54 protein-coding genes and 1 riboswitch are annotated in these 57,671 nt (G+C 51.3%); of the genes, 3 read left to right on the top strand and 51 right to left on the bottom strand.

All coding sequences use genetic code 11. The features are described 5' to 3' along the window. Window positions 1–918 carry a LysR family transcriptional regulator gene (locus BMY11_RS09495; protein ID WP_256217371.1) on the bottom strand — a complete coding sequence of 306 codons (918 nt, stop codon included), beginning with the start codon at window positions 916–918 and terminating at the stop codon, window positions 1–3. A 164-nt stretch (window positions 919–1,082) separates the two neighbouring features. Between BMY11_RS09495 and thrC the strand changes: the two genes are divergently transcribed. After that, complete coding sequence (thrC, locus tag BMY11_RS09490; protein WP_090574318.1) at window positions 1,083–2,309, top strand: threonine synthase; 1,227 nt, start codon at window positions 1,083–1,085, stop codon at window positions 2,307–2,309. Between the two features lie 41 nt (window positions 2,310–2,350). Here thrC and BMY11_RS09485 read toward each other — a convergent pair whose 3' ends face one another. The 19 genes from BMY11_RS09485 to BMY11_RS09395 form a co-directional block, all read right to left on the bottom strand. Next, window positions 2,351–3,769, bottom strand: coding sequence for a sensor histidine kinase (locus BMY11_RS09485; RefSeq protein ID WP_256217370.1), 1,419 nt, complete (start codon window positions 3,767–3,769; stop codon window positions 2,351–2,353). Between the two features lie 3 nt (window positions 3,770–3,772). Then, window positions 3,773–4,441, bottom strand: a complete 669-nt coding sequence (locus BMY11_RS09480; protein ID WP_090574316.1) for a response regulator transcription factor — start codon at window positions 4,439–4,441, stop codon at window positions 3,773–3,775. A 213-nt stretch (window positions 4,442–4,654) separates the two neighbouring features. After that, on the bottom strand, window positions 4,655–5,413 hold the full coding sequence (locus BMY11_RS09475) for an SDR family NAD(P)-dependent oxidoreductase (RefSeq protein ID WP_090574314.1): 759 nt from the start codon (window positions 5,411–5,413) through the stop codon (window positions 4,655–4,657). Between the two features lie 26 nt (window positions 5,414–5,439). Then, on the bottom strand, window positions 5,440–5,787 hold the full coding sequence (locus tag BMY11_RS09470; protein ID WP_371262783.1) for a ribosomal maturation YjgA family protein: 348 nt from the start codon (window positions 5,785–5,787) through the stop codon (window positions 5,440–5,442). A gap of 37 nt (window positions 5,788–5,824) precedes the next feature. Further along, the gene (locus BMY11_RS09465) at window positions 5,825–6,934 is read right to left on the bottom strand and encodes a DUF3900 domain-containing protein (RefSeq protein WP_090574313.1); all 1,110 of its coding nucleotides are present in this window, start codon (window positions 6,932–6,934) and stop codon (window positions 5,825–5,827) included. Window positions 6,935–7,006: 72 nt separating this feature from the next. Further along, entirely contained in the window at window positions 7,007–7,819 is an 813-nt protein-coding gene (locus BMY11_RS09460) for a nucleotidyltransferase domain-containing protein (RefSeq protein WP_090574311.1), read from the bottom strand. Window positions 7,820–8,228: 409 nt separating this feature from the next. Next, entirely contained in the window at window positions 8,229–8,435 is a 207-nt protein-coding gene (locus BMY11_RS29700; protein WP_371262790.1) for a sigma factor-like helix-turn-helix DNA-binding protein, read from the bottom strand. A 110-nt stretch (window positions 8,436–8,545) separates the two neighbouring features. Beyond that, entirely contained in the window at window positions 8,546–10,642 is a 2,097-nt protein-coding gene (locus BMY11_RS09450) for a HelD family protein (RefSeq protein ID WP_090574307.1), read from the bottom strand. A gap of 208 nt (window positions 10,643–10,850) precedes the next feature. Then, window positions 10,851–11,135, bottom strand: coding sequence for a DUF1294 domain-containing protein (locus BMY11_RS09445; RefSeq protein WP_090574305.1), 285 nt, complete (start codon window positions 11,133–11,135; stop codon window positions 10,851–10,853). 41 nt (window positions 11,136–11,176) lie between these two features. Continuing rightward, complete coding sequence (gene hrpB / locus BMY11_RS09440) at window positions 11,177–13,720, bottom strand: ATP-dependent helicase HrpB (RefSeq protein ID WP_090574303.1); 2,544 nt, start codon at window positions 13,718–13,720, stop codon at window positions 11,177–11,179. Between the two features lie 75 nt (window positions 13,721–13,795). Further along, window positions 13,796–14,578 (bottom strand): aminoglycoside adenylyltransferase domain-containing protein, encoded by a 783-nt coding sequence (locus tag BMY11_RS09435; protein ID WP_256217369.1) that lies wholly within the window; start codon window positions 14,576–14,578, stop codon window positions 13,796–13,798. A gap of 28 nt (window positions 14,579–14,606) precedes the next feature. Beyond that, complete coding sequence (locus tag BMY11_RS09430) at window positions 14,607–15,695, bottom strand: NAD(P)H-dependent flavin oxidoreductase (RefSeq protein WP_090574299.1); 1,089 nt, start codon at window positions 15,693–15,695, stop codon at window positions 14,607–14,609. Between the two features lie 34 nt (window positions 15,696–15,729). Then, entirely contained in the window at window positions 15,730–16,539 is an 810-nt protein-coding gene (gene cobS, locus BMY11_RS09425; RefSeq protein WP_256217368.1) for an adenosylcobinamide-GDP ribazoletransferase, read from the bottom strand. Window positions 16,540–16,578: 39 nt separating this feature from the next. Beyond that, window positions 16,579–17,172: a bifunctional adenosylcobinamide kinase/adenosylcobinamide-phosphate guanylyltransferase gene (gene cobU, locus BMY11_RS09420; RefSeq protein ID WP_090574297.1), complete on the bottom strand. Its 594-nt coding sequence runs from the start codon at window positions 17,170–17,172 to the stop codon at window positions 16,579–16,581. A gap of 32 nt (window positions 17,173–17,204) precedes the next feature. After that, window positions 17,205–18,278 (bottom strand): nicotinate-nucleotide--dimethylbenzimidazole phosphoribosyltransferase, encoded by a 1,074-nt coding sequence (gene cobT, locus BMY11_RS09415; RefSeq protein WP_256217367.1) that lies wholly within the window; start codon window positions 18,276–18,278, stop codon window positions 17,205–17,207. A gap of 18 nt (window positions 18,279–18,296) precedes the next feature. Continuing rightward, complete coding sequence (locus BMY11_RS09410) at window positions 18,297–19,091, bottom strand: heme ABC transporter ATP-binding protein (RefSeq protein ID WP_090574293.1); 795 nt, start codon at window positions 19,089–19,091, stop codon at window positions 18,297–18,299. Beyond that, window positions 19,088–20,131, bottom strand: coding sequence for a FecCD family ABC transporter permease (locus BMY11_RS09405; protein ID WP_090574291.1), 1,044 nt, complete (start codon window positions 20,129–20,131; stop codon window positions 19,088–19,090). Before BMY11_RS09405 ends, BMY11_RS09410 begins: the two co-directional genes overlap by 4 nt. Before the next feature lies 1 nt (window position 20,132). Further along, on the bottom strand, window positions 20,133–21,188 hold the full coding sequence (locus BMY11_RS09400; protein WP_090574289.1) for an ABC transporter substrate-binding protein: 1,056 nt from the start codon (window positions 21,186–21,188) through the stop codon (window positions 20,133–20,135). A 232-nt stretch (window positions 21,189–21,420) separates the two neighbouring features. Beyond that, a riboswitch (cobalamin riboswitch) is annotated at window positions 21,421–21,666 on the bottom strand. 31 nt (window positions 21,667–21,697) lie between these two features. Continuing rightward, complete coding sequence (locus BMY11_RS09395) at window positions 21,698–23,923, bottom strand: heavy metal translocating P-type ATPase (RefSeq protein ID WP_090574287.1); 2,226 nt, start codon at window positions 23,921–23,923, stop codon at window positions 21,698–21,700. A gap of 188 nt (window positions 23,924–24,111) precedes the next feature. On the opposite strand from BMY11_RS09395, the gene BMY11_RS09390 reads away from it, so the two are divergent. After that, entirely contained in the window at window positions 24,112–24,687 is a 576-nt protein-coding gene (locus tag BMY11_RS09390; protein ID WP_256217366.1) for a hypothetical protein, read from the top strand. 71 nt (window positions 24,688–24,758) lie between these two features. Here the strand turns inward: BMY11_RS09390 and BMY11_RS09385 are convergent, their stop codons facing one another. From BMY11_RS09385 to lepB, 4 genes are all read right to left on the bottom strand, one after another. Next, the gene (locus BMY11_RS09385) at window positions 24,759–25,067 is read right to left on the bottom strand and encodes a rhodanese-like domain-containing protein (protein WP_090574285.1); all 309 of its coding nucleotides are present in this window, start codon (window positions 25,065–25,067) and stop codon (window positions 24,759–24,761) included. A 130-nt stretch (window positions 25,068–25,197) separates the two neighbouring features. Then, on the bottom strand, window positions 25,198–25,509 hold the full coding sequence (locus BMY11_RS09380; RefSeq protein ID WP_090574283.1) for a heavy metal-binding domain-containing protein: 312 nt from the start codon (window positions 25,507–25,509) through the stop codon (window positions 25,198–25,200). A 55-nt stretch (window positions 25,510–25,564) separates the two neighbouring features. Continuing rightward, entirely contained in the window at window positions 25,565–25,909 is a 345-nt protein-coding gene (locus BMY11_RS09375) for a DUF3889 domain-containing protein (RefSeq protein WP_177182569.1), read from the bottom strand. Window positions 25,910–26,002: 93 nt separating this feature from the next. Continuing rightward, a complete protein-coding gene (lepB, locus tag BMY11_RS09370) occupies window positions 26,003–26,542 on the bottom strand; it encodes a signal peptidase I (protein ID WP_090574279.1) in 540 nt (179 codons plus the stop codon). 193 nt (window positions 26,543–26,735) lie between these two features. On the opposite strand from lepB, the gene BMY11_RS09365 reads away from it, so the two are divergent. Continuing rightward, on the top strand, window positions 26,736–27,935 hold the full coding sequence (locus BMY11_RS09365) for an MFS transporter (protein ID WP_090574278.1): 1,200 nt from the start codon (window positions 26,736–26,738) through the stop codon (window positions 27,933–27,935). Window positions 27,936–27,999: 64 nt separating this feature from the next. Here the strand turns inward: BMY11_RS09365 and BMY11_RS09360 are convergent, their stop codons facing one another. From BMY11_RS09360 to dapA, 27 genes are all read right to left on the bottom strand, one after another. After that, entirely contained in the window at window positions 28,000–28,479 is a 480-nt protein-coding gene (locus tag BMY11_RS09360; RefSeq protein WP_256217365.1) for a YlbF/YmcA family competence regulator, read from the bottom strand. Between the two features lie 22 nt (window positions 28,480–28,501). Further along, complete coding sequence (gene miaB, locus BMY11_RS09355; RefSeq protein WP_090574274.1) at window positions 28,502–30,073, bottom strand: tRNA (N6-isopentenyl adenosine(37)-C2)-methylthiotransferase MiaB; 1,572 nt, start codon at window positions 30,071–30,073, stop codon at window positions 28,502–28,504. Window positions 30,074–30,237: 164 nt separating this feature from the next. After that, window positions 30,238–30,807: a phosphate propanoyltransferase gene (locus BMY11_RS09350; protein WP_090574272.1), complete on the bottom strand. Its 570-nt coding sequence runs from the start codon at window positions 30,805–30,807 to the stop codon at window positions 30,238–30,240. A gap of 95 nt (window positions 30,808–30,902) precedes the next feature. Beyond that, window positions 30,903–31,769: a 2-oxoacid:ferredoxin oxidoreductase subunit beta gene (locus BMY11_RS09345; protein WP_090574270.1), complete on the bottom strand. Its 867-nt coding sequence runs from the start codon at window positions 31,767–31,769 to the stop codon at window positions 30,903–30,905. 1 nt (window position 31,770) lies between these two features. Beyond that, window positions 31,771–33,504 (bottom strand): 2-oxoacid:acceptor oxidoreductase subunit alpha, encoded by a 1,734-nt coding sequence (locus BMY11_RS09340; protein WP_090574268.1) that lies wholly within the window; start codon window positions 33,502–33,504, stop codon window positions 31,771–31,773. Window positions 33,505–33,748: 244 nt separating this feature from the next. Beyond that, entirely contained in the window at window positions 33,749–34,702 is a 954-nt protein-coding gene (locus BMY11_RS09335) for a dipeptidase (RefSeq protein ID WP_090574266.1), read from the bottom strand. Between the two features lie 112 nt (window positions 34,703–34,814). After that, window positions 34,815–35,075, bottom strand: a complete 261-nt coding sequence (locus BMY11_RS09330; RefSeq protein ID WP_090574265.1) for a stage V sporulation protein S — start codon at window positions 35,073–35,075, stop codon at window positions 34,815–34,817. A gap of 180 nt (window positions 35,076–35,255) precedes the next feature. Further along, window positions 35,256–36,050 (bottom strand): TIGR00282 family metallophosphoesterase, encoded by a 795-nt coding sequence (locus BMY11_RS09325; RefSeq protein ID WP_090574263.1) that lies wholly within the window; start codon window positions 36,048–36,050, stop codon window positions 35,256–35,258. 175 nt (window positions 36,051–36,225) lie between these two features. Next, window positions 36,226–37,767, bottom strand: a complete 1,542-nt coding sequence (rny, locus tag BMY11_RS09320) for a ribonuclease Y (RefSeq protein ID WP_090574259.1) — start codon at window positions 37,765–37,767, stop codon at window positions 36,226–36,228. 184 nt (window positions 37,768–37,951) lie between these two features. Then, entirely contained in the window at window positions 37,952–38,617 is a 666-nt protein-coding gene (locus BMY11_RS09315) for a RecX family transcriptional regulator (protein WP_177182567.1), read from the bottom strand. 115 nt (window positions 38,618–38,732) lie between these two features. Then, window positions 38,733–39,791 carry a recombinase RecA gene (gene recA / locus BMY11_RS09310; RefSeq protein WP_090574255.1) on the bottom strand — a complete coding sequence of 353 codons (1,059 nt, stop codon included), beginning with the start codon at window positions 39,789–39,791 and terminating at the stop codon, window positions 38,733–38,735. A gap of 222 nt (window positions 39,792–40,013) precedes the next feature. Then, a complete protein-coding gene (locus BMY11_RS09305; RefSeq protein ID WP_090574253.1) occupies window positions 40,014–41,273 on the bottom strand; it encodes a competence/damage-inducible protein A in 1,260 nt (419 codons plus the stop codon). A 125-nt stretch (window positions 41,274–41,398) separates the two neighbouring features. Further along, window positions 41,399–41,983 (bottom strand): CDP-diacylglycerol--glycerol-3-phosphate 3-phosphatidyltransferase, encoded by a 585-nt coding sequence (pgsA, locus tag BMY11_RS09300; RefSeq protein ID WP_090574251.1) that lies wholly within the window; start codon window positions 41,981–41,983, stop codon window positions 41,399–41,401. Next, window positions 41,980–43,308: a 30S ribosomal protein S12 methylthiotransferase RimO gene (gene rimO, locus BMY11_RS09295; RefSeq protein WP_090574249.1), complete on the bottom strand. Its 1,329-nt coding sequence runs from the start codon at window positions 43,306–43,308 to the stop codon at window positions 41,980–41,982. The genes pgsA and rimO overlap by 4 nt, the downstream gene beginning before the upstream one ends. Before the next feature lie 136 nt (window positions 43,309–43,444). After that, complete coding sequence (locus BMY11_RS09290; protein WP_371262781.1) at window positions 43,445–43,933, bottom strand: YajQ family cyclic di-GMP-binding protein; 489 nt, start codon at window positions 43,931–43,933, stop codon at window positions 43,445–43,447. Between the two features lie 206 nt (window positions 43,934–44,139). Then, on the bottom strand, window positions 44,140–45,111 hold the full coding sequence (locus BMY11_RS09285; RefSeq protein WP_090574245.1) for a helix-turn-helix domain-containing protein: 972 nt from the start codon (window positions 45,109–45,111) through the stop codon (window positions 44,140–44,142). An 18-nt stretch (window positions 45,112–45,129) separates the two neighbouring features. Continuing rightward, complete coding sequence (locus tag BMY11_RS09280) at window positions 45,130–45,894, bottom strand: DUF3388 domain-containing protein (RefSeq protein ID WP_090574242.1); 765 nt, start codon at window positions 45,892–45,894, stop codon at window positions 45,130–45,132. Between the two features lie 177 nt (window positions 45,895–46,071). Then, on the bottom strand, window positions 46,072–46,323 hold the full coding sequence (locus tag BMY11_RS09275) for a DUF3243 domain-containing protein (RefSeq protein ID WP_090574240.1): 252 nt from the start codon (window positions 46,321–46,323) through the stop codon (window positions 46,072–46,074). Between the two features lie 88 nt (window positions 46,324–46,411). Beyond that, the gene (ymfI, locus tag BMY11_RS09270; protein ID WP_090574482.1) at window positions 46,412–47,143 is read right to left on the bottom strand and encodes an elongation factor P 5-aminopentanone reductase; all 732 of its coding nucleotides are present in this window, start codon (window positions 47,141–47,143) and stop codon (window positions 46,412–46,414) included. A 14-nt stretch (window positions 47,144–47,157) separates the two neighbouring features. Next, on the bottom strand, window positions 47,158–48,444 hold the full coding sequence (yfmH, locus tag BMY11_RS09265; protein WP_090574238.1) for an EF-P 5-aminopentanol modification-associated protein YfmH: 1,287 nt from the start codon (window positions 48,442–48,444) through the stop codon (window positions 47,158–47,160). Window positions 48,445–48,447: 3 nt separating this feature from the next. Continuing rightward, window positions 48,448–49,728 carry an EF-P 5-aminopentanol modification-associated protein YfmF gene (yfmF, locus tag BMY11_RS09260; protein WP_177182565.1) on the bottom strand — a complete coding sequence of 427 codons (1,281 nt, stop codon included), beginning with the start codon at window positions 49,726–49,728 and terminating at the stop codon, window positions 48,448–48,450. A 130-nt stretch (window positions 49,729–49,858) separates the two neighbouring features. After that, a complete protein-coding gene (gene sleB, locus BMY11_RS09255; protein WP_090574236.1) occupies window positions 49,859–50,638 on the bottom strand; it encodes a spore cortex-lytic enzyme in 780 nt (259 codons plus the stop codon). 98 nt (window positions 50,639–50,736) lie between these two features. Further along, window positions 50,737–53,403, bottom strand: coding sequence for an FtsK/SpoIIIE family DNA translocase (locus tag BMY11_RS09250; protein ID WP_090574234.1), 2,667 nt, complete (start codon window positions 53,401–53,403; stop codon window positions 50,737–50,739). A gap of 76 nt (window positions 53,404–53,479) precedes the next feature. Beyond that, the gene (locus BMY11_RS09245; protein WP_090574232.1) at window positions 53,480–53,704 is read right to left on the bottom strand and encodes a YlzJ-like family protein; all 225 of its coding nucleotides are present in this window, start codon (window positions 53,702–53,704) and stop codon (window positions 53,480–53,482) included. Then, window positions 53,701–54,471 (bottom strand): ClpP family protease, encoded by a 771-nt coding sequence (locus BMY11_RS09240; RefSeq protein WP_090574230.1) that lies wholly within the window; start codon window positions 54,469–54,471, stop codon window positions 53,701–53,703. The genes BMY11_RS09245 and BMY11_RS09240 overlap by 4 nt, the downstream gene beginning before the upstream one ends. A 139-nt stretch (window positions 54,472–54,610) precedes the next feature. Next, window positions 54,611–56,290 carry a ribonuclease J gene (locus BMY11_RS09235; protein ID WP_090574228.1) on the bottom strand — a complete coding sequence of 560 codons (1,680 nt, stop codon included), beginning with the start codon at window positions 56,288–56,290 and terminating at the stop codon, window positions 54,611–54,613. Between the two features lie 464 nt (window positions 56,291–56,754). Then, window positions 56,755–57,618, bottom strand: a complete 864-nt coding sequence (gene dapA, locus BMY11_RS09230; RefSeq protein ID WP_090574226.1) for a 4-hydroxy-tetrahydrodipicolinate synthase — start codon at window positions 57,616–57,618, stop codon at window positions 56,755–56,757. Window positions 57,619–57,671 lie beyond the last annotated feature (53 nt).

The raw sequence follows: 57,671 nt of genomic DNA, 5'->3' as shown, positions 1-57,671 counted from the left end.
TTAGAGCTCTGATCCGATCACCGCCTTCATTTGCTTCAACATGACATTCACAAACTGCTGCGCAACTGGAGGAAGCTTCTCACCATCTCTTGTGTACAGCACAATGGGATGATGCAATTCAGCTTCACCTGCCACCTGAATCCTCGCCAATTCTCCCCTTGCGATCGCTCGCCGAGCTTCTAATGAAGAGACGAAGGAAACGCCAAGTCCAGCTGCTACCGCATGAAGAGATTCATGAGCACCGCTTACTTGAATCGCCGTCTCCGGTACGGCTGCTCCATGGATGCGGCAGAGCGCAAGCAGTCGGTCGCGTGCCGCACTCCCTTCCTCGCGCATGATGAACGGCTCCGTGAACAGTTCCCCAAGTGAAAGAGTTTGTCCTGCTAACGCATGAAATGGCGATACGACGAACCACAGCTCATCCTCCAGGAGCACCAGCCGCGTTAATTCCTCCCGTGTTTCTCCACTTCCTCCAATCACTGCTATATCCGCTTCATATTGGAGTAAGGCTTCCATGGCATCATTCGCATTTCGCGTCTCCATGGACACCGATACAGAAGGACAAGCAAGCTTGAATGCTGCGATCTGCTCCATCAATAGGAAATTCGCAGGCAGCGACGTCGCAGCGATTCGCAGCTTGCCCGTCGTACCATCACGAAATGCAGCCATATCGCGGGCAATGTCCTGCTCAAGCGCGAACAGTCTGGAAGCATGCGCGGCTAACCGTTCTCCCGCTTCCGTGAGTAGAATGCCTCTCCCTCTTGGCGCTAGAAGTGGCACACCAAGCTCCGCAGCCATATTGCGCACATGCGTCGTCACAGCTGGCTGGCTAATGCGGAGCACTTCGGCAGCTCTCGTCACACTTCCAGTCGTCGCAACATGATGAAACACAATCAGCCCATATAGATTCATAGTCATTCCGGCCCTCCGCTCTCACTTCTACCCTAATCATAACCTGTAGTTATAAATATCAAATATATATGTATTAGAATTATAGATCGTTTCAATTTATTGTATGTAGTAGAACGATTCCGATCAAGCGAACAGCTGATTAAGTAACACTAAAGGGGGATCTCTACGCGATGAAAGCAGCATGTATGATCTGCAATACGACATATGGAATGGATACAAGTCCGATGAGGTACACCTGCAATTGCGGGGGACTGCTTCAGCTCGTACAAGACTTCAGTGGTATAGATGCGGAGCTGCTAAAGCGGCAATTCCATGAGCGCCGTGCTGAGCGCCATACATTAATGGCCAGCGGTGTATGGCGCTATAAGGAGTTGATTGCGCCAGAGCTGCCTGATCCGTTCATCGTTACTCGAAACGAGGGCAATACTGGACTCTATGAAACAGAGCTTGTGCGATCATTCACCGGCGTTAGACGTCTTTGGCTGAAAGCACAGAGCGAGAACCCAAGCGGTTCCTTCAAAGATAATGGGATGACCGCAGCCGTCTCCCATGGCCGATCACTTGGTTATCAGAAGTTTGCTTGCACTTCAACCGGCAACACGTCGTCATCGCTTGCGATGTATGCTGCAACTGCAGGCCTCGCTTCTGTTGTGCTCGTGCCTGATCGTGATGTTGCTCTGAACAAGGTGCTGCAGACACTCGCTTACGGAGCGCAGGTTCGGACATTCACCGGCACCTATGACGACGGAATCCGGTGGCTGGACAAGTATGCGGAAGCAGAAGGGTTATATGTGTGCAATTCGATTAATCCGTTTCGAATTGAAGGCCAGAAGAGCATCGTGTATGAACTCGCACAGGATATGAATTGGATGCTGCCCGACTGGATTGTGCTCCCCGGCGGCGCACTGAGCAATGCGTCTGCGCTTGGTAAAGGGCTGCACGATCTGTACACGCTCGGCTTCATCGACAAGCTGCCGCGTATTGCGGTCATTCAAGCCGAAGGCGCAAGTCCGTTCCATCGGATGGTTGAGAGCGGCGCGGATACGCTAACCCCGGAAACGAATCCATCCACGATTGCTTCGGCGCTCAATATCGGCAACCCCCCGAGCTGGCGGAAAGCACTTGGTGTGCTTCAGCTGACGAATGGTGTCACGGCAGCTGTCAGCGACAACGAAATAATGCTAGCGAAGCAGCAGCTCGACCGCTCAGGCATCGGCGCCGAGCCCGCTTCCGCCGCGGCTGTTGCCGGGCTGCGCAAGCTTGTGAATGAAGGCATCATTCATCCGGACGAGACCGCAGCCTGCATTATAACCGGTCATCTTTTGAAAGATTCCGATGCACTTCGAATGTATCTCGATTTGCCTGAATGCATCCAGCATGTCCAGCTTCAGTCCTAACAAAAAACGCACCTCCTAAGCGATGCTAGGAAGTGCGTTGTTTATTTTTTCGCTGGCAGCTGAGGCGGACCGCTTGGCAGCGTCACGGTAATCGTCGTTCCTGCATCCGCTTTACTGCTCGCAGTCACTGTGCCGTTATGCATATCGACTATTCTTTTGACAATAGACAGCCCTAGGCCGCTACCTCCCAACTTGCGGTTGCGTGACCTATCCGCCTTGAAGAATCGTTCGAAGATATGCGGTAAATCCTCCTCGGATATTCCTATTCCCGTATCTGTAATGGAGACGCTCGCTCCACCCGCTGTCTGCTTCACTTCAACGCTAACGGTGCCTCCTTCAGGAGTAAACTTCATGCTATTCGCGAGAATGTTCATCCATACTTGCGATAGCAATTCGTCATCACCTAAGATCGTCACTTCCTCGTCCAAGCCCACATCCATGACAATATTCTTGTCCATCCAGAGCGGCTCACAAGCAAGAATCATCGACCGTACCTGCTGATCGAGGCGCAGCGGCTTCAGCCGTATCGGCTCATCTCTCGCTTCAAGCGTCGTCAGCTTGAGCAGATTGTCGCTCAGTTTGGATAGCCTCGTGCTCTCGTTCTCGATAATGCTCGCGTAATGATTGCGCTGCTCATCATCGATCCCTTCATGCTGTAGTGCTTTAGCAAAGCCTCGAATAGAGGTTAGTGGCGACTGAATCTCATGAGAGACGTTGCTGATGAACGTCTGGCGCATCTGCTCCAGCTGGCTCAGCTCAGCGGCCATATCGTTAATGCTCGCTGCAAGCTCTCCGAATTGCGGTATTTGCTCGGATTTGGCAATTGACACAGAAAAGTCCCCTTTCGACATGCGTCGGATGGCATTAATGTACACACGAGCCCCATCCCGATGCCGCCAAGGTCGACCGATCAGTAGCAAGATGATGAACAAGAGCAGAAACCCTAGAAACACCGTAAACAGCTGCTGCGGCAAGCCGCGATACAAGCTAGGCGCTTCCTCCTGGATAAAGAGAGCATATTGCTGACCGCCCCTGCTCACCTTCATCCCCGCAAGCGCGGTTCCTTTGACAAAAGGATTCGAACGCTTCAGCAGTTCTACCTTCTCACCGCGTTCAAGCACTGCCGCAGTTGCTTCCTGAGAAGGCAGGCTGCCAGCCTTCTCAGCATCACCGAAGGTCTCCACTTTCCCCTTAGCGTCGACGAGTACAATTCGGTAGCCATTGCTGCTTGCAGCTGGCAGCAGCGCATCCTTCCACTCGCTGCTCGGCTTGCTTGTAAGAATATCTGCGATCAGCTGTCCGTCATGAACCAGCTCCGCCGTTAATGCCGATTGATTATGTTTCTCTTTATAGTAGGAAACAGCCGTGTAAGCGATCGTAAACGTGGTATAGATGGCAATATTCATGAGGATCATGCCGGCAAGCCCTGCCAATATTCTTTTCCACAATGGCATATCCATCCGTTAAACCTCCAGCCGGTATCCAAGACCCCGGATCGTCTGGATTCGGACTCGGCTACGCTCCTCCGGGAATTTCTCGCGAAGCCGCTTAATATGAACATCGACCGTCCGCTCGTCGCCTTCATAATCGTAGCCCCATAGCTGTTCGATGAGATGCTCGCGCGAGAAGGTTTTGCCCGGATAGCTCGCAAGCTTGAATAGCAACTCAAACTCCTTCATGGGCAGAGTCATCGTCGTATCTTCCATCGTAACCGAATAGGTCGAACGGTTGAGCTGAACGTTGCCAACGGTAACCGTATGTGAGTTTGCAATCTTGTACCGCTTGAGCAGCGCCTTCACGCGCGCAACAAGCTCCACCGGCTCAAACGGCTTAACGAGATAATCGTCCGCGCCTAGCTCGAACCCCTTCACCTTCTGACTTGTTTCGCCCTTCGCCGTCAGCATGAGCACCGGAAGCTCGGTCGATTCGCGCAGCTCCTTGCACAGCTCCCAGCCGTCCATGTTCGGCATCATCACATCAAGAACAGCAAGGTCAACCTGGGTAGTCTCCAGAATGCTAAGCGCTTCTTCTCCGTCGCCTGCCTCGACAATTTCAAAGCCTTCCCGAGCGAGAAACAGCCGAATAAGCTCACGAATATGGGGATCGTCATCGACGATTAATAGTTTCGTCATTGTAAGTTTTCATCTCCGGTTGTCGTTAGAATGGGAATTCATGCACTCAATATACGTTTCAATCATGAACAGAATATGAACAGTCCTATCCCATCTTACCAATACTCGGCAAAAAGCAAAAGAAGCCTGAACCTGCAACTAGCAGGCTCGGCTTCTTATCGTTCATTCGTTATAGCAACTAGAGTTACACCGCCGCGCCGCTGCCGCTCGTATTTACGAGCTTAGTTCGAAAGCTCTCAGCACTATGCCATTAGAGTGCGGCTTCTCAAGCAATCGCAGCAGCTCCGCGGCTACCTCAGACGCCTCACGCAGCTTGCCTGTCTCGTGGCTCTCTTGAAAGAATCGCTGCAGCGGGAACTGCTCGCGATCCTTCCCGCGTGCGGTAACTTGCATCGCTGTTTCCATCATGCCCGGATCAAACGCGTAAGCCTGAATCGGGCGCACGGCGTCCCGCTGCTCATCTGCGATACAGCGAGTGAGCATATTAAGCGCCGCTTTGCCGCTGCAATACATGCTCATGGATGGTGCGGAATACTCGCCCAATCCTGATGTTACATTCACGATAGTGGCACGGATAGGCAGATCCTGTACGAGCTTGATGAACCGGCTGCACAGCACCATCGGCGCGAGCAAGCTTGTCTGCAGATGCTTCGCCATCTCTGAGGATTCCAGATCGGGCAGCGGCCTAAGCGGCTCGAGCATCGCTGCGTTATTGATAAGCAGCAGCTCATCTACAGGCTGAAGACTGATGGATTGAGCAATGGAATTGAACGATACTTCTACCGCTGAGGTGTCTGCTAGATCACATGAGACATACGTGAATGCCGTTTCCTTCGTAAGCCGATCCACCGGAGATGTACGAGCTACTCCGAACACCTGGTACCCTTGTTGAATAAGCACATCTGCAATGGCTTCCCCTAGCCCACGCGATACCCCTGTTACGATTGCTGCTTTCGATATGTTCGCCTGCATCTTCCATACCTCCTCCTCAACGATCGCTAGAATAAACGCCGCTTCGCTTGGAGCATCCAGCGATCGACGCTGTATGCTACTCCAATGCCAACGGTATACCGAAACAGATCGACAATTAAAAAGCCATGTCCAAGCAAGAGCGCTCCGAGCGTCGTTTCACGAACCTGGTTTATCCAATCCGCTTGATACAGCTGACTGAATTCGTCTGCGAAGCAGAAACACAAGCTAACGATTGCGGCTGCACGGAGGCTCTGCTTATGGAAGCAGAATCGGAAGCCGAAGTAGATCATGCTTGCCCACAGCGCATCTCCGGCATGCTCGGCAATCCATCCAGGCAGAGCCTCCGGGTATCGCCTGACCGCGAGGCCTAACACAATCACCGCTCCCGCCGCGACTAAGTACGGTGAGCGTCTAGTATGGAAGATCGTCCAGCCTTGAAGTTGACTCGTTTGCTTTCTCTTTCTTCTTCCCCACAAACTCAAGCACCTCCAGCAAATCCGGCGGCTGCAGCAGCTCCACCGGCGACATGCTACGATCGAACTGGAAGCCGTCTCCTTCAATAAGCGCAATATAACGACCGTTGTAGGTTGCAAAATGGATCGATTGCCCGAATTCGGCAAGCGGCCCTTTGACAGACCAATCTCCAAGCTTGAACGCGACGCTCAGGTTAGGCTGCTGCTCAATAAGTCGTTCCGCTGCTGCGACAACCCGCTCCTGCGGCCAAGATTCCTGCAGCTCCCGCTTCTCGCTCGCCGCCCACACCTCGAACTGCTGCGCTTCCTGCTCGCGCGCCTCGCTCGCATTTCCTTGCCATTTATCCTCCATATACTCATGAACCATCTCAAGCATATGGTCGCTCATCAGCTCCGGCATCGCCTTCTCATAGCTGACGAACCGGAGGAAATCCTCGAAATATCTCGCATGCGACGCTTGATGGATTTTCAGCTCCCAAGGCTCAAGCATCCCTTCTTCCGGCATCAACGGGTATTGGATCGACTTCATATTCCGCGCGCTAATCGCCATCTCCACATGTGAAATCAAATTATGTTCATCGGTGATGCGCGCAATCTTTGGTTCAAAATCACACTTGAGCACGAACAGCAGCGGCTCGTCCGTATGCCGATTCGGCGTCGCATGCACGACAATGAAAGCGCCGCCGCGAACAGCCGCCGCTTCCATATAGAGCCGAACGAGCTCATCGGCGAAGCCGTGAAACTCTTGAGCGGATGTGGACTGGCGAAGACGCTGGAACGTATTGTAGTTCGGGTTGCTGTCCAATTCATAGCCTGGCTCAACGATGAATCGACCGATCTTCGTCGGAGCTGAGTCCGTTGATGGATGGCGCTCCGCTTTTCTTTTGCAAATTCGGGTAAACTCGCCGTCTAGAAATGACTTGAGCTCACTCTCAGCGTAGTCATAGCGGTCCAATGTCTGAAAATGTTTAAAGGTCTTGGCAGCGTTTGTGTCGCCGCCCTCGCCTTGAATAACGAAGAACGATAAATACTCGACGATAAAATCCATTGATGCGGCTCCTTTTGTAAGAACGTTAAGTCACTAGCATAGCATATTTCGTTTTCGGATAGATACAAGCTTCTAGCTCAGGGAGCTGCATATTCGATTGGCCTCCTCATGAATGTATCGCAACAATGCTGCAAGATCCCCCAGCCGCTTGTCGTTATCCGTATAAACCCGTTCCGGGTGGAGCTGCTTGATCCATATCGCTTCTTGAATGATACCGTGCCACTTCTCGGGAATGACTGTAAATCCATACTGGCCGGATTGCACTTTGCTCTTGATGCCGTGCTCCGACAAGGTATAGAGCTGGCGCAACATGCCGAGCGCACACCAATCCACTGCTTCATCCAACTGCCTTGTCGAGAAGCTTCCCTTGCTTGCTATGAATTGCTCTAACCGTTCGATCCACCCTAACCAGTAGTTGTTCATATTCTCGATGACATAGTTGACTAGCGACTGCGTATCGACTTCATAATCCATTAATTGTTCCGCGCCATCTATTCGTATGCCGCGATGCTTGAGAATCCACCACGTAATCGGATTCCAATCTGCGCCGAACCCATTGGTGTGCACCTCTTTATTGTAAAAGGTTACGCACGGACGATCCGAGCGATATGATTGGCCCAGATCATGAGTGAGCAAGTACATGCCCATGATGTCGACCTCCGGGCATTCTTGCTCCGTTTCCGCATGCGCCTCGCTGATCGCTTTAATGTCCACTTCAGTGAGATTTTCACGGACGATGGCTACAAAATCAATATCGCTCGTACCGTCAATATAATCGTCTAACGCCACAGAGCCATACAAATAGATGGACTTAACAATGGATGTTCTACTTCGCAGCGCGCTAGCTAGCTTGCTCATCTTTCGTTCTACGGATGGGGGTAACATGTAGCTAATGCACCTCGCCTATTTGCAAAATGATCTTATGATGCCATGATAATCGCTGAAGCTACGGCAATAAAGAGAAATTATGGCAGGCGGGATTTTCATATTATATTTACAAATTCCAACCAATTTCGTTGCAGCGTGGGAATAAATAAGCTGTCCGAAGCCATGGGCCTCAGACAGCTTATTAATTGGAGTATGATGACGGCCAATGTAGTCCAGCAGACCAGCTTCTTTGGCTATCTTAGGTGGATTTCCGTCAATGTAGTCCACCAGACCAGCTACATTTGCTATCTGTGGTGGATTTCTGCCAATGTGGTCCAGCAGACCAGCTTCTTTCTTTGGCTCTTCTTTGGCTCTTCTTTGGCTCTTCTTTCACCCAAGACGCTGTTTTCCCGCCTATCTTGGTCGCTTAGAAACCATTTATGGGAGGTGCGCGGTTACTCCAAAAGCCTCCAAGGGTTGCTCTACATAACAGCTTCTCTCTGGCACGATGAAGCCTGGACTTGATGCTCCTTTCGGTTAGGTTCAGAATGTCACCGATTTCCTTATTTCTTTCTGCTCCAAATCCAGATCTTGATTGTTTCAATATGATCCAATCGTCTGCCTCTCCCCTCATGTCTATAGCTATTAGATCAGCCAAAGGCCTGTTGGTTGCGCAATGCAAAAAAAAAGAGCAGATCGCCTCTAACGGCAACCTGCTCCATCTCATAACCTTTTATCACAATGTTAACCAACCGCCACCGGCAGCGAAGCTGCGAGCGTCGTCAGCTCACCGCTGTACAGCAGCTTCAGCTTATGGAGCGCACGCGTGCACGCTACGTATAGCAGCTTTGAGTCGTTGCTGCCAAAGCTATCAGCATCGGCATCGGCAATAAGCACGGCATCGAATTCGAGGCCTTTCGCCAAATACGCCGGAACGACGGTTAATCCGCCGCCGTACGCCTCTTGCTTACTCTCGACGAGCGAGCAAGGTATGCCAGCTGCTCTCAGCTCCGCGGCAATCGCCGCACATGAGCGGGCAGTCCGCCCAAGCACAGCCATTGTCCGGTAGTGACCGGTTGCCTGCCACTCCTTCACTGTCTGTACAACTCCAGCGAGCCGCTCATCATCTGACCCTGCATCGACCACTTCCACAGCCTCGCCGCTCCGGAACACGGGGACAGCCGGCTTCACGCCGTCGCCCATGCTGCCGAGCACCAAGTTTGCAAAATCTATGATTTCCATCGTAGAGCGGTAACTCCGATCGAGCTCGAAATAACCAGTGTCCGCTTCCGGGAAGAGCGCTATTTGCTCCTTCCAGCTGTGAATGCCAGCATAGCCATGAATACCTTGCTGCAAATCGCCAAGCACCGTCATCGACGGCTGACGCTGGCACTGCTTCAGAGCTTCAATCTGGAACGGCGAGTAGTCCTGCGCTTCGTCGATCACGATATGATCGTACGGCGGTTGCTCGCTGCCATACATCCGAAGCTGAATGTATACAAGCGACGCGAGATCCTCAGGAAGGATAAACTTCTTCTTGAGCGACTTGATCGTATTCTTGCATGCCTCAGCCCCAATTAGCTCTTGCGTAACTGCTTCACCAAGAAGCGAGCTGTACAATTGTGGAGCTGTAAAAGCCGGAATTTTCTTCGTATATGCATTAAGCTTCGTGCTGAGCTTCGACTTGAGTGTTTTGTCCGTAAGCCTACGCGTTTTCCACTCCGACTCCAGCCAGCGCTTCAAGCGGCTGACCAGCCTCGTGCGGCGTTTCATATAAGGCTCATTGCTATCGTCGGTCGAGAGCCATTCGATAATCATCGCTGGCGTCACCTTCCAACCCGCCATCGGCTCAAAGGCTTCCTCTGGAATAAGCGATGACTCGGTGAGCACAAGCTTCTCATCAACAAGCGCTTTGAAGGCAAGGCTGCCTTTCACGCGACTTGTCGCCGTTTCCATCTCTTCTCTGGAACGCTGATGCTCAAACCAATAAGTAAACGGGTCGAACTCGTCGTCGAGACGAACGGAGCCATCCAACTGCTCAAGCGCCCAATCTGCGAATGTCGTCTGCAAAATATCGCCAACGCCGAGCTCCGGCAGCACGCCGGAAATATAGTCTAGGAACATCCGGTTTGGCGCAAAAATAACCATCCGATCCGCGCGAATCGCACCTGCGTAGCGGTACAGCAAATACGCAAGACGATGGAGCGCAACGGTCGTTTTACCGCTGCCGGCTACCCCTTGAATGAAGACGGCTTTGTTCTTGTCCGTCCGAATAATGCGGTCCTGCTCTTGCTGAATCGTCGAAACGATGTCGCGCAGCTTATTGTCCTTGCTCTCCCCGAGCCGAAATAGCAGGAACTCGTCGGTGACGGATTCTTCTTCCTGCCCTCGAACATAGCTGTCGACCACCCGCTCGAGCTTCCCATCGCGCACCATCAGGTTGCGCTTGAGATGAACGGTCCCTTCCACGTCGCCATCCGGCGATTCGTAGGTAACGGGCGCTTCCCCGCCACTGAACGCGTAGAACAAGCTAGCTACCGGTGCACGCCAATCGACGACAAGCACTTCGTTCGACTTCTCATGGGCGACGCCGGCTTTGCCGATGTAGAGCGGTTTTGGTGCAGGTTGAACGATTTCTTGAAAATCAATTCGGCCAAAATACGGCTCACGCTGCGCAATCTCTAGCCTCTGCTGCCTCTGTTCACGCTGAATTTCGAGCATTTGCTCGGTAAAATCATTGCCAGTGTAACGGGGTCCGATCGTACGAAGCTGCTCTTGAATGTGCTTCAGCACATCTTCGACTCGTGCAGCCTCTTCTTGAAAGGCACTTTGAACGGTCATGTCAGTTACCTCCCTCTGCGACTTCAAGCCTGCTCTGCCTGCAGCTCCCACCATACATGAATGTGATTGAAGGCGGCGAAAGCCGCATTCGCATGCGGCTTGGTCTGTTCGTATAAATAATGGCAATAACGCTCTGCTATGGAGCACGAGTGAACAATATAGCATATCACTTTACGAGTGTCAATTCATTCCAAGCCATGCCAAAATGTTACAGCAAGTACCGAATCAACAAGCTAACTAGAGCGACGTGAAGCACCAGCATAAGCGGCATACCAATGGAGAAAGCAGGATGCTTCGTCTTGTGCCTAAACATCCGCATCGCCAGCACGCCTCCAAGCGAGCCTCCAATCAGGCTCATCCCGAGCAATGTTTTCTCAGGAATGCGATGCTTGCGGTCTCTCGTTGCACGCCGCTTATCCATGCGCATTAGATTGAATACGTAGAGATTCATGATAATGAGGTACAAGACGAATATTTTCAGAATCAGTGTCATTTTGTGTGAGTGTCACTTCTTTCCATAAAGGTTAGCGTAAGTCAAGCTCGTGGCCTTGGTTTCGTACGGTTTGTCGGCTCAGCCTCAAGCGGATTATCCGGCCAATAATGCTTGGGATAGCGGCCCTTCAAGTCCTTCTTCACCTCAAAATAGGTGTTCTGCCAAAAGCTCGCCAAGTCCTGCGTTACCTGCACCGGCCGCTGCGCCGGCGACAGCAGATGGATCGTAATCGGCAGCTTGCCGCCTGCAATGCGCGGCGTCTGCGCAAGACCGAACAGCTCCTGCAGCCGGACGGCGAGCACGGGCGCTGCCGGGTTGCTGTAATCGACCGGGATGCGCGAACCGCTTGGCACCTTGATATGCGTCGGCACTTCATCATCAAGCTGCGAACGCTCCTGCCAGGACAGCAGCGCCTCCATGATTTGGGCCATATTGAGGCGAGTTAAGTCGGATCGACTGCGCATGCCGCCGACGTAAGGAGCGAGCCATTCCGGGAGCGATGCGAGCAGCGCTTCCTCGGATACATCGGGCCAGCTCGCATTGTGCGTATGCATTAGCGCGATCCGAGCTTGCAGCTGGCGTGCTTGCTTCGTCCAGGGAAGCATGTCCAACCCTAGCTCGGCAATGCCATTGAATAACGCGCTCATAACAAGCTCTTGATCAGCGCTTTCGAGCTGCGTGTCTTTCAAGATCAGCGCGCCTAGCCGTATGCGCCGCCGTGCTCGCACCGCCCCAGCTTGGCGGTCCCATCTCACATCCGCCTCATCGACAAGCTGATCGGCGAAGTGCAGCTCAATCTCAGCGAGCGTAATCTCCGCGCCGAGCAGAATGCGGCTGTCGCTGCCGCTATCCTCGAGCTCCGCGGTCGCGAGGTACGGCGCGCCGGAGAGCGGCTGCAGCTCCTGCACAGCCGCGCCCCGGCCGCTGCGCAGCAGAAACCGGCCGTCGCCGCGCCGCTGCGCGATGCGGTCCGGGTACGCGAGCGCGAGCAGCAGCCCGGTCGCGTCTCTATCCGCGACCGCTTGCCGCGGCTGCGGCGCAATGCTTGCTGCGCGCATCCACTCGCGCGCCTCCGCGGCGAGCCGCCCCAGCGCAGCGGCGTCCGGCTGCTCGCCGGCTGCCGAGCGGCCGCGCAGCGCATCGACGCGCAGCCGCATATCGATGCTGCGCGTCTGGCGCAGCAGATCGCGGTCGCCGAGCAGCGCGGCGAGCTCGCACGCGGCTTCGCCGAGGCCGAGCGGCTTCGCTTCGAGCACCATATGCGCGAGGCGCGGATGCATGCCGAGCTCGGCCATCGCTTTGCCGTGCGAGCTCGGCTTGCCTCCCGCATCGAGCGCACCAAGCTCTCGCAGCAGCTCCAACGCCTGCGCGTAAGCGGCTGCCGGCGGCTTCGTCAGCCACGCGAGATCCTCGAATGGATCGGCGATGCCCCAGATCGCAAGCTCGAGCGCGAGCGGTGCAAGGTCTGCGCTGAGCAGCTCCGGATCGCTCTGCGGCTGCAGCTGCCTGTGCTCCTGCTCCGTCCATAGCCGGTAGCAGACGCCCGGCGCTTCGCGCCCGGCACGCCCGCGGCGCTGATCCGCCGATGCGACTGACACCGGCACGGTTTCCAGCCGTGCCATGCCCGTCCGCGGCGAGAATCGCGGCACGCGGCTCAGTCCGCTATCGACGACGATGCGAACGCCGCGGACCGTGACGCTTGACTCCGCAATCGTCGTCGCGAGCACGATTTTGCGTTCGCCCGCAGCTGCGGGCGAAACGGCACGATCCTGCGCCTCCGGCGATAATGCGCCGTACAACGGAACGACCACCGTTGCTGCTGGCAGCGCCGCCGAAGCGCGAAGCAGCCCGGCTACCCGGTGAATTTCACCCGCTCCCGGCAGAAAAACAAGCGCATCGCCTTCATCGCGATGCACAGCTTCCAAGACCGTGCGCGCGACCGCATCTTCCACGCGGCCGCCGCCTTGCATCGGAGGCTTCGCCGCATAATGCGTCTCCACAGGATAAGTACGCCCTTCGCTCACGAGAAGGGGCGCACCACCGAGCAGCTCCGCGACCGGCTCTGCTTCCAGCGTCGCTGACATGACAAGCAGCCGCAGATCGTCGCGAAATAAAGCCTGCGTCTGCAAACAGAGAGCGAGCCCAAGATCGCCATGTAAATGCCGCTCATGGAACTCGTCAAAGATGACAATACCGACACCTTCCAGCGCCGGGTCAGCTTGAAGCATTCGTGTTAATACCCCTTCGGTGATCACCTCAATCACCGTCGACGGTCCAACCTTCGTATCCATCCGTACGCGGTAACCGACCGTTCCTCCAACCTGTTCGCCGAGCGAAGCTGCCATGAACCGGGCTGCAGCACGCGCCGCCAATCGGCGCGGCTCCAGCATAAGAATGCGCTGACCCATTAACCAAGGCGTACCAAGCAGCGCCAACGGCACTCGGGTCGTCTTTCCCGCTCCGGGCGCCGCTACAAGCACAGCTGAGCTGCCTTCAGCAAGCACCTGTTGAAGCTCAGGCAGCAAACCGTCAATTGGCAGCTCGCCTTGCGATTGTATCTGTTGTTTCCGATCACGATCATCCATGCGTGAGTCCCCTGTCTAACGATTTCATAAGTTCTATTATAGGGACTTTTCGCTTTCAACGTCAAAACCCCACCATCAAACAACGGAGGGGTATCCTTGAACGCTATGTTGGTTAATCTCTATCAACATATACTCAGCAAACGCCAATAACTCTATTTCAGCTAACCTGAACCCTTTTGCCAACCCAATGTATTCATCTAAGCAAGTAGCAATGATAGCATTGAATTCATGAGGCAGAGTATGAAGTGCCCATTCGCCAGCCTCTTTCTTGGAAGAAACCAAGCCCTCGCGTAAATACAGAAGAACTCGGCACAGATTTAAGGTGTAATAGACAGGTGAATCCACGATCTCACCTGCTGCACTAGCGATGTCGCTTACTATCGACTGTACGTAGCAGGCTCGATCGATAGGCTTAAACACCTCTTGAATCGGTTTGCCGTAGATCGTAACTCCTCGCTCATAGATAATCGTAAAATGCGCCGCCAAATCTGGATCTTCAAACCCTCCGCACATATAATCTTCATCCGTTTGGTACCTCTCCCGATGAGAATCCGAGTAATGATATTCAAACGGAGCCGGATGTACGAAGTCTGCTGCGATAGCTTCCAAGACGACGCTCAGCTCGATACCACGACCGCTTGGTAATTCTTCGTGCAGCAATAACAGTTGCTTTGTAAGCTCTGTTGTTTCAGCTTTTGAAAGTTTCTTTTTGGCGAGAATGATAATGTCTATGTCGCTCTTGTCAGGGTTGAAGCCACCCATTGCCAAGGAACCGTGCAAGTAAATACCTGCTACATTCTCTCCTAGCACCAACTTGAACCTGTCCGCCATTCTTTCCAAGAATAAATGAGTATCCACACGCATCCCGCCTTGTTAGACCTCACGATTATGAACGTTTTCCACCTAGCTTACCCATCAAACTCACAAGTTCTTCAGCCTGCTTTATCACCACTTCCACGGTCTCGGCAGCAGTACGCTCGCCCGCTAACCGCAGCCCTTGACCCGCCCATAACGACATATATTCGGGGTTGTTTGCTCTGGCAGCAGCTTGGCGGATGTCTCTCGTCAACGCATTCTGAATGGGGTACTCTGGTATATCCGATGTGTAAGCTTCCATTTCGCGCATAAATTCCGTTCGAATACCTCGTGCGGCCTTGCCAGAGTAGACAGATGTAATCTCGGTGGAATCCTCATTCGCCGTCAAAATCTTCTGTTTGAACGCAGTATGTGCGCCGCTCTCCGAACACGCCAAGAATGCAGTTCCCATCTGTACAGCGGACGCGCCAAGCGCAAGGCTCGCAACAAGTCCACGCCCGTCCATAATACCGCCAGATGCTATGACTGGAACGGACACCAGGTCCACCATTTGCGGAACGAGAGCCATCGTGCCGATCAAGGATTCCTCCGCCTTCTTCAAGAACGTTCCGCGATGACCGCCCGCTTCGCTTCCTTGCGCCGTAATCGCATGGACACCGGCTGCCTCCAGCTTCATAGCTTCGTCTACGGTTGTCGCCGTGCCGACGAGCACAATTCCTTGCTGCCTCATCGCCTCCAATCGTTTCGCTGATGGAATGCCGAAGGTGAAGCTAAACACAGGTACATTTTCCTCTAGCAGCACCTCAGCTTGCTCCTCGAAGCTTTCAGAATACTTCGGGATGGCTGGGTTAGCGTCTATACCGAGCTTTTCACGATAACCATTCAACACTTCGTTCATCTTTGAGATAGTCTCATCCGAGGCCCTCGACTCTTCCGGAACAAACAGATTTACGCCAAATGGCCGATCAGTCAGCTGCCGAATCTCGCGAATCGCACTACGAACCTGCTCTGGCGCTAAGTAACCCGCTCCGAGACTGCCGAGTCCACCTGCATTCGAGACAGCCGCCACCAGCCCAGGTGTCGTCGGACCACCAGCCATTGGCGCTTGAATAATCGGATATTTGATTCTCAACAAGCGTGTTACGTTCGTTTCCAGCATAATGGGATGTCACCTCCACCACTCTAATCGACTATCAACTAACCATCATCATAACGACAAAAATCAGCGCAGCCTCAATGATCTCGCTCACCGCTCCATAAGTATCGCCTGTCAATCCGCCAAGCTTGCGGGACAGCCAGATGCATACGATGCTTCCCAGAGCAGCCATAACTAGAGCTTCGACAAGCAGCGTTAACCAAATACCATCCACCGCCGATTCAAAAATAACAACAACGCCGCAGACGATCACCAGCTGTACAGCAAGTGCAGCCGCTGCATGGCGCAAGCGAACCTCCTTGAACAAGGACGCCATCCCTTCATTCGGACGAGCGAATGGCCACAACACCATCGCGGCGACAATCCAAAGCCGACTCCAACCGAAAGCGAGCGCAAGCAGCGGTGCGACCGCCTTCCAATCCGGGCGCTCAGCGAGCAATGTGTAGAGAGCCGAGAATTTAAACAAGAACAGCAGCACTGCTGCCAATACCCCCATCGCTCCGACGCGGCTGTCCTTCATAATCTCCAGCATTCTCTCTCGCGGTCGATTGCTTAGCACGCCGTCAGCGGTATCCATGAAGCCGTCCACATGCAAGCCTCCGCTCAGCGCGGTCATCGCGATTAGCACGATAACAGCCGCAGGCATGCTCGGCACAAGTCCGTCAAGCACCCATGTAAGCGCCGCGACGATGCTGCCAATTACAAGCCCTGCCAGCGGATAATAAGCGACGCTTGTTGCAAGCACTTGCGGCGTGAACGGGAGTGCTGCCGGTATCGGAATTCGGGTCAGCAGCTGAAAAGCCGTGCCTGCCGCATGAAGCTGATCTTTCATAAACTTTGTTACCATGCCACCCCTCCCACAACAGCGAACTCAAACGGACACGATCTAATCCCCAATGTGAAAAGCATGCGCCTTCAAGTCAAGCGGAATGCCCGCCACGACAAGCAGCGCTTGCTCGCAACGCTCAGCCAGCTTGCGATTCATCCGACCTGCTTCATCACGGAATCTGCGTCCGAGCGGATAGGCGGGGACGATGCCGCTGCCCACTTCATTGGTCACGAGCAGAAGCGGCCCAGTGCAGGCGGCAACTGCCTCCACAAGCTGATCGTTAATCGCTTGCAGCTTGGAATCGCGAAGTCCTTGATCGCTTTCTTCCTCATCGAGCCTAAGCATCCAATTCGTCAGCCATAGCGTTAAACAGTCTACGAGAACCGCTTTGCGCTCACTACCTTCATCTGAACTCTCTCGCTCAAGCTGCTCGAGCAGCTCCGCGAGCGCGTAAGGCTCCTCAATAGTCTTCCATTTGTATCCGGATTGCTCACGTGTACGCTGATGATGTTCCGTGCGAGCAATCATCTCCTCATCGTCCCAGCTCTGCGAAGTGGCAATATAGATGCCCTGCTTCGCCAGCTTCATCGCGTACGCTTCCGCGAAGCCGCTCTTACCGCTGCGGGCTCCACCGGTAATGAATATCGCCACCAGCGCTCACACCTTTCTCGCATCCTTTTCCGCTAACCGCGTGACACCCCGGCGCTTTCGAACGTTGCCATCTCCCGCATAATCCGCACCGCAGCATCTATGATATGGAATCCAAGAACGGCACCAGTCCCTTCCCCGAGCCGCATATCCAATTGAAGCATCGGCGACAATCCGATTGTCTGAAGCAGCTTGCGATGTCCTTGCTCCTGAGACAGATGAGATCCGATCATATAGGCGGTAGCCTGCGCTGTAATTATTGATGCAACGAGAGCGGCTGCCGAAGAAATGAACCCATCAATGACAACAAGACAACGGTTCGCAGCAGCGCCGAGAATAACGCCGACAAGTCCGGCAATCTCGAGCCCGCCTACTTTGGCTAGCACATCAATCGGATCTCCCGCGTTCGGCACATTGCATGCGATTGCCCGGCATACAACATCGACTTTATGTTGGCGACGTTCTTCATTGATGCCTGTACCGAGTCCAACTGCCTCATCCGGCGTCATTGAACCGAGAACCGCGCAGAGCGCGGCGCTCGCCGTCGTATTGCCGATTCCCATCTCACCTGTCGCGAACATTCGATATCCATCACGAGCCAGCTTTTCGGTAAGCTCATACCCGGCAATGATACCAGCGAGCGCTTCCTCGCGAGTCATCGCAGCTTCTCGGGTCATATTCGCCGTTCCTTTGCGCGTTTTGCAGCTGATCAGCCCTTCATGGGTGAGATCCGCATTGACGCCCATGTCCACACAGAACACATCAGCTCCCGCTCCTCGAGCAAGAACATTGACTGCAGCGCCTCCGGCTAAGAAATTCATCACCATCTGCGGCGTGACCTCAGCCGGAAACGCACTGATGCCTTCTTCACATACCCCGTGGTCGCCTGCCATCACAATGACAGCACGCTTCGCTAGGTCTGGCGCGATCTCGCCGGTAATGCCAGCAAGCTGACGGGCAATCTCTTCCAGCTTCCCCAAGCTGCCAGGCGGCTTCGTCAAGCTGTTCAAGTGCTTCTCGGCAGCCTCTATACTATCGCTATTGAGCGGTGAAATTCGTGAAGTAATCTCTTGAAGCCGTTGTTCAAGCTCGAGCGCATGTTGTGTCATCAGTAACTTCCTCTCCATTTATCTTGTCTCACTTGGCGGCACAGAAGGCGCAAGCAGCAGCTGCGGCACGCCAGTCTCCGGGTGCGGCAGAATCACAGCCTTCGCACCGAAAACCTCCAAGATCAGCTCAGGTCTCATAATAGTTGACGGCGGGCCATACGCAGCTGTATTCCCTTGCTTTAGCACGAGCAGTTCATCGCAATAATGCGCTGCCAAGTTCAAATCATGCAGCACCGCGATGACCGTTAACTGACGCTCCTGCTGCCAGCGCTTCACCGTATCAAGCAGCTGCACCTGATAGCCGATGTCGAGGTACGTGGTCGGTTCATCAAGCAACAGCAGCTCTGGCTCTTGAACCATCACCTTCGCGAGTGCGACCCGCTGCCGCTCGCCGCCGCTTAGCCGGTCCACCTGCCGATGCGCAAGCGAAGTCAGTCCCATCGTTTCAATCGCATCATCTATGAGCTGCTCGCTGTCCAAGCGCTCTTCGCCTAGCCAATTTTGAAAAGGAAAGCGGCCCATCTGCACCACTTCACGTACTGTAAACGCAGCAGCTGGAATGCCTCCCTGCTGGAGGACAGCTACCCGCTTCGCCAATTCTTTTCGCTTAATAGACGTAATCGCTTGTCCTTGCAGCAGAACTTCACCGCTTGTAGGCGCATCCATACCGGATAGCAGCTGCAGAAGCGTTGTTTTGCCAGCACCGTTCGGCCCGATAATTCCGTACATACGGCCTTTCTCCGCGCTGAAGCTAATTTCCTGCAAAAGGCTCTTAGGACCGATCCGCTTGGATACTTGTTTGACTTCGATCATGCCGAATGGCCTCCTCCCTGCAGCACTTTGCGCCGGTAGAGTAGATAGGCAAAGAATGGTGCGCCGATGATAGCCGTAACGACGCCAAGCGATATCTCCTTAGGGCTCAGCGCCGTTCGAGCCAGCGTGTCCGCCCATAACAGATAGATGCCTCCACCTACAGCGGAGAGGGGCACGATAATCCGATAATCCGGTCCGACTAGCAATCGGATTAAGTGCGGTACGACAAGACCGACAAAGCCGACAACGCCAGCGATGGATACGGCAACCGCAGTCAGCAGCGTGGAGAGGATGAGCACGATCAGCTTCGTCCGTTCGACATTCACACCTAAGTGCGCTGCGTGACGCTCGCCCATAACGAATAAGTTCAAATGCTGCGCATATCGGAACATGAGAGGCAAGCCTACTATGGCAAAAGGCATAATCAGCTTCACATGCTCCCAGCTGCGCGTACTCAAGCTGCCCATCAGCCAGAACATCACTTCATTCACGACACCCTGCGACATAGAAACCATGAACGAGACGAATGCGCCGAGAAACGCCTGTACGATGACGCCGGACAGAATGAGCGATTCCACATTCATCGTGCCGCGTGCCCGGGATAGCGAGAAAACGAGCAGAAGCGTAACCATCCCTGTTCCAAACGCAACAAGCGGAACGCTCCATAAGCCGAGCCAAGTCGTATAACCAAAAACGATCATGAATGCAGCGCCCACCGAGCAGCCTGAAGCAACCCCGAGCGTGAATGGATCGGCAAGCGGATTGCGGAGGACGCCTTGGAAGCCGCTGCCTGCAAGCGCCAAGCAGGCTCCGACGAATACAGCGAGCAGGATGCGAGATAGCCGTAGCTGTGTAACAATAGCAATTTCACTGGCATCCCAGTGGGTACTTGGATCAGACATCCAGGGTAGCTGGTGAATGAGAATGCCCCATACATCAGCGAGCGGCAAGCCCGATGAACCGATCGACAAGCTGACGACGATAGATATAGCTAAGAGGAGCATTGCTGCTCCTCCATAAATCGCTAGCTTCGTACGCATCTTAGTGAATCAGATCCGGATGCAGCTTCTTCGCCACTTCCAGCAGCCCTTCTGCAAGTCGAGGGCCTACACGAGTGAGTGGATCTTGGTCCACCTCGAATATTTGCTTATTCTTAATAGCATTAATTGTGTTCCAGCCAGGACGAGTCTCGATTGCCGTCAGAATCGGATTTTTCTCGCCTTCCTTTAGTGTCATTGAAGCGTAGATAATATCTTCTGGATTCGATTTCACGACTGCTTCAGGATCAATCTCATACCAGCCTGCGTTCGTTGCAATGTTCGTACCTCCTGCGAGCGTTATGAGCTCATCCAGAAACTCGCCTTTCCCGACTGTCCAGCCTGGGGAAAACTCCAAATATACATTTGGCTTCGGCGCATCTTTAACGGCATTAACAACCTGCTCACGTACATCAGTCATATGCTCTGCAACGGCTTCCGCCTCACTCGTCTTGTTTAATATCGCACCGATTTGTTTGATTTTGCCCATGACACCATCATAGTTCTTCGGGTCGGTTGCGTACACTTGTATGCCGAGCGAACGCAGCTTATCGACGACAGCTTGACCCATGGTGTACGATGCCAGTACTAGCTCCGGTTTGAGCGATACAATCTTCTCTATATCCGCATCCATACCGCCGATCTTCAGGATTGCTGCTGCTTCCTTCGGATAGTTGGAGTAGTCATCCACGCCGACAAGCGCAGTACCCGCGCCAATTGCATAGACGATTTCTGTCTCGCTTGGGAGCAGAGTAACGATACGCTCCGGCGCCTTCTGGAACGTTAACTCCGTTCCGGTTACGTCCTTCACGGTCAGCGGATATGCAGTCGCACTCGCGATATTATCGGTTGTGTTGCTAGAAGCAGTGTTGTCCTCGGCAGCAGCATTCTGCCCGGTTTGCGTTGCATCCGTATTGCTGGAAGCCGCGTTGCTCCCGCCCTTAACATCCGTATTCGCATTCGAATTTGATGTGGAACCGCAAGCTGCCGTTAGCATGACGAGCAAAAGAACCATCAGCGTTAGTGTTATCTTGGATCGAATTGTTTGTTTCATTCTCATTCCCCGTTCTCTCCCATTCCCAATTACGAATCTTAATTACCGAATGTCGGTGCATGCAAAAAAGAGCATTCCCGACAGACAGATGTCAGAAATGCTCATGGCTCTTTAAGCAGCGGCAAGGCAAACGGTTACGCCACAAGCAGGCAAGCTGCGAACAAACAAGCAGTCTAGCAAGCAATGACGGAATTCGTGTCTTGGCCAATCTCTAACACCTGCCTAAATCCTCGTAGGCAGCGTTGTTTACGAAACAGGCAGGTCTCCTGACTTGGAGCATCTGTTATCCACGTCTTCCCGTGCGGCCGATGGCCGATCAGTGACAAGTGTGAATTCAGTGCTAATTGCTTGGCCTAAGCGACTTGATGCTAAAGGCGGCAATTGCGCTCCTTACAGTGGCGGGTCCGTGCCGGTTTTACACCGGACTTCCCTATTAAGCTAAGAGAATATCCATCCTCCAAGCACCTGTTTTACGCGTACTATGCAATTGTGCTTGTGTAAATATACCATTCCCTCTATAGGTTGTCTATAGCGTGCTTCTTCTTACCCAGAGCCCTCGTCATCTGCCCATTTAAGCGCAGCGCGTTGCCTACAACCGACACAGAGCTTAGCGCCATAGCTGTCCCTGCCATCCACGGTTCAATCCCACCTACTGCTGCAAAAGGAATGATGATGGAGTTGTAAACAAACGCGAAGCCGAGATTTTGCCGTATGTTGCGAACGGTCAGACGGCTGATGACAAGCGCTTCATAGATGCCCGTCAGTCTGGCGCGCAGTAGAGTCATATGTCCGGCATGGAGCGCAGCTTCCGTACCGCCGCCCATCGCTATACCGACATCCGCTGCCGCGAGGGCAGGCGCATCGTTCCATCCGTCACCTGCCATGGCAACGACATATCCCTTATCCTGCAGCTGACGGATCAGCATTGCTTTATGCTCAGGGAGCATCGACGCATGGACGCTTGCAATTCCGATCTGGTCTGCAACATTATTCGCAGCAGAGATATGGTCACCGGTTGCGAGCAGCACCATCAGTCCCTCTCCAGTAAGCAGATGAACGGCCTCTCTCGAGGAGCGTTTCACCTGATCGGCGAATGCTAACGCACCTGCACATTGCCCGTTAATCGAGACATAGATAACCGTCTCTCCAGATGCTTCTTTGCGAGTAATGAAGCTTTGCATGACACGGCTCATCTTCCAAGACCTTTCAGCCGCGAACACGGCATTACCTATTTCAATCCGTTTGCCTTCAACATTCGCTTCGATCCCTTTGCCTGGAAAAGCTTGAAATGCAGAGCATTCCGGCGTGACCATCCCAGCTCGCCTTGCTGCTGCAACGATTGCCGATGCGAATGGATGCGGTGAGCTCGCTTCCGCAGACGCTGCCAATCGAAGAAGCGAACTCGGTTCTCCGCTTAGCGAATACATTTCCGTTAAAGCCGGCTTTCCTTCCGTAAGCGTACCCGTCTTATCGAGCACGATCGTATTAAGCTGTGCGAGCCGTTCGAGCGCGCCAGCTTCCTTCAGCACGATGCCTCTTCTTGCGAGCTTCCCTGTCGCAATGACGAGTGAGATCGGCGCAGCAAGCCCGAGCGCACATGGACACGCAGCGAGCAGCACCGCAAGCGCGTGGATCGAAGCCGTTCCCCATTTGCCAGGCGCAAGCCAAAGCAGCCATATAAGCAGCGTCCCAAGTGACAGTACCATCATGACCGGCACGAAGATTGCCGCCAGCTGGTCCACTCTACGGCCGATAGATGATTTGGTCGCTTGTGCCTGCCGAGTCAGCGCCGCGATTCGGCTGAGCATCGTTTGCTGACCTATCGCCGTTACTTGAATGCGCAGCTCTGCGCTGCGCACAATCGTGCCTGCATATACGCGGTCGCCGACCGTGCGCGTCACGAGCGCGCTTTCGCCCGTCAGGAACGATTCATCAATGGCAGATTGTCCTTCCACGATGATGCCGTCAGCTGGGATAGGCTCATTCACAGCGGCGATGAGCTGATCATCCGCTCGAACTCGTGCGAGCGGCGTCCGCTCTCTTCGCCCTGCTCGAATGACGACCGCTTCCTTCGCCTCCAACGCGCCGAAGCTGTCATTTTCCTGAATGACCCGCTCCGACGCGGTTGCTTCCAGCAGCTTGCCTCCGAGCACCGCCGTAATGACGACGGCCGATGTTTCGAAGTACAATGCGCCGCCTGTCATCATCGCGATAAAGCTGTACACGAATGCCGCTGATGTCCCGATCGCGACCAGCACATCCATATTCGCGGTCCGCTCGCGCAGCGCATAGAATGCCCCGAAGTAGAACGGCATGCCGATGAAGAACTGCACAATCGCTGCCAGCAAAAATTGCAGCAACGGCTCTTGAATGAATAATGGCACTGGAATGCCCTTCGACCAGCTATAATGATGCGCCATCGTCCACAGAAGCGGCAGCGTCAACACAATCGCAGCGAATACCCGCAAGCGCAGCGCATCTGTTTCGGAGGACCCGCTCCCATCTTTCCCATGTGGAGAAGCGTGGAAACCGATCTTCTCAATTCGATCCATAATTGCTGAAGGCGTAATACTCTCAGGCGTATAGGCGACATAGGCTGATTTGGCTGCATAATGAACCGACACGGCAGTTACTCCGGCCAGCTTGCCGACCGCCCGTTCGATTCGGGTCGCGCAAGCGGTGCAGCTCATGCCTTGAATTCGCAAATCCAGTACACCGTCGCTTTGCTCTTGTTGCTGCATCGTTATTCATTCCTCCCTACTCAGGAGCTAAAGCTATTTGTTAACTTACTTAGCAATAAGCTGTCCTACTCTCCACTATATGGTCAGGCTGCTTGCCTCATGATTCAATCACAGAACTTCTGCAACAAATGCAGTTAGAATCCGTCATAATAAGTAAATCAGAGCGTCCAAAAAAGGGGAGAAAACCGATGCGAATGCGAACGGGTCGTATACGAGCGGTTCAGCTCACGCTGCTCGCAGTAATGCTGCTGCTGCTGTCAAGCTGCGGAGAGAAAGGTAACACGGAGATTAAAGAAGCAGCGCCAGAAAAGATGGAGCACGTGGAGATGCAAGATGAGATGCCGAGCGAGTTCGACTTCTCGGTCAGCTTCGGCTATGGTGAGATAAACAAGAATGAAGTCAACACGTATACCGATACGGTGACGAAGGATCTCATCGTGAAAGGTAGCGCGACAGCAGACCTCACTTTATCGGCGGATGAGATGGCGAGCATCTATGCGAAGATGAAAGCAATCGATATCATGGATATAACGATTAAAGCTCACGAGCCTAGTACCACCACATGCGAACAAACACCATACGGTGAAGATAAGTGGAAAATTACGATAGACGGCGCGACGCGTGAGTTTTCGTGGACAGATCGATATTGCGGCGTGTCCGATGAAGCGCTGAAATTGAAGCAGCTCCGTATGGACATCATGAAGATCGTCCAGGCTAGGGAAGAATACAAGGCGCTGCCTGATTCAGAAGGCGGCTACGACTAAGTCGCAAATAAAAAAAGCATTTTGCTCACCACTAGTGGATGATCAAAATGCTTTTTTTCATACATACAACCTTATTCGCCGGTAACAACCTCACCTGGCCAGCTCAGCATTCCGCCGAGCACATTCACGACTTCATAACCTTGCGTGGACAAGTAATCGCCCACTCTGCCGCTGCGGTTGCCGCTTCGACATACCAGGTAGATCGGTTCCTCCAAGTCGTTCAGCTCGCCAAGTCGCTCCACGAATACCGACATCGGAATGCTGATTGCTTCTTTAATATGACCGTCTTCCCACTCGTCAGGCTCGCGAACGTCAATAACGCTCAGCTTCTCGCCTTCACGCAGCCGGGTTTCCAGCTCACTTGCCATAATTTCTCCCATTTCCAGCTGCAGCTCCTTCAAGCTTAGGTACTTGTGCTAGTTGCATTTTACTCTTCGCGAGCTCTCCGTGTCCACCCTATTTCGACATAAAAAACAGCATCCGGTTCACACCAGACGCCGCTTCTATTTGCTATACGCGAACTGCGGTTCCGCTGACGGCAACCATCAGCATCCCTTCACGTACCACTTCATAATCAATATCAATGCCGACGATCGCATTCGCGCCAAGTCGCGAAGCTTGGCTGGACATCTCGCTGAACGCCACGTCCCGCGCTTCCTTCAACTTCGTCTCATACGCGCCGGAGCGGCCGCCGACGATATCTGTAATCGACGCGAATAGATCGCGTACGATGTTCGCTCCCATAATCGCTTCCCCAGTTACAACGCCTAAGTATTGCTGGATCGGATTTCCTTCAATTGTCGGTGTAGTCGATAAGATCATTCGTATCCCTCCCATTTGGTATATGGTGTCATACGGTGGAGCTTGACAAAAAGATTCAAATTAATACCATCGCGGCTGGCAGCCCGCTCGCTCTGTCATCCTCCGAGAAATGAATCCGCACAACTCGCTCGCTCTGCTGCTCGAACCAAATGCGCACCGTCACTTCGAACTCTCTGGCTCCCTTACGTAGCTGTAGGCGAAATGTCTCCGTCATAAGTCCGCCGTCTTCCACGTTCCGACCCACATGCTTGTAATCAATAATATCGGCATGATAACGCTGCGCCGTTTCCTTCATCGCCAGCCTGCCCCATTTGGCATATGCCGGCTCCGCGCTAGCTTGAACCGCCGCTGTACTAAACATGAACACGGCAAGCACCATCGTCATCCATATTGCTCTCATCACAGCCATCCACCTCCAACTCATACAGTTGGTAGAATTCCCCACAAGAGGCGGTTTCATGCAATGAGTATAGGTAAGCAGCCAATGCGTTAACTAATTGAGTTGACCGAACTTATTGAGTGGCCACAGTCTGAAGACAGCACGGCCTTCGACACTAGAGAAAGCGATTGGCCCGATCTCACGGCTGTCCATACTGTTCTCCCGGTTGTCTCCCATGACGAAGACTGTTCGATCCGGTATTGTATACGGCACTTGCAGGCCGTTTGCATAGGTACGCCCTTTGATGTACGGCTCATTCAACGCTTTACCATTGACTGTCACTTGTCCGTCCTCCGTGAAATCAATAACGTCTCCGGGCAAGCCAATAACTCGCTTAATGAGCCGCTTATCGCTCTCCGGCCCATTGATAATGACGATATCTCCACGCTGTGGCTTCTCGAAGTGATAACTCAGCTTGTCCTCAATGAGGCGCTGGCCTTCGATGAGCGTTTTTTGCATTGATATATTTTTAACCTCTGTTTGTGCAAACGCATAATTCTGCACGAGCAGCGCCACGACTACAGCCACTGCAAGCGAGATACACCAATCCCGCACTTCTCGCACCCAAGATTTCTTCGCTTGCCTAATTGGCATATTACTCGTCTCCATCTTTTTCCCCTTCCCGGTTTACAGCGATAATGAAATGATACCTACTTTATACGACAGAAGCTGTCCATAAGTTTCCGCTTAAGTCTCCATTTCTGTAAAAAGGATTGCCGAGCCTCACTCGTGTGCGATACAGTTAGGAGGATTGTTCTCATTCTATCGTAAAAGGAGTGACCCCTTCTTGTCTACTGCAGCTGAGACCTCCGAACGGCCGCTTATTGCCGCGAATCGGACGGATCATCTCATCTTTATTGTCGTCACGCTGCTGTATTGGTCGACGCTTTATGTGTATGTGCCGATATTAACTCCTTTCATGACTAGCAGGGGATTTGCCGATATGTTGATCGGCGTCGTGCTTGGCAGCTATGGCTTTATTCAGATGCTTGTGCGATTCCCGCTAGGCTTGTACTCGGATAAGCTGCATAAGCGCAAGCCATTCCTCATGCTGGGCATGATTAGCGGAGCAATAAGCTGCTTGTTGTTCACGATACCTGGCTCCTGGCTCTGGCCGCTTGCCGGACGGATGATGTCAGGCGTATGTGCCTCGGCATGGGTTGCTTTTACCGTGCTCTACGCCGCATACTTCGCCTCTTCAGAAGCGACGAAGGCAATGAGCAACATCAGCTTCATGACCGTCTCAGGTCAGCTGATCGGGATGACGCTTAGCGGCTGGCTTGCTGGCGAATACAGCTATAATGCGGCATTCAAGGCAGGCATCTTCCTTGGTATTGCCGGACTCTTGCTCGCTTTTGCTGTCAAAGAACCTCGCGAGGGCGTCACAAGGCCGCCGATTTCGATGCAGCATTTGCGCGAGGTTGTACGAACGAGGTCACTGGTGCAAGTATCGACGCTGTCGATTCTAGCGCACTGCGTTCTGTTTATTACGATGTTCGGCTTTACTCCGCTGAAAGCAACATCCCTCGGCGCTTCCAATTCGGAGCTGACGCTAATCGTCATTGCCTTCATGGTGCCGCATGCCGCCACCTCCCTCATTACAGGCAGATGGCTTGCGCCGAAGTTCGGCAGCTGGAATGTCATTGCCGTCGGTTATGCGCTCAGTGGCATCTTCACTGTCGCTATTGCGTTCTCCCCATCGCTCGGCTGGCTGGCAGCGACGCAAGCGCTGAATGGACTCGCGCAAGGCATGCATATGCCGCTGCTGCTCGGACTAGCCATTCAGCCGTTCGCCTCCTCGAAGCGTGCGACAGCAATGGGCTTCTACCAGGCGGTATACTCCGTCGGCATGTTCGCAGGCCCGTTCCTCGCGGGCTTCATTAATGACGCCTTTGGACGTGACTACGGCTTCTATCTCGGCGGCTGCTTCGCCTTGATGGCACTCATCCTTACACTCAGTTGGCGCCGCGCCAATGCTCATCTGTAACAAACAAAAAACACCTGCCGCAATCGCAATCGGCAGGTGTTTTTTGTTCACGCCTATAAAGAAGTTACATGCACTCTTCTGGTGCTTCTACGGATGCGTCTTCCACGTTGATCTTCTCTGCTACTGTATCACGAATAACCGAAACGATCGTTTGCAGCAGGTAGTTGATGTCCGCTTGGCTTTGCTGGAAATCCGAAACGATCGGAATACCGTCGAGATCATCCTGCAGCACTTCGATTTCCTTCTCGATCTTCTCAACCATGTCAGCATTCTTGAACGTCGTCTGGAACGCGACGAGCTCCTTCTGCTTCTTCTTAATTTGAGTGATCAAGCTTTGCACGCGCTCATTGGTATTAATTTGCTTCTCTGCACGCTGGTACTGCTGAACTTCTTCCGAAGTAAAAATCATGCTTGCCAATTCTTTCGTCTTCGCCATAATGTCAGCGCGTACGATGATGTCCTCTGTATTGAATTTCGGTACTGCGCAGCTCGTACCGTGATCGTGATCGTGATCGTGGTCATGCTTATGTTCTTGGTTTGCCAATGGTTCCAGCTCCTCTATGTGGTTAAGATACTGCTTCTTCATTCAAATAGTCTTCTACCGGCTCTGCTTTTACGTACCAGGTCGTCGCATCAGTCACTTTCACCGTAATGAATTGACCGATATATTCCGCTGGTCCTTCGATATGCACAAGCTTGTTCGTGCGCGTGCGACCGGATAGCACCATCGCATTGTTCTTACTCTGGCCTTCGATCAGCACCTCGATCTCTTGCCCGACCAGCAGCTCGTTGCTCTCACGACTTAGCTCAGCGATCAACGCATTCAATCGAGCCAATCTCACTTTCTTCACGTCCTGCGGAATGTTATCTTCCATATCCGCAGCAGGCGTTCCTTCGCGCGGCGAGTAGATGAACGAATATGCAAACGCGAAGCCAACAAGGCGCACGAGCGACAGCGTCTCCTCGAATTGCTCATCCGTCTCGCCTGGGAAGCCGACAATGATGTCCGACGTGAGTACGACGTCTGGTATGGCCCTTTTTATTTTGCCTACAAGCTCGAGGTACATCTCTCTTGTATATTTGCGACTCATCCGCTTAAGCACTTCCGTACTGCCGGACTGAACCGGAAGATGAATATGCTCGACCAGATTGCCTTGCGTCGCAAGCACTTCGATCAGATGATCGTCAAAGTCACGCGGGTGGCTCGTTGTGAAGCGAATGCGCGGGATATTAATCTTCGTCATATCCGCCATCAAATCACCGAAACGATAGTTAATCTCTTCAAAATCTTTGCCATACGCATTCACGTTCTGTCCGAGCAACGTAATCTCCTTGAAGCCTTGACGCGCTAGCTCGCGCACTTCTGCAATGACATCTTCAGGACGTCTGCTCCGCTCCTTACCGCGCGTATATGGCACGATACAGTACGTACAGAACTTGTCACAGCCATACATAATGTTGACCCAGCCGCGCATTCCTTCCCGCTTCTTCGGCAAGTTCTCAATGATGTCGCCTTCCTTGGACCATACTTCAACGACCATCTCTTTGCTAAACAGCGCATCTTGCAATAAATAAGGCAGTCTGTGAATATTATGTGTGCCGAAGATGAGATCAACGAAACTATGACGCTGCATGATGCGGCTAACGACCGACTCTTCCTGCGACATACAACCACATACGCCAAGAATGAGCCCCGGCTTCTCGAGCTTCAGACGCTTCAGATGGCCAAGCTCGCCGAACACTTTATCCTCCGCATTCTCACGAATCGCGCAAGTGTTAAGCAGAATAACATCCGCGTGCTGGCGGTCTTCTGTGGACGTATAGCCCATTTCTTCGAAGATCCCCTTCATCACTTCCGTATCATGCTCGTTCATTTGGCAGCCATAAGTCGTAATGTGATAAAGCTTGCCTTTGCCAAGCTGCTGCAGCTCCGTAGGAATTGAAGATTCATAGTGAACTTGAATCTCTTCCTTGCCTCTACGTTTCTCTTCAGTGTGATTGGGCGCAGCATTAACCGTTATATCTCGACCGTTAATCCGGTAAGTTGTTTTGCCATCTGCTTCCTTCAGCACCTTCGCGCCTGAGAAGTCAAAATACTTGGAGAAATCCTTGCCTTTGCTTGCGGATTCCTTCTTCACACTTACTCACGCCCCTTCAGACCAACGTGTACATTCCAATATTATAGCAAACCAGCATCACTTAATAAAGAGAATGAGACTTAAGTCTGGCAGGTAGACACCGAATTTGTAACAAAAAAGAGACAATTCGCTTGGGCAGCAAAATTGCCTCTTCCTAATACCAACTAACCAATAATCTCCGCTTGATCTCCTGTCTTCGCACCAGCTGCATTAGCTTCATCTGTATCAATGTGCATATCTAGTGCAAAATCAGGCGAAACACGTGCTACGACATTCTCTAGCACTAAGCCTCGCTCACCTTGCAGCCTTACGGTAAGCCGCTGCTTATCCGCAATGCCAAAGCGTTCTGCATCCGTTGTATGGAAGTGAATATGGCGCGCCGCTACGATAACCCCTTCATCAATCGTCACTTCGCCTGCAGGCCCTTTAATCGTAATGCCTGCCGAGCCAGCAATATCGCCTGATTCGCGAACAGGCGGGTTAATACCGAGTTGGAAAGAGTCGGTACGCGATACTTCAAGCTGCGTACGCCTCCGGACAGGACCGAGAATCCGCACTTTGGCGAAGCTGCCCTTCGGTCCAATGACTTCAACGGTCTCATTCGCTGCATATTGGCCTGGCTGGGAGAGATCCTTGAACACCGTGAGCTCTGCGCCTTGACCGAATAACGTTTCCACGTGCTCCTTCGATAGATGAATATGTCTGGCAGATACGCCAACCGGAACCATTTTCATATGTAATAACACCTCTTTGTCATGTCGTTGTCGTTAAGAAAGGCATACCGATCGCGGTTAGCGACGATATGCCTTCATTATTATATAACGGTTCTTTATTTAAATTCAGTAAGCAGCTTGTCGAACTGGTCTTGAGACAAGGACAGCTCCTGGTTTGCAAGACCTTCCGGCTTGAAGCCGCTGATCATGCTTTCATATGCTTGACGCTGTTTGTTCTGGTAGATAAGGCCAGTAAGCATGCCGTTCGTTTCCATGATCTTGTTCATCGCCGCGATCCGATTCGATGGATCGTAATCTGGGAATTGTTCCAGGTTAACGATGTTCTCTTTGAACCAGTCGTAAGTGTTCACTTTGTTGAACGTTACGCATGGGCTGAATACGTTGATGAGTGAGAAGCCCTTGTGGTTCAAACCAGCTTCGATGAGCGCTGTGAGCTGCTTCAGATCGCTGGAGAACGATTGCGCGATGAATGTCGCGCCAGCGGACATTGCGATTTCAAGCGGCGACAATGTGGACTCAATCGACCCTTCCGGTGTCGACTTCGTCTTAAAGCCTTCCGCAGAACGCGGCGATGTTTGACCTTTCGTCAAACCGTAAATTTGGTTATCCATAACGATGTAAGTCAAGTCAATGTTACGGCGAATCGCATGAACCGTGTGGCCCATACCGATTGCGAAGCCGTCGCCGTCACCGCCGGAAGCGATAACCGTAAGCTCGCGGTTCGCCAGCTTCACGCCTTGCGCGATTGGAAGCGCGCGGCCATGAATACCGTGCAAGCCGTATGCATTCACATAACCGGAGATACGGCCTGAGCAGCCGATACCCGAAATAACAGCCAATCCTTCCGGCTCAAGGCCGACGTTCGCAGCAGCACGCTGGATCGCAGCCTGAACGGAGAAGTCTCCGCAGCCTGGGCACCAGTTCGGTTTTACGTTGTTACGAAACTCTTTAAATGTTGCCATCTTAGACCAACTCCTTGCATGCTTTGTGCACTTCGGAAGGCAGGAACGGATTGCCGTCGTATTTCAATATGTTCTTGATCTTGTCGCCGTAGCCTGTGTGCAGTTTCACTTGATCTGCCAGCTGTCCAGTTGCATTGTTCTCAAGAACAACGATATTCTTCGCGCCAGCCAGGTAAGACTTCACCATATCTGTCGGGAATGGGTGGATCTGACGGATTGTAATGTGGTTCGTCTTCAAGCCGTCTTCTGCAAGGCGAAGACGCGCTTCGTCAATTGTACCGCCAGTCGAGCCCATACCGATGATGAGCAGATCCGCTTCAGCGTGAGGCGCATCCGCACGAACCGCATCGCGGATGTGCATGCCGTTAAGCTTATTCAGACGCTTATCCATCATCTTTTTACGGTTAATTGCACTCTCCGATGGACGGCCTGTTTCATCATGCTCAACGCCCGTTACGTGATGCAAGCCGTTCTTGTCGCCAGGGATAACGCGCGGCGAGACACCATCATCAGTTAACTCATAACGCTTGAACAAAGTATTCGCTTCAAGCTCTGGCAGATCGCGTACAATTTTACCACGGTTGATCGGCATTTTATTTAGATCCAGCGGTTCGCATGATTGCTTACCAAGCGAGAGCTGAAGGTCTGTCATGAGAATAACCGGTACTTGGTATTGCTCCGACAGGTTGAAAGATTCAATGGTGTCATAGAAGCAATCTTCCAAAGTAGCAGGCGCGATTACGATCTTCGGAATTTCGCCATGCGTACCGTATACCATTGCGTTCAAGTCGGATTGCTCTTGCTTCGTCGGCAAGCCTGTTGAAGGGCCCCCACGCTGCGTATCTACGATTACGAGCGGAGTTTCTGTCATACCAGCAAGACCGATCGCTTCCATCATAAGCGACAGGCCAGGGCCTGCTGAAGCGGTCATCGTACGAACACCTGCATAGTTCGCGCCGATTGCCATCGTTACTGCTGCGATTTCGTCTTCCGTTTGAACGACTGTGCCGCCGAACTTAGGAAGCTTCTTAATCAGATATTCCATGACCTCTGAAGCCGGAGTAATCGGATATGCGCTCATCAGTCGGCAGCCGCCAGCGACAGCGCCAAGGCCAATCGCTTCGTTACCAATCATGAACAGCTTCTGTTTGCCGTCTGCCGGGTCCAGAAGGAACTCTTCCAGCGGGCCGCCTGCCAGCTCAAGTACGAAGTCAGAGCCGCGTTTAACCGCTTCAATGTTCTTCTCTACGATAGCCGGGCCTTTACGGCCGAACTCTTCTTCTACTGCTTTATTAAATACATCTACTGGCAGGCCAAGCAGCGCCCAAGACGCGCCGGATGCCACCATGTTCTTCATAAGGGATGTGCCAAGCTCTTCTGCGATCGAAGTGATCGGAACTGGGAACAGACGAGCATTGATGCCCTCTGGCAGTGTCGGATTGAACTTCGCGTCCGCCACGACTACGCCGCCTGGACGCAGCTCATGCGCATTCAGATCAATGCTTTCTTGGTCGAACGCAACCAGGATGTCCAAATCATCCGAGATGGCTAGCATCGGTTTCGTGCTGATCCGGATTTTATTATTCGTATGACCGCCTTTAATACGTGACGAGAAATGACGGTATCCATACAAGTAGTAACCCAAACGGTTCAATGCTGTCGAGAAAATACGGTCGGTACTTTCTACGCCTTCCCCTTGTTGTCCCCCGATTTTCCAAGACAATTGACTAATCAAAATGCCCATCTCCTCTTTTGATGAACCTGCAATATGTTCGACATTAGTTTTGTGCGGTGAACATTCAGACATGACTATGATTAAAACGTATACAAGCCGAATGTTAATAAAATATTAAAACTTTTTAACAGTCACATAAATTTTATGTCCCAAAGTAGTAAAATGCAAGTAGAAATCTCGGATTTATAGCATAGTTCTTTTCGATTATATCCATATCACAAACAGAATGGAATCCCCTAATCGTTCATTCAGGCAGATGCTTTACAAGAAATTGCAGCAAATTGCCCGAACAGAATCCGGCTACGGTTGATTCAGAATAATGCGATAGTAGTGCCTTTTGCAGTTGTTCTACATCGCCAGGATGCGCAAGCCCATGCACGTACTCTTCAATTCCGTCGAAGTCTGAACCGAACATAAGCTGTTCTATCCCGCCTAGCTCGCATATTCGCTCTATGTGACGCAGCACGTCAGTAATTTGTACAGGATGATGAGAGGCGACAAAATGCGGCACGAAAGTAACCCCAACCATACCTCCTGCGGCAAGCAGCGCCGACAGCTGATCATCAGCCAGGTTACGTGGATGCGGGCAAATCGTCCGACAATTGGAATGGGAAGCAATGACCGGCTTCGCAGACAGATGGAGCACGTCCCAAAATGCGCGGTCGCTCAAATGAGATACATCAACCATTATACCCAATCTATTACATTCTTCTACTAAGGCGCGGCCTTTTTTTGTTAGTCCGCCTCCTCTTGGCTCCATCACACCGTCTGCCGCCCAGTTGGCATGGTTCCATGTGAGCCCGACCGCCCTGACGCCAAGCGCAAATAGAATGCGAAGCATCGCGAGATCGCCGTGGAGCCCGTCCACTCCTTCAAGCGAGAGCATAGCTCCGATCTTGCCGCTGCTCTTGCTCTGCAGCTTAGCCGCATCATCTGACGAACGCACGAAGGTCATATCTGGCACTGTAAGCACCTTGCGATGGAACAGATCAATGCTTCGAAGAATCGGAATCATGGATTTCTCCGTACGATCCGATACGTAGATGGCAAACGTCTGCAGCACTGCCCCAGCCTGTCTTAGTCTCGGCAAAGTTACGTCCAGCGCGTTTGTGGTATCGTGCTCGAATGAAAGCGAAGGATCCTCTAACAGCTTCCACAGCACATCACAATGAAAATCTGCACTATTTAAACTAGCCATCTTACTGAACGCCTCCCTTTTGATAAGCAGTCCAACTCGGTTAACGCAAAAAAACCTGCCTACGTCGTAAACAGGTCCATTAGATTACTCCTATATTTAAACTCCTATTGCACTATCTTGGTTCCACGATCAGCTTAATAGCTGTCCGATCTTCACCGTCAATTATAATGTCTGTGAACGCCGGGATACAGATTAGATCCACACCGCTCGGAGCGACAAACCCCCTTGCGATCGCAACCGCCTTTACAGCTTGATTCAACGCACCAGCCCCGATTGCTTGTAATTCAGCCGCGCCGCGTTCGCGTAATACGCCTGCAAGCGCCCCTGCAACAGAATTTGGATTGGACTTTGCTGAAACTTTTAAGACATCCATGGAAAGTATACCTCCTCGGGAAAGATGGATGAATACTGCTACTTAGATAGTATTCGAGAGAGGTGAAATAATTCCTTCTTATTTTCAGAGCTAGTTAGCAAAATCTTCTGAATTGTGAGAATTTTAATAGAATAGCATTGCAGTCGATGACGAATAGGCTCAAAAAAGAAAAAAAGGCCGCTACATGAGCAGCCAATCTGTCTCCGTTAAACGGACTTTCTGGATCTTGCGTGCCTTACCAGTCGCGTCGTCGATATCTACGACAATCGCATGGAAATGCCAGTCGCCTTCGTCAACGACGAACCGCGTTGGCATTTGCGTTAGAAACCTATGTAGCACTACATCGCGATCCATGCCGAGTACTCCATTCTTCGGACCGACCATACCAACATCCGTCAAGAAAGCTGTACCAAGCGGAAGAATCGTATCATCATTCGTCTGCACATGCGTATGTGTACCGACAACGATCGAGGCTCGTCCATCCAGATACCAGCCCATCGCGATTTTCTCCGAAGTCGCTTCTGCGTGGAAATCAACGAGAATGTTCTTCGTCTTCTGCTGCAACTGCTCAATCAGTTCATCCGCCTTGCGGAATGGACAATCGATAGGCGGCAGGAATGTCCGGCCTTGCAGATTCACGATAGCAAGTTCCTTGCCATTCGCTTTAATGATCGTTGCACCTTGACCCGGTACGCCTTCAACATAGTTAGCTGGTCTTACAATGCGCGGTTGATCATCAATCCACTCGAAAATATCTTTGTTGTCCCACGTGTGGTTACCCATCGTAATCCCGTGTACGCCAGCATCGAGCAGCTCTTTCACAATCGCAGCTGTAATGCCTCTTCCTGCAGCGGCATTCTCCCCGTTCGCTATGATGATGTGCGGGTTATACTTTGACTGCAATGCAGGCAGTACCTTCTTCACTGCGGTACGTCCAACGCTGCCAACAATATCACCAATAAATAATACGTTCATTTAATCAAACCTCTCTAATCCGAGCGTAAACGGCTGTCGCCTTCCTCTGACGGCGACAGCTAACGTTTCGCGTGAAAATATAAGCAAAGTATAGGAACAACCTATTCTTTGCTTATATTTTAAGACTAGAAAAGTGGCCGCAAGCAGCCACTTTTCTAGTTAATTGCTATGAAAGTTATTTGGCATATTCGACAGCCCGCGTCTCGCGGATAACTGTAACTTTAATATGCCCTGGGTAATCGAGTTCACTCTCGATCTTCTTCGTAATATCACGCGCCAAGCGGAATGCTTCGGTATCGTCGATCTTCTCCGGTTGAACCATAACACGAACCTCGCGGCCTGCTTGGATCGCATACGACTTCTCAACACCTTCGAACGATTCGGAAATGCCTTCAAGCTTCTCCAGACGTTTAATATACGTTTCGAGCGTCTCTCTTCTTGCACCAGGCCGTGCCGCCGACAATGCATCTGCTGCGCCGACTAGCATTGCGATAACCGAGGTTGCTTCGCAATCGCCATGGTGGGAAGCGATACTGTTGATAACAACAGGATGCTCTTTGTACTTCTTGGCCAGCTCTACGCCGATCTCGACATGTGAGCCTTCCACTTCATGATCGAGCGCTTTGCCGATATCATGCAGCAAACCTGCACGTCTTGCAAGCGTAATGTCTACACCCAGCTCTGCAGCCATGAGACCTGACAAATAAGCGACTTCCATGGAGTGCTTGAGCACGTTCTGACCATAGCTTGTACGATATTTGAGGCGGCCTAAAATTTTAATGAGATCTGGATGCAAGCCATGCACACCAACTTCATACGTCGCCTGTTCTCCGTATTCACGGATACGTTCGTCCACTTCTTTACGTGACTTCTCAACCATTTCCTCAATCCGTGCAGGATGGATACGACCATCTGCAACGAGCTTCTCGAGGGAAGTACGAGCAATTTCACGGCGAATTGGATCGAAACCAGACAAGATGACCGCTTCCGGTGTATCGTCAATAATGAGATCGATACCGGTCAACGTTTCCAGTGCGCGAATGTTGCGGCCTTCACGTCCGATAATGCGGCCTTTCATCTCTTCATTTGGCAATGCAACTACGGATACCGTAGTTTCAGCCACGTGATCAGCTGCACAGCGTTGGATAGCGAGCGAGATAATGTCACGAGCCTTCTTATCTGCTTCTTCCTTCGCTTGCTGCTCGATCTCTTTAATCATTTGCGCAGTTTCGTGGCGAATCTCTTGTTCAACGTTAGTCAGGATGATCTGTTTCGCATCCTCCATCGTCAAGTTCGAGATACGTTCCAGCTCACTAAGCTGCTGCTTGTAAAGGGAATCGATTTGTTCTTGTGTTTCCTCGATCCGCTTCTCTTTGTTGGCTACTTGTTCTTCTTTGCGTTCCAGCGCTTCTATCTTTTTATCCAACGACTCTTCTTTCTGAATCAGTCGTCTTTCAAGTCGCTGTACCTCATTGCGACGTTCGCGAATGTCTTTCTCAGCTTCGGTACGGAGCTTGTGGACTTCATCTTTCGCTTCGAGAACCGTTTCTTTCTTAAGCGCTTCGGCTTCTTTCCTCGCATTGTCAATAATTTGACTAGCGGCCTGCTCGGCGCTTGAAATTTTGGCCTCGGCGATCGATTTGCGAATAAAATAACCGACACCAAAGAAAATCACACCAACAACGAGAGCGATCAGGATACCTAACCATACTGGCATCTTCTCACCTCCTTGTTGCTCACCTAAGCAATCGCTTGGGAATAGTATTTGTTTTTTTCACAGCCGGTTTTAACCCGATACGTACATTACTTAATTGACGGAAATAATGGATTCGAATCAATTTTTGGAAGGAAAATCGATTCTAGAAATGTATAATACAAACTCATTTTATCTGTTGTGAAAATCAATTGTCAAGCATGTGCCCATCTTCATCATCTTCCATCCGCTGCGCAGCAGCTTTGACCGCTTCCCGCACAACGCTCATCGGAAACCCTCGACGAAGCAGAAACGCAGCCAGCTTCTGTTTCCGCTCCCGCGGCTCTCCCTTAATATAAGGCCATTTTTTGTGGGCCGCCCGCACCGCGACCTCCAGCTCCGATTCCGCGCTCAGCTCCTGCGACGCTTGCTTCGCCATATCTTTGGAGATCCCGCGCTGCTGCAGCTCTTGCTGAAGAAGACGTCTGCCTTTCAGCTGAGTTCTCATCTTCTCTGACGCATACATGTTCGCGTATTGGTTATCGTTCACCAAACCTTCCTGCGTCAGTCGCACAATCGCCTTCGCAGCCGCCTCGGCATCGATTTCTTTCCTAGCCAGGTAGCGCAGTATCTCCTTCTCCGTCCGTTGCCTCGCTCCAAGGTACGCAAGCGCCGTAATATAGGCGCGGTGCCGGCTATCCTCTTCTACAATTTCCTTCAGCTCGTCAGCATGGATCTCGCGATCCTTGAGCAGACGAAACTTTATGAGTAAGTCTTCATGTACATTGATATAAGGTTCCTGCGAATCATTTACAAATAAATGGTACCTTTGCTTTAATTTACGATCCTGCTCCACGCCGGTAATAATTAGCACCGAATTCCTCCCTTCACTATTGTCAAAACCTACATAATCCAATACCTACAAAAATAGAGAAGCACCTGCTGACAGGTGCTTCTCTATTTACCAATTGACATAAGTCAACAGAGGTTTATTCAACTTCCAATTCGTCCTCGAAATCATCATCGTCATCTTGGCTTACAGGTTCATTCACTGCCGCTGCCGCTGCCACATTGCTTGCTTCGCGGATTAGCTTATCAATGACCGCTGCAATATCGCGGTGATCCTTCAAGAACTGCTTCGCATTCTCACGACCTTGGCCGAGACGCTCGCCATTGTAGGAGAACCAAGCGCCGCTCTTCTGGATAATCTCCAGCTCGACGCCGATATCAACGAGACTTCCCTCTTTGGAGATGCCCTCTCCGTACATAATATCGACTTCTGCTTGTTTAAATGGAGGAGCAACTTTGTTCTTTACAACTTTAATACGAGTCCGGTTACCGACAATATCGTTACCTTGCTTAACAGACTCAATACGGCGCACATCAAGTCGGATCGTGGAGTAGAACTTCAGCGCACGGCCGCCTGGCGTCGTCTCAGGGTTACCGAACATAACGCCGACTTTCTCACGAAGCTGGTTGATGAAAATCGTAATCGTCTTCGATTTGCTAATCGCACCGGACAGCTTACGAAGCGCCTGCGACATCAGACGAGCTTGCAGACCAACGTGGGAGTCGCCCATATCGCCTTCGATTTCCGCTTTCGGAACGAGCGCTGCAACAGAGTCAATGACAACGATATCAACTGCACCGCTGCGAACGAGCGCTTCAGCGATTTCAAGGCCTTGCTCCCCAGTATCCGGTTGGGAAAGCAGCAGCTCGTCGATATTTACGCCAAGCTTGCTTGCATAGGATGGATCGAGCGCGTGCTCGGCATCAATAAACGCAGCTTGTCCACCTGCACGTTGAACTTCTGCGATTGCGTGCAGCGCAACTGTTGTTTTACCGGAAGATTCTGGACCATAAACTTCAATAATACGGCCCCGTGGGAACCCGCCAATTCCAAGTGCAATATCTAATGCCAGCGCACCGCTGGATACAGTTTCAACTTGCATATGAGTAGATTCACCGAGCTTCATAATAGAGCCCTTACCAAATTGCTTCTCTATTTGACGAAGCGCCATTTCGAGTGCGGCTTTACGATCTGCCAACGAACTCACATCCTTCATGATTTATACTTTTATGATACCTTGTTTCTATCACTTTGACAAGAGTTTTTACGAACATATATTCTTATTTTTCTCTTTTGGCCAAAAAGGAGAAAAAAAGAACCGCAGCAAAGTAATCTTCGCCACGGTTCTTCCGGTAACTAATGTCGATTATAGTCGATTCCCCAGCAAATTGGCAAGCCTTATTTAAAGCATAGTTGCTAACTAACTCTCCTCTGCACCGCTTAGCGCTTGCCAGAGCCGATACATCAATGACTTCGCTGCACGTAGGCGAATAATGCCGCGATTGCCGCTCAACTTCGCGGTGAATACACGCGTAGGTTTGCCTCGCTCCGCAAGCCCAAAATAAACAAGGCCAACCGGCTTGCCCTCAGACTCGGCCGGACCCGCAACGCCAGTCAACGACACGCCGAAGTCACTGTCCGCCAACTCACGCACCCGCTCCGCCATAAGTGCAGCGGTCGACTCGCTGACCGCACCTGGCGCATCTGTCCCCTCCAGCTGGGACATCGGGATGCTCAGCAGCTTGTGCTTCATCATGTTCGTGTATGTCACGACGCCGCCGGCAAACTCGCCGCTGCTTCCTGGAATTTGCGTGAGCAGCTGCGCGAACAGACCGCCTGTGAGGCTCTCTGCGCTAGCCAGCGTCCGCGTGGAAGCACGCAGCAGTCTAATGACCGCCTCCTCAAGCGGAATATCCTCACGCGCGTACAGATGCTTCCCAACGCGCGCCTTAATCTGCGCCTCTGTCGCATCCAGCCGCGCATCTGCTTCCGCTTGGTCCAGCGCTTTCGTCGAGATCCGAATTGCCACTTCGCCATCCTTCGCGTACGGCGCAATCGAAGGATCTGTCTGTGCATGAATCAGATCGATCAGCTCTTCCTCAAGGCTCGATTCGCCGATCCCTGCAAACATCAGTTGGCGCGAGAACAGCTTGCGCTCCTCGCCCATGATAGAGCGGATCCACGCTTTAGCCGGACCATCAAACATCACTTTCATCTCGCGCGGCGGACCTGGCAACAGCACATAATGCGTGCCATCCTCGCTCAGCGCGTTACCGACAGCCAGCCCCGCATCATTCCTAAGCGGATCACTGCCTTCAATCAGATGTGCCTGTCTGCGATTGCTCTCAACCATATGAATGCCCCGTGATGTGAATAGCTCCACGATTGTGTCCATGGACGGCTGGTGCAGCTCAATTGCGCGGTTCAAATAAGCGGCAAGCGCATCTTTCGTCAGATCGTCCTGCGTCGGGCCAAGTCCCCCTGTGAAGAGAATCAGATCAGCTCTCGTGCGCGCGAGCTCAATCGCTTGGCGAATTCGCCCGGCATTGTCGCCGACAACCGTCTGAAAGTAAACATCAATTCCCAGCTCCGCAAGCCCTTGCGATAAGTACGTCGCATTCGTGTTCACCGTCTGTCCGAGCAGAAGCTCCGTCCCGACTGCGATAATTTCAGCACGCATATCAACAACTCCATTCTTATGTAGATACAATTACCGATAACAGGCAATAAGACAAACAAAGCACCACCTCTTCTATTATTCAGAAGAAGTGATGCTATATGCAAGCTTACTTTTTGGAGAGCGAGCTATTCATTTATCGGAATCAAATTCTTATTCTTGACGAAATAATCGACTCCGGAATAAACCGTGATTAGCGCCGCAGCATAGCTGGCAATAATGTCAAACGGGAAATCCAGAAATGTAAACGGAAAGTTGTTCAGCAAGAGCGCGATAATCATCGTAATTTGCACAGCCGTCTTCCACTTGCCCCATGTGCTCGCTGCAAGTACAGAGCCTTCAAGCAGCGCAATTTGGCGTAGCCCGGTTACTGCGAACTCGCGGCTAATAATCACAATTGCAATCCAAGCATCCAGCTTGGACATCTCAACAAGCGAAATAAGCACTGCAGCGACGAGCAGCTTGTCCGCTAGCGGATCAAGTAGTTTGCCCAAATTCGTTACAATCTTATTTTTACGTGCAATATAGCCATCCAGACCATCTGTACTCGCTGCAATAATGAAGACAAGCGCAGCCAAAATTTGATTCCAAGTAATGGAGAAATCGGAGCCAGAAATCGTCAGCGGCTTCAAATCTACATTAATTAAGAGCAGCACCATGATGATCGGAACCAAAAAGATGCGGACAAGCGTAATACGATTGGCTAAATTCACGATAGTCCCTCCCCGGACATATCAAACTCATAAGCGTGCGTGATACGCACTCTCTGAATTTCGCCGATAGCGGCTTTGCAATTCGAAATAAATACTTCACCGTCAATCTCTGGTGCATCGTAGGGAGAACGGCCAACATACACATCGCTGCGACCATCGTAGCGCTCAACGAGCACGTCGATCTCTTTGCCGATATGTTTGCCATTCAGCTCTTTGGACACTTCGCGCTGAATTTCCATCAGTGTATTGGAACGCCATTCCTTCACATCATCCGGCACTTCGTTCGGCAAGCGAACGGCAGGAGTATCTTCTTCCGGCGAGTAAGTGAAAACACCAAGACGATCAAACTTCATCTCACGCACAAAATCGCACAGGCGCTCGAAATCCTCTTCTGTCTCGCCAGGGAAACCGACAATAATGGATGTGCGAAGCGCTACATCCGGAATTCGCGAACGAATACGCTGAACTAACTCACGAGTATCGCGCTGACGGCCTGGGCGGCGCATACGCTTCAGAATCGAATCCTCGCTGTGCTGCAGCGGCATATCAATGTAGTTGCAAACTTTCGCGTTCGAGGCGATTGTCTCAATCAGCTCGTCCGAGAAGAAGCCCGGGTATGCATAGTGCAGACGCACCCACGCGATGCCCTCTACTTCGCTGACGCGGTTCAACAGCTCTGGCAGCATAAATTTATCGTACAGGTCCGTACCGTAGTTCGTCGAGTCTTGCGCAATCAGGCTGACTTCCTTCACGCCTTGATCTGCAAGCTGCTGCACTTCCGCTACAATCGAATCCATCGAACGACTGCGGAATTTACCACGCATAATCGGAATCGAACAGAAGGTACATGCATTATCACAGCCTTCAGCAATCTTCACATAGGCGGTGTAACGCGGCGTCGTAACAAGACGCGGAAGCTTCTGGTCATAGTCGAATGCTGGATTGCCGACCTTCACCGGACGTTTACCGTTAAGAGCTTCATCGACAATATCTGTAATGTGGTGGAAATCGCCTGTTCCGACAATCCCATCAATTTCAGGCATTTCTTCCATCAGCTGCTTCTTATAGCGCTGTGTCAAACAACCGGAAACGATAAGGGCCTTCAGCCGTCCCGTTTGTTTAAATTCAGCCATATCCAGAATCGTATTAACCGATTCTTCCTTCGCTGCATCAATAAAACCACAAGTATTCACAATAATAACCGTAGCGTCATCCGCCTGATCCACTAACTGGTAGCCGCGCGCATCGATTAATCCGGACATAATCTCCGAATCCACGAGATTTTTCTCACAGCCTAACGTTACTACTTTAACTCGTTCTGTCATTATATCCCCCAAACCCCTCCGAAAAGCTATCCTAACAAGTATAATACAAGGCATTTACAGTGTCAAAAAAGGAAAAAGCCCGACTTGCCTGCGCGAAACGCGGCAAAATTAGGACTTTAGTTTAACATATCTTTCACTAACGGTAGTTCGTAAATTGCAGGTCAATCTGTAAATCTGCACCTCTTAACATCGCCATAACGGATTGCAAATCATCAAGGCTCTTACCAGTAACACGAATGGAATCCCCTTGAATCTGGCTCTTTACTTTCAGCTTGGAATCGCGAATAAGCGTATTGATCTTCTTCGAAATATCTTGCTCGATGCCTTGCTTCAGCTTAATCTTCTGTCTGACTGTTCCTGCAGAAGCGCCCTCAACCTTGCCGAACTCCATGTTCTTGATTGGAACGCCGCGCTTAATCATTTTGGATTGCAAAATATCGATAACGCTCTTCAGCTTGTACTCATCATCGGAGACGACAACAATATCTTCTTTCTCAAGGTCAATGCTACTCTTGCTGTTCTTGAAATCAAAGCGTGTCTCAATTTCACGCAGTGCTTGCGTAATTGCATTGTTCAGTTCTTGCATATCGACTTTCGATACAATATCAAACGCGCTCTCTGCCATTATTCATTGCAGCTCCTCTACTTCTTTTTCAACATTATAGAATTTATGTGTTTCACTTGACTAGAATTTTATAATGTCTCCGCGAAACGTAAGCTTTTGCCGTAAAGACAGCGTCAGCCGTTTTCACTTGTGCACAGTATTATAACTCATCTTTATGCGCAAGAAAAGGCATTCCCCCCTGACATTGCCAGGAAGAATGCCCTTCTTCATTGCGTTGCAGGAGTTTCCGTTGTCTCCGTTTGTGTTCCCGCAGGCGTCTCAGTCGTTGTTTCAGCCATATTCAGCTGCATTCTACGCGGATTCGCTTTATTGCCATCAACGAGAGCAACACCGTCGACGGTCACTTCAACATAATCAGCTCGCCCTACATTAACATAGGCAGGTCCGTCCACCTCAATGGTTTCCGTTCCTCCTTCTTTCGTGAACTGCTTCTGATAGATATATTTTTTGCTGCTGCGGCTCTTGGCCTTAATGCCTACCCAAACCCCGCCGGTTGCGTTAAATGTAATGGTATGCTTGCCGGCAGGCGATACATTATAATAATCAATCGTTCCACTCGTATGATCCAATACCAACGTCGTTGTAGGCGCCGGCGGCTCTGTCACAGGCGGAGTTTCTTCTTTAGGAGGCGTTGTCACGTTGTTTGCTTGACCGTTTGTCGAGTTATCCGTCGTTGTTTGATCAGTACCCGTATTGTTCTTAACCGTATCCTTATCTGGTGTCGTCTCAAGCGGCTTCGTCTGATCCGTCATCTTCGTCTGGTCTGCCGAATTGACATTGTCCTTGTCCGGTTGCTTAATCGCATAGACATAGACCAGTACCGCGATCAGAAGTAGAAAAGACCACATTAATGTGCGAAAGCCCCACCGACTAAGGCGGTCAGATGTATGAGATTGCGACCGGCGTGGTCGCTGAACGGGTTCGATCACTTGCTCCGGAGCACTTGAAGGGATTTCATTCGTATATAAGCGAAGCACCTCTTCAGCATCTAAGCCGACCGCATCCGCATAGTTCTTCACAAAAGCACGCACATAAAAAGATCCAGGCAGAACTTTGTAATTGCCGTCCTCAATCGCTTCGAGATAGCGTTTGCGAATCTTCGTTAATTCCTGGATATCATCCAGTGACAGATTGCGCTGCTCCCTTGCCTTCCGCAGCAGAGCGCCTAAATCCGACATGACCACACCTCCTTTAGGTTAGAAATCGTCATACCCCATCGTAAATTTCTCGTATGAAATTTCCTCATCCGGTGTATTGCGAAGCTCGATAATGTAATCGAAATCGCTGTATTCAAAGGATGATTCCTTAACGAAAATATCAGGATGCTCAATAACCTTCGTCGAAGGCATCGCCATTATTTCATGAAGGAGTGCATGATGCTTCTCATTCGATCTGATTGTACTTACAATACCATCAATAATAAAAATGTTGTTTGGCGTCATTTCTTCTTCCGACAGCTGGCTACGCACGGTCTGGCGAAGAAGTGTCGACGAAACAAACGTCCAACGTTTATTGGAGCAAACACTGCCCGCAATAATGGACTCCGTCTTCCCTACACGCGGCATGCCGCGCAACCCGATCAATTGATTGCCTTCCCGTTTAAACACCTCGCCAAGGAAATCAACGAGCATACCGAGCTCATCACGAGTGAAGCGGAACGTCTTGCGGTCGTCCGAATCGCGCTCAATGTAGCGACCATGGCGAACAGCAAGAATATCAACAAGCTTTGGCTCACGAAGCTTCAGAACGGTAATATTGTCAACCTTCTCCAGCATTCGGCCAAGAATTTCGATTTTCTCATCATCATTTGTTTGGAGCAGCATGCCGCGCGTGCGGTTCTCTACACCGTTGATTGTGAGGATATTGACTTCAAGCATTCCGAGCAGCGAAGCAATGTCGCCAAGCAGACCAGGACGGTTCTTATGTATTTTATATTCCATGTACCACTGTTTGAACTCCATAGGACACCTCTATTTAAGTATAAAACGGATAATACGACTCTAAAAAGATTATTCTACAATATTCGTCAATTTCCTGCAACTTCATCAAAACATTACAGAAAAGCCTCCACTAGCGGGAGGCTTTTCCGAATCATTCAGAAACTATAAGTTTCACGCCTAACTTTTCTGAATGAACGTTTACGATTGCTCCACAAGCTTGACCATAAGGCCTGCAATCGTTTTACGCTCTGACTCATCGCCGACATCCCATAGCTCTTTAATTGCCCGTTCCTGCTCGTTCTTTGGATCGACTTTTTCTCCAAGGAAGGAGCCGATCTCAAAAGCAAGATTCGCAATCGTGTCTTCATTCAAACCCATTCCTTTAGCCTGCGAAACACGATCATTCAAGAAGTTTTTCCAAGTGTCATAATTAGAAAGGACTGTTGACATTTGTGCGTTCCTCCTTTGCGCGTTAGCCGTTACTCGGCAACAATCGTATTTTACACGCAAAGCGTCCTTCTTATACAACAATCAACCTTTAGGTCAGCCATCCGCCGTTCGGACTGATGATCTGACCGGTAATATAGGCTGACTCGGGCAGCGCTAGAAAATAAACGAGCGAAGCAATTTCTTCAGGCTGCGCAAAGCGTCCAAGTGGAATTTCCGACTCCAAGGCGCTCTTCTCTTCCGCGTTCAGGTTGTCCAACATGACGGTATCGACCGCACCGGGGGCAACGGCATTAACCGTTACTCCTGATGGGGCGAGCTCCTTAGCCAACGCTTTCGTAAAAGCGTTCATGCCGCCTTTACTCGTAGAATAGAGCACTTCACATGAAGCGCCCGACAGCCCCCAGATCGACGATACATTAATGATACGGCCGAAGCGCTGTGAGATCATCGCCGGCATGAACAGCTGCGTGCAGAGGAACATGCCCTTCAAATTCACATCCATTACTTCATCCCATACATCATCCGTCACGTCGGCAAGCATGCTGTAATGCGCAATGCCAGCATTGTTCACGACAATGTCCGGCATCATGCCGCGCTGCTCCAGCTTCTCACGCATCCGAGTGAGCTGATCTCTAGAACGAATATCTGCCGTTACGGTAAATACATTGGCAGCGCCAAGACGCATACAGGTGCGAGCAGTTTCGTTAGCCGCTTCATGCGCTTGATTATAGTGAATGACGACGTTCATGTTCTCCGAGGCGAACCGGCGCGCAATTGCCGCGCCGATGCCTCGGCTTCCCCCAGTCACAAGAACCGTCATTTCCTTTAATGTTTTCACTTCGCTTCTTTCGCTACAATGGATACTGCCATACGGTTCCAGTCGAAATGGCTGCGCAGCTGCGCATTCGCTTCATCCAGCGTGATATCCTCGTACACCGGCACAAGCTTAAACAAGTCAGCACCACGGAACCGATAGCGCGTAAATTCTCCGGCAATTGCCTCAGGGGAGTTGAGCATGCGCAAGTAGCCGCCAATCTTCTTCCGTTTCGTCCGTTCGAATGTTGCCTTATCAAGGCCGCTCGCCTTAGCGACTTCAATCGCCTCACGCAGTCTGCGGATGAGCTCATCCGGGTCCCGTGTTTCGCCCCCAACGACGGAGAACGCATAGTCCTCGCTGCTGTTGAACTCATGCCCAAACGAGTCGGAGATGAGATTGTCATCGTATAGCGCATGATAAATTGGCGAACTCGAGCCGAGCAGCGCCTCAAGCATCAGCTTCGTCGTCAGTTCGGTACGCAGCAGCTCTGTTGGATCATTCGAACCGCGAGCTTCCTTGAAACCGATCATACACTTAGGCATGGATACCGGAAGCTCCGTCGTCTTGCGAGCTATCTTAACCGTTTCCGGTTCTGCATCGAAGAATCTGGCAATTTCACCTTGCGGCTCAAAGCTCTTCGCAGCCTGATTCTCGCGAACCAGCTTCATAACTGCTTCAGGCTCTATGCCGCCTACGACAAAGAGGAACATATTCGACGGATGGTAGAACGTTTCGTAGCAGCGGTACAGTGTTTCCTTATCAATCTGATAAATGGACTCGACTGTGCCCGCAATATCAATATGAATCGGATGCTTGTGATACAGCGCATCGATTAAACCGAAGTATACGCGCCAGTCCGCATTATCCCGGTACATATTGATTTCCTGCTCAATGATGCCCTTCTCCTTCTCGACATTCTCGTCCGTAAAGTAAGGGTTCTGAACAAAGTCGATAAGTGTCCGCAGGTTTGCATCAATTTGCTCGGTAGCCGAGAACAGATAGACGGTCCGGTCAAAGCTTGTGAACGCATTCGCTGAAGCGCCTTGTGATGCGAAAGTCGCAAAAATATCACCAGTCGGCTCCTCGAACATTTTATGCTCCAGGAAGTGGGCAATTCCATCCGGTACGGAAATCGGCGTCTGTTCGCCAACTGAGAAACGGTTATCAATGGAGCCGTATTTCGTTGCAAACGTCGCATAGGTTTTGCTAAACCCTTGCTTCGGCAGAACGACGACTTCCAGACCGTTTGGCATCACTTCACGATACAGCTTCTCTTGAACGCCTGGGTAAGCTAACGTCTCCATCTGCTAACCCTCCTTCCGATCACGTAGGAAATAGATCGTATCGAGCTCAGTCTTCTTCGCAATCGCAGCGATCTGTTCAGCCGTTACTGCCTGAACTTGCTCAAGCAGCTGCTGAGCCGAACGTTCCCGCTTCGAGAGGATCGCATTGAAATCAAACCCGATCATCTCATTCGCGGAGTCTTGCAGCTCACGCAAATGATTCGCAATCATCGCTTTCGTCTGATTCATCTCCAACTCGGTATAAGAGCCGCTGCGCATGCTTTCAAGCTGCTCTTGAATAATGGTCGTCGCTTTCTCATAATTGGCGAACTCGATGCCCGATTGGATCGTACAGATGCCTTTATGTCCATCAAGACGGGATGCCGCATAGTATGCGAGGCTCGCTTTCTCACGTACGTTCAGGAACAGCTTCGAATGCGGGTATCCGCCAAGAATGCCATTGTACATAAGCGCTGCAGGGTAGTCATCATCCCCATAGGCTGTATGAATACGCAGGCCCAAATTAAGCTTGCCTTGTGTGACCTCCATCCGCTCGACAACGTTACGAACTTGGCCTACAGGCTTACTCACCACAGGGAGTGAATAATCCGCCGGCTCACCATCATTATGATGGAAAGCCTCAGCTACGAGCGCTTTCACTTCTTCCAGCGACGTATCACCAACGACGTAAAGATCAAATGAAGCCTTGGACAGCCAATCACGGTATGCAGCCGTAATCGACGCCGGTGTAATGCCTTCGACATCCTCGAGCTTGCCGAGCGGGTGAAGCCGGTACGGTTCATCCTCGCACATGACCTCGAGGCAACGCTCTGCCGCATATCTGATTTTGTCATTAATAATCGCTTCCAGGCGCTTGCGCAGCGTTTCTTTCTCCGCTTCGACATACTTCGAACGCAGATGGCCGTTCTCGAGTGTCGGCTCTGTCAGCACTTCGCCGAGCAGCTTCAGCGATGCTGCAAGCAGCGGTTGGTTCGATGAGACGAACTTATCATTGATGACATCCATACGGAACTGTACAATCTGAGCATCGCCGCGCTTATAAACATCAAAGCCAAAGCCTGCGCCGTACAGATCATCCAGCCGCTCGCGAAACGCGATAGTTTCTGGTGTAGATGCCGTTCCCCTACGAAGGATGAACGGTACTAGGGCTACCGATGTAACGGTTTCTTCCGTTAGAGGCAAACCTGCGTATAAAGAAATCGAGAAGGTCTTAAAACGCTGTGTCGGCATTACATGCAGACGAATCCGATTCAGCTGACCTCTTTGAAATGGAGAGTTGCTCACGCTCGTGACGTCCCCTTCCGCTCAAGTTTATAAAGTCAATCTATTCCAATTTCCAAGCTTCTATTCCATTCTACCCGATTGGAAATGGAAGAAGCAACCTGCGGTCGAATGCAGGCTGCTCCCGTAAATGCTACATGCAGAAAATATGTTTACCGATTGTTTTGACCTGTGGACGCGACCAAATCCACTTCGATGTTGCTGTCTCCGGATTGAAGTAATAGATACAGCCTCCGGTCGGATCCAAGCCGTTAATGGCATCTTGAACTGCCTTCTTCGCATTCTCATTCGGTGTCAGCCAAATCTGTCCGTCCGCTACAGCCGTAAATGCCCCCGGTTGAAAAATAACGCCGGACACCGTGTTCGGGAAGCTCTGCGACTTCACCCGGTTCAGAATGACTGCTGCTACCGCCACCTGGCCGATATAAGGCTCGCCGCGTGATTCGCCATACACCGCATTTGCCATCAGCTTCAGATCATTCGCGCTAAGTCCAAGCTTATTCGACTTGCTAAGATCGGTAGAGCCAGAGCTCGCAGGCGGCGAAGTACCTGTTCCAGTACTGCCGGTGCCGGAGCTCTCAGCTGTCGGCTTCCAATCCTTCGTAGCTTCCCACAGCTTCACCTTCGTCTTGGCGCCAACAACGCCGTCGGCTTTCATGCCGAATTTCCACTGAAACCAAGTCACTGAATTTTTCGTCTTCGTACCGAACACACCGTCAATCGCTCCGTTGAAAAAACCGAGCTCCTTCAGGCGGCCTTGCAGCTCCTTTACGTCTTTGCCGGACGAGCCAACCTTGAGTATCGCACTGCTGAACGTCTCGGTTGTCTTGCCAAAGGAAGCATGCTTGATCGTAAATGCGCCAAACAACAGAAGGACGATGACGATGGTCACCGTTATTAAACGATTTCTCATCACTAGAATCTGCCTTTCTCTTGCAAGTGGTTTCGTTAAGCAAGCGAAGCATATGGCTAGTATGAGAAATCAAGGGAATGATTATGCACGAATCTGGATTAGGAGCTAATCTTTCCTGCGTCATATTGATCCAGCGTCAACATGACTTCACGCGGTTTGCTGCCTTCGTACGGCCCGACAATGCTGCGTGCTTCCATTTGGTCAATCAGTCTTGCTGCGCGTGTGTAGCCAATCCGCATCCGCCGCTGTAGCAGCGAAACGGAAGCTTGCTTAGCCTCCAGTACAATACGAATCGCTTGATCGTACAGCTCATCGAGAATCTCTTCAGGCTCGGTTATACTGTCGTCGATCTCGGGAACGAGATCTTCTTTATATTCCGCTTCTCCTTGACCGCGCGAATATGCAACGATAGATTCGACCTCCTGATCGGAGAGCCATGCGCCCTGGACACGAATCGGCTTCGACATCCCTACTGGCAGGAACAGCATATCACCGCGGCCAAGGAGCTTCTCCGCACCGACAGAGTCAAGAATCGTACGTGAGTCCACCTGCGAGGAAACGCCGAATGCAATCCGTGAAGGGATGTTCGCTTTAATGAGACCTGTAATAACATCGACTGATGGACGCTGCGTTGCGATGATCAAGTGAATGCCGGAAGCACGCGCCATCTGCGCGAGACGGCAAATCGAATCCTCTACATCATTCGCAGCAACCATCATGAGATCGGCAAGCTCGTCCACGATAACAACGATATATGGAAGCACTGCCGCAGGATTATCTGCCATCAACGTATTGTAACCTTCAATGTTCCGTGTTCCCGACTTAGAGAATAGCTCATAACGCTTCTCCATCTCGACCACGATTTTCTTAAGCGCGAGCGATGCTCGCCTAGGATCGGTTACTACTGGAGCCAGAAGATGCGGAATACCATTGTACATATTGAGCTCAACCATCTTCGGGTCAATCATGAGTAGCTTCACTTCATCTGGACGCGCTTTGAACAGAATGCTCGAAATAATGCCATTGATACAAACCGATTTACCTGAGCCTGTAGCACCAGCTACTAGCAAATGGGGCATCTTGGCCAAGTTACCGACAATCGGCTGACCGGAAATATCGCGGCCGAATGCAATCGACAGCTTGGAGCTGGCGTTCTGGAATGAAGGCGTCTCCATGACTTCGCGCATCGTCACCACGGAAACCTCGGTGTTCGGCACCTCAATCCCAATGGCTGACTTGCCCGGAATCGGCGCTTCCATCCGAATATCCTTCGCTGCCAAGGCAAGCGCGATATCATCGGTTAAGCCTACAATCCGACTTACTTTCACACCGGTTGCAGGTTGTACTTCATACCGCGTTACCGCGGGTCCCCTTACAACATCAAGCACCTTCGCTCGAACTCCGAAGCTCTCAAGCGTCGCCTCCAGCTTCCGACGCGCCTCAATTGAATCCGCGGAGTCGCCAGACTTTCCGCTCCCGCTCGGCTTCTGCAGAAGAGTAAGCGGAGGCAACACATAAGGCTTCTCAGTAGGCGGCTTCACGATGCTGCCCGGTTTCTCTAGGCTATCCGGCTCATCCGGTGTAATCGCTGGACTTGTCGGTATATTCGTGACTGGCAGCTCGCTATCAAACTCCTCGTCAAGGTCGTCATTGTCCTCCTCATCCCTGTTAGGCGGCTCTTGCTCATCATCAGGCACATAATCTGCGAGTATGGCAGCGTCCGCATTGGTATCGGCAATTTTCTCCCATTCTGGTTCACCCGCCGCCTGTTCTACTTGCTGTGCAAGAGGCGGAGACTGGGACCCATTCTCTTTGAATTGCTCCAGTACATTCGCTTTCCAAGCATTCTCGCCTTGCTCACCCTCATCATCCTGCCACTGAACCGCTCGGGTTCCTCCTGCCATCGCTGCTGTCGAGTGACCGTCCTCCATCTGCCATTCCGTGTCATGCGCATCGGCATTTGAAGCGTCCGACACATCATTAAACCAAGAGAAGAACGGTGACTTGCGCTTTGCCTTAACCGGTCTTGGAAGCTCTTCATAGTCATCATCATCATCATCGTCCAGATCATCCGTCATGACGACACTGCCTGTCGCCGCAGCGCCTTTCGCATTGGATGCTGCAAGTGGCTTCCGCTTACTGAACAGCTTCACGCGTAGCAAGGACCATAGTCTCGCCCCACGCACCCGTCCTGCACGCAGCAGATCCACATAGGATTTTCCAGTTATGAGCATGATCGCGATCGCGAACATGACAATCATAATGAACTTCGCGCCAAAATAACCAAATAGTCCGTATAACAGCGTATACTGAATGGCTCCTGCATAGCCGCCACTGATTGATGTCACTGCGGCTTGATCGCCTGTTGGCGCATTGAAGAGCGCACCGCGCACGTCACTGCCAAGCTGTGCGAGTATGTATGAAGCAGTTAAGCCGCCTGTCGGCTCCGTCTTCTGGTCCATAACCGCAATCGAGCTCCAAAGCGTACATGCAAGAACACATAGCAGTAACCCTGTCTTGCGGCTTGACCAGCCGGATGGCCAGGCGCGTTTCACCATAACCACGAGCCCCACGTAGATTCCAATTAAAGCAAGGACAAAATAAAAATTGCCCAATATGAGCGCAAACAGTTTGGTCAACGATCTGCCTACCGTAGCCTCTCCTGATAGCGCAATGACAGATACTGTAATCAGCAGAATTCCATACACTTCATATTTAAGGCTCGTCTTAATCGAGCTCTTTCGTTTCTTCTTTTTCTTCGCCAAAATCGTCACCTCTGGTCATTATTATACCATAGGAGACCGACCATTTGTTCTACAATTATCCAATCTGTATCAAAGGTTACGATACCGAATGCCCATATGGGATAAGGGTTCCCGGCGACAGTTCCGGTCGTAAGTAGGCATCGAGTGGACCGTCAAGCAGCCGAACGATACGGCCAATTCCTGGTGAGACTGCTTCGATTTGTAACGTCACATCTCCAATATGGAGTGACACATATGGACCAGGTTCCGTATTAATTCCGTCGAAAACAAGCTCAGGCGGCATTATCGAATAGATAGTCATTGTGTCAGCCCTCCAGTTGATGCAGACTGCTTACGCTGATCGATAAAGAGATTGAGTTGGCGCAGCGCCTGACCAATCCCACCCACATCATCAATAAGCCCGTGCTTCACCGCGTCTGTACCGATAACGGTTGTGCCGATATCTCGCGTCAGTTCGCCGGTCTTGAACATGAGCTCCTTGAACTTCCCTTCCGTAATGTTCGAGTGTGAGGTCACAAACCGAACGACGCGCTCTTGCATTTTGTCCAAGTACTCAAATGTCTGCGGTACGCCAATAACAAGCCCGTTCAACCGTATCGGATGAATGGTCATCGTTGCGGTCTCCGCGATGAATGACTTATTCCCCGCTACCGCAATCGGAACACCAATCGAGTGCCCTCCTCCAAGCACGAGAGTCACAGTCGGCTTCGTAAGCGAGGAGATCATCTCAGCGATGGCGAGCCCTGCCTCCACATCACCGCCGACTGTATTAAGTACGATCATAATACCTTCTATCTTCGAGTTTTGCTCCGCTGCAACCAGTTGTGGAATGAGGTGCTCATACTTCGTCGTTTTATTTTGCGGCGGGAGCACGAGATGCCCTTCCACCTGACCAATAATGGTCAAACAAAATATGTTCGATTCCGAGGATGACGGCGTCGATGTCTGCCCAAGCTGCGTAATCGCTTCTACGACCGGATTTGCGCTAGGCGGCTTGTTGTCACCTGCTGGTGGTCCTGGCTGCGGTTGCGGTTGCTCTGATTTAAATTGAATCTCTTCTTCCCACATTGCATAAACCTCCTCCAATATTGCCTATGGTCGGCTCTGCATAGTATGGAATTAGCCCACAGATTTATACAACTGCTGCTGCAAGAACGCAAAAAACGGCCTTCTCATCAAGTGAGAAGACCGCCAGTTGATTCACATTCTATACTTCCATAATGATTGGCAAAATCATTGGGCGACGGCGTGTTTGCTCATACAGGAAGCGACCAAGCGCGTCCTTCACGTTCGTCTTCAGTGAAGCCCATTCATTGACTTTGTCGTTCATTAGCTTATGCAAAGTTGATGTTACGATACGGTTCGCTTCTTCCAACAAGCCTTCGGACTCACGCACATAGACGAAGCCGCGGGAGATAATGTCCGGACCGGACAGAATTGTTCCGTCTTGCTTGCTCAGCGTCACTACAACAACGAGAATACCGTCTTGCGAGAGCAGCTTGCGGTCGCGAAGTACAATGTTACCTACATCGCCAACGCCAAGACCGTCGATGAGTACGTTGCCTGCTGGCACTTTGCTGCCTTTACGAGCTTGTCCACCTTGGAATTCAACTGTATCGCCATTATCAAGAACGAAGATGTTCTCGCGTTCGATACCAACTGCTTCACCGAGAAGCGCGTGCTGACGAAGCATACGGTACTCGCCGTGGATCGGAATGAAGTACTTCGGTCTGATGAGGTTCAACATCAGCTTTAGTTCTTCTTGGCTGCCGTGACCGGATACGTGTACGCCGGATACAGAGCCTGGTCCATAGATTACGTTAGCGCCTAGGCGGAAGAGCTCGTCCACCGTACGGCCGACATAACGCTCGTTACCTGGAATTGGTGTAGCTGCAATAATAACGGTGTCGCCTGGCAGAATGTCCACTTTACGGTGCGTCGAGCGCGCCATTCTAGTAAGTGCGGACATTGGCTCACCTTGGCTGCCTGTGCAAAGGACAGCTACGCGGTCTGCAGCCATTTTGTTCACTTCTTCAGGCTCAATGATCATACCTTCTGGAATGTTCAGATAGCCTAGCTCAGAAGCAATCGACACGACATTAACCATACTGCGGCCAACGACAGCAATCTTACGCTTCGTTGCGACTGCAGCATTCACAACTTGTTGAATCCGGTGAACGTTCGATGCGAACGTTGCAACGACAACGCGCTGTGTAGCTTTGCGGAAAATATCTTCAAGCTCATTGCCGATCATGCTTTCCGAAGGCGTGAAGCCTGCGCGCTCTGCATTCGTGGAATCGGACAGAAGCGCAAGAACGCCGCGAGCTCCGATACCAGCCATACGCTGCAAATCAGCATATTGATTGTTAACCGGTGTATGGTCAAACTTAAAGTCGCCTGTGTGAACGACCAAGCCCTCAGGCGTGTCCAAGCATACGCCAACCGAATCCGGAATACTGTGATTCGTTTTGAAGAAGGATGCACGGATTGAGCCGAGCTGGATCTCTGTATCCGCGTTGATCAGGATACGCTTCGTCTCGCCGAGCAAGCCCGCTTCCTTCAATTTACCTTCAATCAAACCGAGTGTTAATTTCGTACCGTAAAGCGGTACATTAAGATTCTTGAGCACATATGGCAAGCCGCCGATGTGATCCTCGTGTCCGTGCGTAATGAGAATACCTCTTACTTTATCACGGTTCTCAGTCAAATACGTTATGTCAGGGATAACGATATCAATTCCGAGCATATCTTCTTCTGGAAACTTCAAACCTGCATCAACTACGACGATATCGTTTCCATATTGGACAACGTACATGTTCTTACCGATCTCGCCAACGCCGCCTAGTGCAAAGACAAGCAGCTTATCCTGGATGTTTTTCTTAGACAAGTGTATCCGTACCTCCTAATAGTTTTACGAAGCAAATCAAACCACAGCTGCAGCCGTCGGCCGCAAACTGAAGAAAGCTTGTCCGCACCATATAATAATTTAATTGTAGCGCATGAAATCGCATCGTTTACCGCTTCCTCCCGCAGGATCGAAAACGCATGCAATTAATAACTAGTGCTTTGAACGCCACCCTTGGCGTTACCCATTTTCAATATTTTGCCGCACACCGTCACTTGCCTTCATTATACATGATTGAAAATACGAAAAACAAGTAATCGGTAATAACTGTATCCCCAGTGTAAACGGCTTTCGCCATTCTTCCAGCAAAAGCTAACTTTTCACGGAGACATTATAGAAATTCGCACAAGTAAAACTTGTAAATTCTATAATGTAAACAAAAAACCGATGCAAATGCACCGGTTTTTCGCGAATGCAGCAACTATGAATAAAAATACAATAAATAATTAGTTCAAAATCTTACGAAGTGAGACAATTTCCGCCTCTGTTGCATCTACAAGCGGGAGTCGAACGCCGCCAACTGGCAGCCCTTTTTCCTTCAGTGCTGCTTTGACCAGTACCGGATTCGGCAGGTCGAACAGTCCGCGGAAGATTGGCAGCGACTTCGCATGCAGCTTCGCTGCTTGTTGCACTTGGCCATCCAAGTAGCAATTAATCATTTCACGAATTTGCTTACCAATAATGTGACTCGCTACACTTACGATACCGTGCGCGCCGACAGCAACTGCAGGCAACGCACTGCTGTCGTCACCGCTGTATACGCGGAAGTCAGCAGGAGCCTCAGACACGATCTGTGTCACTTGGTCGAGCGATGCACATTCTTTTGTAGCAATAATATTCGGTATTTGGGCGATCCGCAGCGTCGTCTCGGCAGACATGCTGACAATGGTTCGTCCCGGAACGTTATACGCCATAATTGGCAGTTTTGTTGCTTCAGCAATGACTTTAAAATGCTGATAAATGCCTTCTTGAGTCGGTTTATTATAATAAGGAACGACAATAAGTGCTGCATCGACGCCGCATTGCTCTGCGATTTTGGTCAAATGGATCGAATGAGCGGTCTCGTTGCTGCCGGAGCCTGCGATTATCTTGCAGCGGCCAGCCGCGTGTTTCACAGCATAAGTAAACAAAGCGATCTTCTCATCGTCGGTAAGCGTTGGAGATTCTCCAGTCGTACCGGATACGACGATACTGTCCGTTTGTTGTTCCTCGATCAAATAGTCCATTAACCGTCCTGTTGTTTCCCAGTCAATCGAACCGTCAGCGTGGAACGGGGTAACCATTGCAGTAACTATTCTTCCGAAATCCATTATGACTCCTCCTATAAAGTTTACGAGAGCAGCTTGCACAAACGTAAGCATCT

It is taken from the genome of Paenibacillus sp. OV219 (genome assembly GCF_900110075.1).
Taxonomy (GTDB): Bacteria; Bacillota; Bacilli; order Paenibacillales; family Paenibacillaceae; genus Paenibacillus_Z.
Note: the sequence above shows the minus strand (reverse complement) of the source record. Positions and strands in the feature narration are given on the sequence as shown.

Excerpts from the sequence above, each read along its gene's own strand:
- BMY11_RS09495 (WP_256217371.1), bottom strand. The coding sequence starts at position 918 with ATGACTATGAATCTATATGGGCTGATTGTGTTTCATCATGTTGCGACG.
- thrC (WP_090574318.1), top strand. The coding sequence starts at position 1,083 with ATGAAAGCAGCATGTATGATCTGCAATACGACATATGGAATGGATACA.
- BMY11_RS09485 (WP_256217370.1), bottom strand. The coding sequence starts at position 3,769 with ATGGATATGCCATTGTGGAAAAGAATATTGGCAGGGCTTGCCGGCATG.
- BMY11_RS09480 (WP_090574316.1), bottom strand. The coding sequence starts at position 4,441 with ATGACGAAACTATTAATCGTCGATGACGATCCCCATATTCGTGAGCTT.
- BMY11_RS09475 (WP_090574314.1), bottom strand. The coding sequence starts at position 5,413 with ATGCAGGCGAACATATCGAAAGCAGCAATCGTAACAGGGGTATCGCGT.
- BMY11_RS09465 (WP_090574313.1), bottom strand. The coding sequence starts at position 6,934 with ATGGATTTTATCGTCGAGTATTTATCGTTCTTCGTTATTCAAGGCGAG.
- BMY11_RS09460 (WP_090574311.1), bottom strand. The coding sequence starts at position 7,819 with ATGTTACCCCCATCCGTAGAACGAAAGATGAGCAAGCTAGCTAGCGCG.
- BMY11_RS29700 (WP_371262790.1), bottom strand. The coding sequence starts at position 8,435 with ATGAGGGGAGAGGCAGACGATTGGATCATATTGAAACAATCAAGATCT.
- BMY11_RS09450 (WP_090574307.1), bottom strand. The coding sequence starts at position 10,642 with ATGACCGTTCAAAGTGCCTTTCAAGAAGAGGCTGCACGAGTCGAAGAT.
- BMY11_RS09445 (WP_090574305.1), bottom strand. The coding sequence starts at position 11,135 with ATGACACTGATTCTGAAAATATTCGTCTTGTACCTCATTATCATGAAT.
- hrpB (WP_090574303.1), bottom strand. The coding sequence starts at position 13,720 with ATGGATGATCGTGATCGGAAACAACAGATACAATCGCAAGGCGAGCTG.
- BMY11_RS09430 (WP_090574299.1), bottom strand. The coding sequence starts at position 15,695 with ATGCTGGAAACGAACGTAACACGCTTGTTGAGAATCAAATATCCGATT.
- cobS (WP_256217368.1), bottom strand. The coding sequence starts at position 16,539 with ATGGTAACAAAGTTTATGAAAGATCAGCTTCATGCGGCAGGCACGGCT.
- cobT (WP_256217367.1), bottom strand. The coding sequence starts at position 18,278 with ATGACACAACATGCGCTCGAGCTTGAACAACGGCTTCAAGAGATTACT.
- BMY11_RS09410 (WP_090574293.1), bottom strand. The coding sequence starts at position 19,091 with ATGATCGAAGTCAAACAAGTATCCAAGCGGATCGGTCCTAAGAGCCTT.
- BMY11_RS09405 (WP_090574291.1), bottom strand. The coding sequence starts at position 20,131 with ATGCGTACGAAGCTAGCGATTTATGGAGGAGCAGCAATGCTCCTCTTA.
- BMY11_RS09400 (WP_090574289.1), bottom strand. The coding sequence starts at position 21,188 with ATGAGAATGAAACAAACAATTCGATCCAAGATAACACTAACGCTGATG.
- BMY11_RS09395 (WP_090574287.1), bottom strand. The coding sequence starts at position 23,923 with ATGCAGCAACAAGAGCAAAGCGACGGTGTACTGGATTTGCGAATTCAA.
- BMY11_RS09390 (WP_256217366.1), top strand. The coding sequence starts at position 24,112 with ATGCGAATGCGAACGGGTCGTATACGAGCGGTTCAGCTCACGCTGCTC.
- BMY11_RS09385 (WP_090574285.1), bottom strand. The coding sequence starts at position 25,067 with ATGGGAGAAATTATGGCAAGTGAGCTGGAAACCCGGCTGCGTGAAGGC.
- BMY11_RS09380 (WP_090574283.1), bottom strand. The coding sequence starts at position 25,509 with ATGATCTTATCGACTACACCGACAATTGAAGGAAATCCGATCCAGCAA.
- BMY11_RS09375 (WP_177182569.1), bottom strand. The coding sequence starts at position 25,909 with ATGAGAGCAATATGGATGACGATGGTGCTTGCCGTGTTCATGTTTAGT.
- lepB (WP_090574279.1), bottom strand. The coding sequence starts at position 26,542 with ATGCCAATTAGGCAAGCGAAGAAATCTTGGGTGCGAGAAGTGCGGGAT.
- BMY11_RS09350 (WP_090574272.1), bottom strand. The coding sequence starts at position 30,807 with ATGAAAATGGTTCCGGTTGGCGTATCTGCCAGACATATTCATCTATCG.
- BMY11_RS09345 (WP_090574270.1), bottom strand. The coding sequence starts at position 31,769 with ATGGCAACATTTAAAGAGTTTCGTAACAACGTAAAACCGAACTGGTGC.
- BMY11_RS09335 (WP_090574266.1), bottom strand. The coding sequence starts at position 34,702 with ATGGCTAGTTTAAATAGTGCAGATTTTCATTGTGATGTGCTGTGGAAG.
- BMY11_RS09330 (WP_090574265.1), bottom strand. The coding sequence starts at position 35,075 with ATGGATGTCTTAAAAGTTTCAGCAAAGTCCAATCCAAATTCTGTTGCA.
- BMY11_RS09325 (WP_090574263.1), bottom strand. The coding sequence starts at position 36,050 with ATGAACGTATTATTTATTGGTGATATTGTTGGCAGCGTTGGACGTACC.
- rny (WP_090574259.1), bottom strand. The coding sequence starts at position 37,767 with ATGCCAGTATGGTTAGGTATCCTGATCGCTCTCGTTGTTGGTGTGATT.
- BMY11_RS09305 (WP_090574253.1), bottom strand. The coding sequence starts at position 41,273 with ATGCGTGCTGAAATTATCGCAGTCGGGACGGAGCTTCTGCTCGGACAG.
- rimO (WP_090574249.1), bottom strand. The coding sequence starts at position 43,308 with ATGACAGAACGAGTTAAAGTAGTAACGTTAGGCTGTGAGAAAAATCTC.
- BMY11_RS09290 (WP_371262781.1), bottom strand. The coding sequence starts at position 43,933 with ATGGCAGAGAGCGCGTTTGATATTGTATCGAAAGTCGATATGCAAGAA.
- BMY11_RS09285 (WP_090574245.1), bottom strand. The coding sequence starts at position 45,111 with ATGTCGGATTTAGGCGCTCTGCTGCGGAAGGCAAGGGAGCAGCGCAAT.
- BMY11_RS09280 (WP_090574242.1), bottom strand. The coding sequence starts at position 45,894 with ATGGAGTTCAAACAGTGGTACATGGAATATAAAATACATAAGAACCGT.
- BMY11_RS09275 (WP_090574240.1), bottom strand. The coding sequence starts at position 46,323 with ATGTCAACAGTCCTTTCTAATTATGACACTTGGAAAAACTTCTTGAAT.
- ymfI (WP_090574482.1), bottom strand. The coding sequence starts at position 47,143 with ATGACGGTTCTTGTGACTGGGGGAAGCCGAGGCATCGGCGCGGCAATT.
- yfmH (WP_090574238.1), bottom strand. The coding sequence starts at position 48,444 with ATGGAGACGTTAGCTTACCCAGGCGTTCAAGAGAAGCTGTATCGTGAA.
- sleB (WP_090574236.1), bottom strand. The coding sequence starts at position 50,638 with ATGAGAAATCGTTTAATAACGGTGACCATCGTCATCGTCCTTCTGTTG.
- BMY11_RS09245 (WP_090574232.1), bottom strand. The coding sequence starts at position 53,704 with ATGACTATCTATTCGATAATGCCGCCTGAGCTTGTTTTCGACGGAATT.
- BMY11_RS09240 (WP_090574230.1), bottom strand. The coding sequence starts at position 54,471 with ATGTGGGAAGAAGAGATTCAATTTAAATCAGAGCAACCGCAACCGCAG.
- dapA (WP_090574226.1), bottom strand. The coding sequence starts at position 57,618 with ATGGATTTCGGAAGAATAGTTACTGCAATGGTTACCCCGTTCCACGCT.